54 protein-coding genes and 1 tRNA gene (2 of these 55 only partly in view) are annotated in these 55,397 nt (G+C 66.9%); 37 read left to right on the top strand and 18 right to left on the bottom strand.

Annotated elements, in window-relative coordinates; all coding sequences use genetic code 11:
- On the top strand, nt 1-656 hold the 3' portion of the coding sequence (locus ACP69Z_RS04905; RefSeq protein WP_426266412.1) for a division plane positioning ATPase MipZ. The gene continues 127 nt to the left of window position 1, outside the view; the window shows 656 of its 783 coding nt (coding positions 128-783); its start codon lies beyond the left edge, outside the window; the stop codon is at nt 654-656.
- A gap of 52 nt (nt 657-708) precedes the next feature.
- Nucleotides 709-2,088 (top strand): phosphoglucomutase/phosphomannomutase PgmG, encoded by a 1,380-nt coding sequence (gene pgmG / locus ACP69Z_RS04900; protein WP_426266411.1) that lies wholly within the window; start codon nt 709-711, stop codon nt 2,086-2,088.
- Between the two features lie 18 nt (nt 2,089-2,106).
- Here the strand turns inward: pgmG and ACP69Z_RS04895 are convergent, their stop codons facing one another.
- Together ACP69Z_RS04895 and ACP69Z_RS04890 are read right to left on the bottom strand one after the other, a co-directional pair.
- The gene (locus ACP69Z_RS04895; RefSeq protein ID WP_426266410.1) at nt 2,107-2,586 is read right to left on the bottom strand and encodes a DUF411 domain-containing protein; all 480 of its coding nucleotides are present in this window, start codon (nt 2,584-2,586) and stop codon (nt 2,107-2,109) included.
- Between the two features lie 42 nt (nt 2,587-2,628).
- Nucleotides 2,629-3,675 carry a ligase-associated DNA damage response exonuclease gene (locus tag ACP69Z_RS04890; protein ID WP_426266409.1) on the bottom strand — a complete coding sequence of 349 codons (1,047 nt, stop codon included), beginning with the start codon at nt 3,673-3,675 and terminating at the stop codon, nt 2,629-2,631.
- Between the two features lie 20 nt (nt 3,676-3,695).
- Here ACP69Z_RS04890 and ACP69Z_RS04885 point away from each other — a divergent pair, with 20 nt between their 5' ends.
- Genes ACP69Z_RS04885 through ACP69Z_RS04875 form a run of 3 tightly spaced genes read left to right on the top strand, consistent with a single transcriptional unit; the run spans nt 3,696 to nt 6,607 of the window.
- On the top strand, nt 3,696-3,893 hold the full coding sequence (locus ACP69Z_RS04885) for a hypothetical protein (protein WP_426266408.1): 198 nt from the start codon (nt 3,696-3,698) through the stop codon (nt 3,891-3,893).
- The gene (locus ACP69Z_RS04880; protein ID WP_426268049.1) at nt 3,890-6,316 is read left to right on the top strand and encodes a ligase-associated DNA damage response DEXH box helicase; all 2,427 of its coding nucleotides are present in this window, start codon (nt 3,890-3,892) and stop codon (nt 6,314-6,316) included. Before ACP69Z_RS04885 ends, ACP69Z_RS04880 begins: the two co-directional genes overlap by 4 nt.
- Before the next feature lie 27 nt (nt 6,317-6,343).
- Complete coding sequence (locus ACP69Z_RS04875; RefSeq protein WP_426266407.1) at nt 6,344-6,607, top strand: hypothetical protein; 264 nt, start codon at nt 6,344-6,346, stop codon at nt 6,605-6,607.
- Here ACP69Z_RS04875 and ACP69Z_RS04870 read toward each other — a convergent pair.
- Entirely contained in the window at nt 6,604-8,103 is a 1,500-nt protein-coding gene (locus ACP69Z_RS04870; RefSeq protein ID WP_426266406.1) for a M20/M25/M40 family metallo-hydrolase, read from the bottom strand. The two genes, ACP69Z_RS04875 and ACP69Z_RS04870, sit on opposite strands and share 4 nt — an antisense overlap.
- 71 nt (nt 8,104-8,174) lie before the next feature.
- Between ACP69Z_RS04870 and ACP69Z_RS04865 the strand changes: the two genes are divergently transcribed.
- Nucleotides 8,175-8,630, top strand: a complete 456-nt coding sequence (locus tag ACP69Z_RS04865; protein ID WP_426266405.1) for a hypothetical protein — start codon at nt 8,175-8,177, stop codon at nt 8,628-8,630.
- Between the two features lie 42 nt (nt 8,631-8,672).
- Nucleotides 8,673-9,335: a ligase-associated DNA damage response endonuclease PdeM gene (gene pdeM, locus ACP69Z_RS04860; RefSeq protein WP_426266404.1), complete on the top strand. Its 663-nt coding sequence runs from the start codon at nt 8,673-8,675 to the stop codon at nt 9,333-9,335.
- On the opposite strand, the gene pabB is transcribed toward pdeM, so the two are convergent.
- Nucleotides 9,332-11,053 carry an aminodeoxychorismate synthase component I gene (gene pabB / locus ACP69Z_RS04855; protein ID WP_426266403.1) on the bottom strand — a complete coding sequence of 574 codons (1,722 nt, stop codon included), beginning with the start codon at nt 11,051-11,053 and terminating at the stop codon, nt 9,332-9,334. The two genes, pdeM and pabB, sit on opposite strands and share 4 nt — an antisense overlap.
- Before the next feature lie 45 nt (nt 11,054-11,098).
- Between pabB and ACP69Z_RS04850 the strand changes: the two genes are divergently transcribed.
- The 9 genes from ACP69Z_RS04850 to ACP69Z_RS04810 all read left to right on the top strand — a co-directional run bounded on the left by ACP69Z_RS04850 (nt 11,099) and on the right by ACP69Z_RS04810 (nt 18,685).
- Complete coding sequence (locus tag ACP69Z_RS04850) at nt 11,099-12,376, top strand: dipeptidase (protein WP_426266402.1); 1,278 nt, start codon at nt 11,099-11,101, stop codon at nt 12,374-12,376.
- Nucleotides 12,377-12,389: 13 nt separating this feature from the next.
- Nucleotides 12,390-14,342, top strand: a complete 1,953-nt coding sequence (locus ACP69Z_RS04845; protein ID WP_426266401.1) for a prolyl oligopeptidase family serine peptidase — start codon at nt 12,390-12,392, stop codon at nt 14,340-14,342.
- Nucleotides 14,339-14,839, top strand: a complete 501-nt coding sequence (locus ACP69Z_RS04840) for a hypothetical protein (RefSeq protein ID WP_426266400.1) — start codon at nt 14,339-14,341, stop codon at nt 14,837-14,839. The genes ACP69Z_RS04845 and ACP69Z_RS04840 overlap by 4 nt, the downstream gene beginning before the upstream one ends.
- Before the next feature lie 29 nt (nt 14,840-14,868).
- Nucleotides 14,869-15,501 carry an MBL fold metallo-hydrolase gene (locus tag ACP69Z_RS04835; protein WP_426268048.1) on the top strand — a complete coding sequence of 211 codons (633 nt, stop codon included), beginning with the start codon at nt 14,869-14,871 and terminating at the stop codon, nt 15,499-15,501.
- 149 nt (nt 15,502-15,650) lie between these two features.
- On the top strand, nt 15,651-15,830 hold the full coding sequence (gene rpmF, locus ACP69Z_RS04830; protein WP_294005306.1) for a 50S ribosomal protein L32: 180 nt from the start codon (nt 15,651-15,653) through the stop codon (nt 15,828-15,830).
- Between the two features lie 44 nt (nt 15,831-15,874).
- The gene (plsX, locus tag ACP69Z_RS04825; protein ID WP_426268047.1) at nt 15,875-16,915 is read left to right on the top strand and encodes a phosphate acyltransferase PlsX; all 1,041 of its coding nucleotides are present in this window, start codon (nt 15,875-15,877) and stop codon (nt 16,913-16,915) included.
- Nucleotides 16,916-16,918: 3 nt separating this feature from the next.
- The gene (locus tag ACP69Z_RS04820) at nt 16,919-17,881 is read left to right on the top strand and encodes a beta-ketoacyl-ACP synthase III (protein ID WP_426266399.1); all 963 of its coding nucleotides are present in this window, start codon (nt 16,919-16,921) and stop codon (nt 17,879-17,881) included.
- 118 nt (nt 17,882-17,999) lie between these two features.
- Nucleotides 18,000-18,335: an integration host factor subunit alpha gene (locus ACP69Z_RS04815; protein ID WP_426266398.1), complete on the top strand. Its 336-nt coding sequence runs from the start codon at nt 18,000-18,002 to the stop codon at nt 18,333-18,335.
- A 5-nt stretch (nt 18,336-18,340) separates the two neighbouring features.
- On the top strand, nt 18,341-18,685 hold the full coding sequence (locus ACP69Z_RS04810; protein WP_426266397.1) for a MerR family transcriptional regulator: 345 nt from the start codon (nt 18,341-18,343) through the stop codon (nt 18,683-18,685).
- Here the strand turns inward: ACP69Z_RS04810 and ACP69Z_RS04805 are convergent.
- Both ACP69Z_RS04805 and ACP69Z_RS04800 read right to left on the bottom strand, forming a co-directional pair.
- A complete protein-coding gene (locus ACP69Z_RS04805; RefSeq protein ID WP_426266396.1) occupies nt 18,629-21,352 on the bottom strand; it encodes an ATP-dependent DNA helicase in 2,724 nt (907 codons plus the stop codon). The genes ACP69Z_RS04810 and ACP69Z_RS04805 overlap by 57 nt on opposite strands.
- 71 nt (nt 21,353-21,423) lie before the next feature.
- Nucleotides 21,424-21,663: a hypothetical protein gene (locus ACP69Z_RS04800; RefSeq protein ID WP_426266395.1), complete on the bottom strand. Its 240-nt coding sequence runs from the start codon at nt 21,661-21,663 to the stop codon at nt 21,424-21,426.
- A gap of 83 nt (nt 21,664-21,746) precedes the next feature.
- Here ACP69Z_RS04800 and ACP69Z_RS04795 point away from each other — a divergent pair, with 83 nt between their 5' ends.
- The 3 genes from ACP69Z_RS04795 to ACP69Z_RS04785 all read left to right on the top strand — a co-directional run bounded on the left by ACP69Z_RS04795 (nt 21,747) and on the right by ACP69Z_RS04785 (nt 25,845).
- Nucleotides 21,747-23,333, top strand: a complete 1,587-nt coding sequence (locus tag ACP69Z_RS04795) for a lysine--tRNA ligase (protein WP_426266394.1) — start codon at nt 21,747-21,749, stop codon at nt 23,331-23,333.
- A gap of 74 nt (nt 23,334-23,407) precedes the next feature.
- Nucleotides 23,408-24,349: an ABC transporter ATP-binding protein gene (locus ACP69Z_RS04790; RefSeq protein WP_426266393.1), complete on the top strand. Its 942-nt coding sequence runs from the start codon at nt 23,408-23,410 to the stop codon at nt 24,347-24,349.
- Nucleotides 24,346-25,845: an ABC transporter permease gene (locus ACP69Z_RS04785; RefSeq protein ID WP_426266392.1), complete on the top strand. Its 1,500-nt coding sequence runs from the start codon at nt 24,346-24,348 to the stop codon at nt 25,843-25,845. Before ACP69Z_RS04790 ends, ACP69Z_RS04785 begins: the two co-directional genes overlap by 4 nt.
- Here ACP69Z_RS04785 and ACP69Z_RS04780 read toward each other — a convergent pair.
- A complete protein-coding gene (locus tag ACP69Z_RS04780; protein ID WP_426266391.1) occupies nt 25,842-26,948 on the bottom strand; it encodes a S41 family peptidase in 1,107 nt (368 codons plus the stop codon). The two genes, ACP69Z_RS04785 and ACP69Z_RS04780, sit on opposite strands and share 4 nt — an antisense overlap.
- 105 nt (nt 26,949-27,053) lie before the next feature.
- On the opposite strand from ACP69Z_RS04780, the gene ACP69Z_RS04775 reads away from it, so the two are divergent.
- Nucleotides 27,054-27,515: an Lrp/AsnC family transcriptional regulator gene (locus tag ACP69Z_RS04775; protein ID WP_426266390.1), complete on the top strand. Its 462-nt coding sequence runs from the start codon at nt 27,054-27,056 to the stop codon at nt 27,513-27,515.
- Nucleotides 27,516-27,518: 3 nt separating this feature from the next.
- On the opposite strand, the gene ACP69Z_RS04770 is transcribed toward ACP69Z_RS04775, so the two are convergent.
- The 3 genes from ACP69Z_RS04770 to ACP69Z_RS04760 form a co-directional block, all read right to left on the bottom strand.
- Nucleotides 27,519-29,372: a DUF885 domain-containing protein gene (locus ACP69Z_RS04770; protein WP_426266389.1), complete on the bottom strand. Its 1,854-nt coding sequence runs from the start codon at nt 29,370-29,372 to the stop codon at nt 27,519-27,521.
- 96 nt (nt 29,373-29,468) lie between these two features.
- Nucleotides 29,469-30,362: an RcnB family protein gene (locus tag ACP69Z_RS04765; protein ID WP_426266388.1), complete on the bottom strand. Its 894-nt coding sequence runs from the start codon at nt 30,360-30,362 to the stop codon at nt 29,469-29,471.
- A 60-nt stretch (nt 30,363-30,422) separates the two neighbouring features.
- Nucleotides 30,423-30,935 (bottom strand): (2Fe-2S)-binding protein, encoded by a 513-nt coding sequence (locus ACP69Z_RS04760; protein WP_426266387.1) that lies wholly within the window; start codon nt 30,933-30,935, stop codon nt 30,423-30,425.
- A gap of 44 nt (nt 30,936-30,979) precedes the next feature.
- On the opposite strand from ACP69Z_RS04760, the gene ACP69Z_RS04755 reads away from it, so the two are divergent.
- Both ACP69Z_RS04755 and ACP69Z_RS04750 read left to right on the top strand, forming a co-directional pair.
- A complete protein-coding gene (locus tag ACP69Z_RS04755; RefSeq protein WP_426266386.1) occupies nt 30,980-31,765 on the top strand; it encodes an alpha/beta fold hydrolase in 786 nt (261 codons plus the stop codon).
- A gap of 33 nt (nt 31,766-31,798) precedes the next feature.
- Entirely contained in the window at nt 31,799-32,530 is a 732-nt protein-coding gene (locus tag ACP69Z_RS04750; protein WP_426266385.1) for an energy transducer TonB, read from the top strand.
- Here ACP69Z_RS04750 and ACP69Z_RS04745 read toward each other — a convergent pair.
- Both ACP69Z_RS04745 and ACP69Z_RS04740 read right to left on the bottom strand, forming a co-directional pair.
- Entirely contained in the window at nt 32,527-33,822 is a 1,296-nt protein-coding gene (locus ACP69Z_RS04745) for a L,D-transpeptidase family protein (RefSeq protein ID WP_426266384.1), read from the bottom strand. The genes ACP69Z_RS04750 and ACP69Z_RS04745 overlap by 4 nt on opposite strands.
- A 9-nt stretch (nt 33,823-33,831) precedes the next feature.
- The gene (locus ACP69Z_RS04740; RefSeq protein WP_426266383.1) at nt 33,832-34,404 is read right to left on the bottom strand and encodes a YMGG-like glycine zipper-containing protein; all 573 of its coding nucleotides are present in this window, start codon (nt 34,402-34,404) and stop codon (nt 33,832-33,834) included.
- A gap of 364 nt (nt 34,405-34,768) precedes the next feature.
- Here ACP69Z_RS04740 and ACP69Z_RS04735 point away from each other — a divergent pair, with 364 nt between their 5' ends.
- From ACP69Z_RS04735 to ACP69Z_RS04690, 10 genes are all read left to right on the top strand, one after another.
- Nucleotides 34,769-38,203 (top strand): response regulator, encoded by a 3,435-nt coding sequence (locus ACP69Z_RS04735; RefSeq protein WP_426266382.1) that lies wholly within the window; start codon nt 34,769-34,771, stop codon nt 38,201-38,203.
- Nucleotides 38,200-39,036: a CheR family methyltransferase gene (locus ACP69Z_RS04730; protein WP_426266381.1), complete on the top strand. Its 837-nt coding sequence runs from the start codon at nt 38,200-38,202 to the stop codon at nt 39,034-39,036. Before ACP69Z_RS04735 ends, ACP69Z_RS04730 begins: the two co-directional genes overlap by 4 nt.
- Nucleotides 39,033-39,596: a chemotaxis protein CheB gene (locus tag ACP69Z_RS04725; protein WP_426266380.1), complete on the top strand. Its 564-nt coding sequence runs from the start codon at nt 39,033-39,035 to the stop codon at nt 39,594-39,596. The genes ACP69Z_RS04730 and ACP69Z_RS04725 overlap by 4 nt, the downstream gene beginning before the upstream one ends.
- Nucleotides 39,593-41,239: a response regulator gene (locus ACP69Z_RS04720; protein ID WP_426266379.1), complete on the top strand. Its 1,647-nt coding sequence runs from the start codon at nt 39,593-39,595 to the stop codon at nt 41,237-41,239. Before ACP69Z_RS04725 ends, ACP69Z_RS04720 begins: the two co-directional genes overlap by 4 nt.
- Before the next feature lie 115 nt (nt 41,240-41,354).
- The gene (locus tag ACP69Z_RS04715) at nt 41,355-41,627 is read left to right on the top strand and encodes an acyl carrier protein (RefSeq protein WP_426266378.1); all 273 of its coding nucleotides are present in this window, start codon (nt 41,355-41,357) and stop codon (nt 41,625-41,627) included.
- Nucleotides 41,620-43,143 (top strand): amino acid adenylation domain-containing protein, encoded by a 1,524-nt coding sequence (locus ACP69Z_RS04710; RefSeq protein WP_426266377.1) that lies wholly within the window; start codon nt 41,620-41,622, stop codon nt 43,141-43,143. Before ACP69Z_RS04715 ends, ACP69Z_RS04710 begins: the two co-directional genes overlap by 8 nt.
- A 1-nt stretch (nt 43,144) precedes the next feature.
- Nucleotides 43,145-43,714: a GNAT family N-acetyltransferase gene (locus tag ACP69Z_RS04705; protein WP_426266376.1), complete on the top strand. Its 570-nt coding sequence runs from the start codon at nt 43,145-43,147 to the stop codon at nt 43,712-43,714.
- A 4-nt stretch (nt 43,715-43,718) separates the two neighbouring features.
- Nucleotides 43,719-44,894 (top strand): MBOAT family O-acyltransferase, encoded by a 1,176-nt coding sequence (locus ACP69Z_RS04700; protein ID WP_426266375.1) that lies wholly within the window; start codon nt 43,719-43,721, stop codon nt 44,892-44,894.
- A gap of 8 nt (nt 44,895-44,902) precedes the next feature.
- Nucleotides 44,903-45,055, top strand: coding sequence for a hypothetical protein (locus tag ACP69Z_RS04695; RefSeq protein ID WP_426266374.1), 153 nt, complete (start codon nt 44,903-44,905; stop codon nt 45,053-45,055).
- Between the two features lies 1 nt (nt 45,056).
- Complete coding sequence (locus ACP69Z_RS04690; protein WP_426266373.1) at nt 45,057-46,163, top strand: hypothetical protein; 1,107 nt, start codon at nt 45,057-45,059, stop codon at nt 46,161-46,163.
- 62 nt (nt 46,164-46,225) lie between these two features.
- On the opposite strand, the gene ACP69Z_RS04685 is transcribed toward ACP69Z_RS04690, so the two are convergent.
- A tRNA-Ser gene (locus ACP69Z_RS04685) sits at nt 46,226-46,318 on the bottom strand.
- 235 nt (nt 46,319-46,553) lie between these two features.
- Between ACP69Z_RS04685 and ACP69Z_RS04680 the strand changes: the two genes are divergently transcribed.
- A complete protein-coding gene (locus ACP69Z_RS04680; protein ID WP_426266372.1) occupies nt 46,554-47,315 on the top strand; it encodes a Crp/Fnr family transcriptional regulator in 762 nt (253 codons plus the stop codon).
- Here the strand turns inward: ACP69Z_RS04680 and pyrC are convergent.
- Nucleotides 47,312-48,349: a dihydroorotase gene (gene pyrC, locus ACP69Z_RS04675; protein ID WP_426266371.1), complete on the bottom strand. Its 1,038-nt coding sequence runs from the start codon at nt 48,347-48,349 to the stop codon at nt 47,312-47,314. The genes ACP69Z_RS04680 and pyrC overlap by 4 nt on opposite strands.
- 23 nt (nt 48,350-48,372) lie before the next feature.
- On the opposite strand from pyrC, the gene ACP69Z_RS04670 reads away from it, so the two are divergent.
- Complete coding sequence (locus tag ACP69Z_RS04670; protein ID WP_426266370.1) at nt 48,373-49,077, top strand: YgfZ/GcvT domain-containing protein; 705 nt, start codon at nt 48,373-48,375, stop codon at nt 49,075-49,077.
- Here the strand turns inward: ACP69Z_RS04670 and ACP69Z_RS04665 are convergent.
- From ACP69Z_RS04665 to ACP69Z_RS04655, 3 genes are all read right to left on the bottom strand, one after another.
- Nucleotides 49,074-49,343: a CBU_0592 family membrane protein gene (locus ACP69Z_RS04665; protein ID WP_426266369.1), complete on the bottom strand. Its 270-nt coding sequence runs from the start codon at nt 49,341-49,343 to the stop codon at nt 49,074-49,076. The genes ACP69Z_RS04670 and ACP69Z_RS04665 overlap by 4 nt on opposite strands.
- Nucleotides 49,343-52,021, bottom strand: a complete 2,679-nt coding sequence (gene acnA, locus ACP69Z_RS04660; RefSeq protein ID WP_426266368.1) for an aconitate hydratase AcnA — start codon at nt 52,019-52,021, stop codon at nt 49,343-49,345. Before acnA ends, ACP69Z_RS04665 begins: the two co-directional genes overlap by 1 nt.
- 99 nt (nt 52,022-52,120) lie before the next feature.
- Nucleotides 52,121-52,573: a low affinity iron permease family protein gene (locus ACP69Z_RS04655; RefSeq protein WP_426266367.1), complete on the bottom strand. Its 453-nt coding sequence runs from the start codon at nt 52,571-52,573 to the stop codon at nt 52,121-52,123.
- A gap of 159 nt (nt 52,574-52,732) precedes the next feature.
- On the opposite strand from ACP69Z_RS04655, the gene ACP69Z_RS04650 reads away from it, so the two are divergent.
- Nucleotides 52,733-52,930 carry a hypothetical protein gene (locus tag ACP69Z_RS04650; RefSeq protein ID WP_426266366.1) on the top strand — a complete coding sequence of 66 codons (198 nt, stop codon included), beginning with the start codon at nt 52,733-52,735 and terminating at the stop codon, nt 52,928-52,930.
- On the opposite strand, the gene ACP69Z_RS04645 is transcribed toward ACP69Z_RS04650, so the two are convergent.
- Nucleotides 52,927-53,898, bottom strand: coding sequence for a magnesium transporter CorA family protein (locus ACP69Z_RS04645; protein WP_426266365.1), 972 nt, complete (start codon nt 53,896-53,898; stop codon nt 52,927-52,929). The genes ACP69Z_RS04650 and ACP69Z_RS04645 overlap by 4 nt on opposite strands.
- A 65-nt stretch (nt 53,899-53,963) precedes the next feature.
- Here ACP69Z_RS04645 and dmeF point away from each other — a divergent pair, with 65 nt between their 5' ends.
- Both dmeF and ACP69Z_RS04635 read left to right on the top strand, forming a co-directional pair.
- The gene (dmeF, locus tag ACP69Z_RS04640; RefSeq protein WP_426266364.1) at nt 53,964-54,854 is read left to right on the top strand and encodes a CDF family Co(II)/Ni(II) efflux transporter DmeF; all 891 of its coding nucleotides are present in this window, start codon (nt 53,964-53,966) and stop codon (nt 54,852-54,854) included.
- Nucleotides 54,845-55,397, top strand: partial view of a DUF2585 family protein gene (locus ACP69Z_RS04635; RefSeq protein WP_426266363.1) — the 5' portion only. 8 nt of this gene lie beyond the right edge of the window; 553 of the gene's 561 nt are visible here — the first part of the coding sequence; its start codon is at nt 54,845-54,847; its stop codon lies beyond the right edge, outside the window. Before dmeF ends, ACP69Z_RS04635 begins: the two co-directional genes overlap by 10 nt.

Here is a 55,397-nt window from a genome sequence, read left to right as displayed (position 1 = left end):
AGCGGCAGCGCACCACCACCCGTTACCTAGAGAACCGCGCGGCCTCGATCCGGCGCCTAGGTGTGGAGCTTCCGCAGCCGGTGTTCCAAGTGCTGGAGAACCAGAGCGAGGAAGCGCTCGACGCCGCGATCGGCGAACTGGCCGCTCAGGCCGACATCCTGGTCATCGACACGCCGGGCCGTGACGATCCGGTCGCCCGCGCCGCCATCCTCAAGGCCGACACGCTCGTCACCCCGATGAACGACAGCTTCGTCGACCTCGACCTCATCGGGCAGGTCAATCCCGACACCTTCAAGGTGACCAAGCCCAGCTTTTATGCCGAACTGATCTGGAACAGCCGCACCGCGCGGGCCAAGACCGCCGGCAAGAGCGTCGATTGGGTCGTCCTGCGCAACCGCCTCCAGCACATCGGCAGCCACAACCAGCAGCGCGTCGGCGCGGCAATGGACGAATTGGCCCGCCGCGTCGGCTTCCGGGTGATCCCGGGCCTCAGCGAGCGCGTTATCTACCGCGAGCTGTTCCCCAAGGGACTGACCCTGCTCGACCTCAAGCAGATCGGCGACGCCGGCATCGCCCATATCGCGGCGCGGCAGGAGCTGCGCGAAATGGTGGCGGGGCTTGGGCTTCCTGGCGCCGAGGCGGCCAAGGCCGCCTGATCTCACGCAGCCCCTCGCAACCTTCTTCTTCTCTCCTCGTTCAGGGGCCGTAATGAGCCACAACTTCGATCCCACCATCCTCCGCGAATATGACATCCGCGGCATCGTCGGCCGCACCCTTCACGAGGAGGATGCCTATGCGCTTGGCCGCACCTTCGCCTCGGAAGGGCATGACGCCGGCGCCAAGCGGCTTGCCGTGGGCCGCGATGGGCGCGAACATTCGCCGCGGCTGGAAGAAGCGCTGATCCGCGGCCTCACCGAAGGCGGGATGGACGTGGTTCGCGTCGGCCAGGGCCCGTCGCCGATGCTTTACTGGGCCGTATCCGAACTGGACGTCGACGGCGGCATCCAGATCACCGGCAGCCACAATCCGGCCGACTACAACGGCTTCAAGATGCTGCTTCCCGGCGGCTCGGTGTTCGGGGCCGCGATCAAGGCGCTGGGCGCCCGCGCGTCGGAGGGCCGCTGGACCGAAGGCCAGGGCAAGATCACCGACGAGGACGTGATGGACCGTTACGTCCAGCGCCTGGTCGAGGATTTCAAGGGCGGCGAGTATCGCATCGGCTGGGATGCCGGCAACGGCGCTGCAGGTCCCGCGCTTGAGAGGCTGGTCAAGCTGCTGCCGGGTGAGCATCACACCATCTTCACGGACGTCGACGGCCGCTTTCCCAACCACCACCCCGATCCCACCGTCGAGAAGAACCTTGAGCACCTGAAGGCGCTGGTCCGCGACAAGAAGCTCGACTTCGGTATCGCCTTCGACGGAGACGGTGATCGTATCGGGGCGGTCGATGGCGAAGGGCGGGTGATCTGGGGCGACCAACTGCTGATGATCCTCGCCGGGCCGGTGCTCGAAGAGCAGCCCGGCGCGACCATCATCGCCGACGTTAAAGCCAGCCAGACCCTGTTCGACCGGATCGGCGAGATGGGCGGCCAGCCTTTGATGTGGAAGACAGGCCACAGTCTCATCAAGTCGAAGATGAAGGAAACCGGCGCGCCGCTGGCGGGCGAGATGAGCGGCCACATCTTCTTCAAGCACCGCTGGTACGGCTTCGACGACGCGCTTTACGCCTCGGTCCGGCTGATCGAGGCGGTGGCTGCGAGCGGCAAGAGCCTGACCCAGCTTCGCACCGAAATGCCGACCTCGGTGTCGACCCCCGAGCTTCGCTTTCCGGTCGACGAGAGCCGCAAGTTTGCGGTGATCGAAGAGGTTCGCAATCGGCTGACGGCCGATGGCGCGACGGTCGATGCAACCGACGGCGTCCGGGTCAACACGCCCGAAGGCTGGTGGCTGCTGCGCGCCTCCAACACCCAGGACGTGCTGGTCGCGCGGGCCGAAGCGACCGACCAGCGCGGCCTCGACCTGCTGGTCACCGAGATCGACCAACAGCTTGCGCTGTCGGACATCGAGCGTATCGAAGGCGACCACTAAGCTGGGTCGTCCGGCGGCTCAGCCGAAGCGCTGGGTCTTGCCGGCCGCATCGAAGACGGTGAGATTGAGCGGGTCCTTGGCCCCGTCCGCCGTTTCCATTCCCGGCGAGCCGCGCGGCATGCCCGGCGCGGAAATGCCGATCACGCCCTTGGGCCTGCGTGCCAGAAGGGTGCGGACCGCCTGCGCCGGCACATGACCTTCGACCACCAAGCCGCCGACCACGGTGGTGTGGCAGCTGTAGACGGCTTCCGGCACCTTAAGCCTTTGCTTGACCGCTGCCATGTCATTGCTCTCCCGCACGGTGACGGCGAAGCCCGCACCGCGCATCGCTGCCACCCATTTCATGCAGCAGCCGCAGGTCGGGCTTCGGTAAGTGGTCATCGCGGTCGGCGCCGCTGCCAGCGCGGGCGCAGCGGAGAGCGCGATCCCGGTGGCGGTGAAGCCAAGCATCTGGCGGCGATTGAGGGGAGCAAGGATCTTGGTCATGTGCGTCATCATGACCCAAGGCACCTCGCCTGTCGATGAACGAGCGCCAGCGGCTCAGCCGTCGTCCTCATCATCGTCATAGCCGACCATGTTGAGCTCTCGCGCCTTGATCTGGCGGGTCATGCACCAGTGCATGAGCGCGTCTTCGCGGCCGTGGGTGATCCACACTTCCTTGGGCGCGATCTCGAGGATGGTGTCGGTGAGTTCGCCCCAGTCGGCATGGTCGGAGATGATCAGCGGAAGCTCGACATTCTTCTGCCGAGCCCGCTGGCGGATCCGCATCCACCCGCTTGCCGCGGCGGTGATCGGGTCGGGCAGGCGCCGGCTCCACCGGTCGTTAAGCGCGCCGGGCGGGCACAGCACGAGATGGCCCATCATGTCTTTCTTGTCGGCGTCGGCGACGAGGCGAAGCTCGCCGAGGTCGATCCCCTGCTCGACATAAAGCGAGCACAGCCGCTCCAGCGCGCCATGAAGATAGATCGGCGACAAATGCCCGCGCCGCCGTGCTTCGGCGATCACTCGCTGCGCCTTGCCCAGCGCATAAGCACCGACCAGCACGCAGCGGTCGGGATTGTCGGCAAGGCGGGTCAGCAGCCGGTCGATCTCGCCCCCGGTCTCGGGATGGTGGAACACCGGCAGGCCGAAGGTCGCCTCGGTGATGAAGATGTCGCATTTGACCGGCAGGAACGGCTCGCAGGTCGGATCGGGTCGCCGCTTGTAATCGCCCGATACGACCACTCGCTCGCCTTTCCAGTCGAGGATGATCTGCGCGGACCCAAGCACATGGCCAGCCGGCACGAAGCTCACCTCCACCTCGCCGACGGTGACGCTTTGCCCGTAGGCGACCTCGCACCCATTCTGGTCGCCGTAGCGCACGCCCATGATCGCCAGCGTCTCGGGCGTCGCCCATACCGTGCCATGCCCTCCGCGGGCGTGATCGGCGTGGCCGTGGGTGACCAGAGCGCGCGCTTGCGGCTGCGACGGATCGACCCAGGCGTCGGCAGGTCGCACATAGATGCCCGTCGGATGGGGCTCGATCCAGGAACCTAGGCGCGGCACGTCTCTTATACGACAAGGATAAGCGGACGGTTCCGCAAGCATAATGAGATGAGGACGCCCCGATGGTCGAGAGCAGCAACGTAGATTATTGGAGCCTGGTGACGATCCTCGGGCCGATCCTGCTGGTCGTGGTGATGGCCTGGGCGTTTCTCAAGAACAAGAAAAGCAAGATCGATCCCGAGATCACCGAGCGCGCCACCCGCGAGAATTATGCCGCCGAACAGCGCGAGCATGAGCGCGACGGCAACAGCGGCCTCTGACCGGGGCTGATCTCCCTCCGCAGGTCGCCGCCTGGTTCGCCAGCCGCGGCTGGCAACCGCGCCGGCACCAGCTGGAGATGCTGGACCGTGCCCGCGCCGGGCGTCATGCCCTGCTGGTCGCAGCGACCGGGGCGGGCAAGACGCTTGCGGGGTTCCTCCCGACCATCTGCGAGCTGGCGGAGGTCCCGGTCGAGGGGCTGCACACCCTCTATATCTCGCCGCTGAAAGCGCTGGCGGTGGACGTCCAGCGCAACCTCCTCGATCCGATCGGGGAGATGGGGCTCGATATCAGGGTAGAGACGCGCACCGGCGACACACCGTCGGATCGCAAGGCGCGGCAGCGGGCCAAGCCGCCGCAAGTCCTGCTGACCACGCCCGAAAGCCTCTCGCTGCTGCTGTCCTATCCCGATAGCTTTACGATGTTCGCCGGCCTCAGAACCATCGTCCTTGACGAGATCCACGCCTTCGCCCGCGACAAGCGCGGCGACCTGCTGGCCTTGGCGCTTGCCCGGTTGCAGCGGATCGCGCCGAACCTGCGCCGCGTCGGCCTTAGCGCCACCGTCGCCGACCCCGACGCCTATCGCAGCTGGCTTGCGCCCGATGCCGACATGGACGAGGTCGACGTCGTGCTGGGCGCCGAGGGCGCGGACCCCGTGCTCGACATCCTGCTGCCTCAGAACCGCGTGCCGTGGTCGGGGCATTCGGGCCGCTATGCCGCGAAGCAGGTGATGGCCGAGATCGAGAAGCACAAGACGACGCTCGTCTTTTGCAACACCCGGGGCCTGTGCGAACTCATCTTTCAGGATCTGTGGAAGGTGAACGAGGCCGGCCTGCCGATCGGCGTCCACCACGGCAGCCTCGCGCTCGAAGCCCGCCGCAAGGTCGAGGCGGCGATGGCGGCGGGGAAGCTCAGGGCGCTGGTCTGCACCTCCAGCCTCGATCTCGGCATCGACTGGGGCGACGTCGATCTCGTCATCCAGATGGGCGCGCCCAAGGGGTCGTCGCGCCTCCTCCAGCGGATCGGCCGCGCCAATCATCGCTTGGACGAACCGAGCCACGGCACCATCGTACCCGGCAACCGCTTCGAATATCTCGAAGCCCGCGCCGCGCTCGACGCGGTGGATGCGCGCGAGCTCGACCCCGAAATCTTTCGCCCCGGCACGCTCGACACGCTGGCGCAGCACATCCTCGCCTGCGCCTGCGCCGCGCCGTTCGAGGAAGCCGAGCTGCTGGCCGAGATCCGCTCCGCCGCGCCCTATGCCGGGCTGACCGACGAGATCTTCCGGGTCGTCCTCAATTACATCGCCACCGGCGGCTATGCCTTGCGCGCCTATGACAAGTTCCGCCGCCTGGTGGAAGAACCGGCGAGCTCGGGCCACTGGCGGATCACCAAGCCGACCGTGGCCGTGCAGCATCGCCTCAATGCCGGGATCATCGTCGACAATCCGATGCTCGACGTCCGCTTCAAGAACGGTCGGATGCTCGGCCGGGTGGAAGAAGGCTTCGCCTCGACGCTTACCGTCGGCGACCACGTCTTCTTCGCCGGCCTCAGTCTCGAGGTGCTACAGTTCAAGGACAGCGACATCCTCGTACAGGCCTCGTCCAAGGAGGCACGGCTGGTCACCTATGGCGGCCAGCGGATGAGCATGACAACGCATCTGGCCGACCGCGTGAAGGCGTTCCTCGCCGACCCGTCGCAATGGTCGCGCTTCCCGCCGGACGTCAGTGAATGGCTGGAAGTCCAGCAGCGCCGCTCGCGCCTGCCGCAGCCGGACGAGCTGCTGGTCGAGACCTTCCCTCACGAAGGCCGCCACTACATGCTGATGTACAGCTTCGAAGGCTGGAATGCGCACCAGAGCCTCGGCATGCTGGTGACCAAGCGGATGGAGAAGCTTGGCCTGAAACCGCTGGGCTTCGTCGCCAACGATTACGCGCTCTCGGTTTATGGCCTAGAACCGATCACCGACCCCGCGCCGCTGCTGGCGCCCGACATTCTCGAGGGCGAATTCATCGAGTGGGTCGAGCAATCGATGCTGCTGAAGCGCGCCTTCCGCGAAGTGGCGGTGATCGGAGGGCTGGTCGAGCGGCAGCACCCGGGCAAGCGCAAGACCGGCAAGCAGGTCAGCTTTTCGACCGATCTCATCTATGACGTGCTACGCAAATATGAGCCCGAGCATCTGCTGATGCGCGCCGCTTGGGACGATGCCCGCGCCCGGATGACCGAGCTTGGCCGCCTTGCCCGGCTGGTCGAGCGGGCGGCGGCGCAGATGGTGCATGTGGACCTGCCGCGCGTCACCCCGATGGCGGTGCCGCTGATGGTCATCATCGGCCGTGAAGCACTGCCGAGCGGGGCCAGCGCGGACGAGGCGTTGCTGGTGGAAGCCGAAAGCGCGCTTGCCGAACTGGCGATGCGGGAGGACTGAGGCGCACCGATCTGTTAGGATGCGATCATGCGCTTCCTGCCAGTCCTGCTCCTCGCCCCCGTCCTCTCGGCCTGCGCCGTCGCCAGCACGGCGGTCGACGTCGTCACCCTGCCGGTCAAGGTCGTGTCCAAGGGCGTTGACCTCGCCACCACCAGCCAGTCCGAAGCCGACGAAAAGCGCGGCCGCGAAATCCGCAAGGAAGAGGAACGCCTCGGCCGCGAGCGGCGCGAGATGGAGCAGCGCTGCCGCAAGGGGCGCGCCCGGCCCGAGGACGTCTGTCCGCCGCGCTAGCGCCGGCCGAGCTTCGCCACCTCGTAGAGATAGTCGACGAACATCATCGTTGCCTCGTCGATCCCCGCCACCTTGGGATTGGTCGAGCGGATCAGGAACCACTCGTTGGGCGCATGGGCGCCGTTGCCGCGACCGATTCCGAACTGGCCGGTCGGCAGGTTGAGCGGCGCGCCGTTGAACACGACGCCTGGCCAGCTTCCGGCGTTGCGCGGGCTCAGCGTGTAGGGAATGCCCGCGCGGTCGAAGACTTTCTTCTGGGCCTGGATGAACGGGCTGTTCTCGTCGGTCTGGTTGGGGCCGTAGCCGCCGCTGACCACCACCTTCACGTCGTCGAACCCGCGCTTGGCGAGATGCGCTTTCAGCTTGGTCTCGACCTCTTGCCGGGTCATGTCGGGCACGAGCCGGAATTCGAGCTTCGCCTCGGCCCGGCCCGGCAGCACGGTCTTGCCGCCGACCCCGGTGTAGCCGCTGACGAGGCCCTGGATGTTGACCGTGGGCTGGCTGAGGAATCGCTCGGAGCTGGTCTGGAAATCCTCGTTCCCGATCCACCGCCCGACGCCGAGCGACTTCTTGACTTCGGCCTCATTGGTGACCGCCACCCGCTGCGAAATCAGCTCTTTCTGGCGGTCGGTGAGCGGCTTCACATTGTCCATGAAGCCGTCGATCGCGGGCGTGTGGCCATCGTCGGCGACCAGCGTGTCGAGCGCCTTCACCAGCCGCCAGGCCGGGCTTTCGATCCGCGCATGATTGCTCGAATGGATGTCGAGCTTGGGATATTTGTCGCTGGTCTCGCCGCCGACGATCAGCTGGAATTCGACCGCCCCCTTGGCACCGAGCGTGATCCCCGCCTGCCCGGTCTGGTCCTGGCCGGCGGTCGGGATGAAGACGCCGACCGTTTTCTTGAGCGCGGCGGCGACTTCCGAATCGGCGACGATTTTCGGAAAATTGGGCGAAGCGATCTCCTCCTCACCCTCTGCCACCAGCACCAGATTGACCGGCAGCTTGCGCCCGCTCGCCTTGAAGGCGTGCAGCGCGGCGAGAAAGGCCATTTCCGGCCCCTTCTGGTTGACCGCGCCGCGGCCCATGATCACCTGGCCCTCGCCCGGACGGTCGACCAGCCGGCCCTCCAGCGGCGGGCTCGACCATTCGGCGGGATCGAACTGCTTGACGTCGTACATGAAGTAGATGCCGAGCGTGACCGGCGCGCCGGCGTCGAGCGTTGCGAACACGCCCGGCACGCCCCCAGACTGCACCACCCGCGCCTGCTGGAAGCCGGCATCAAGCGCAAGGCGCCGCATGTAGTCGGCGCCCTGTTCAACGTTCTTTTTTTCCGCAGCGATGGTGGGAAGCGCGATCCACTCCTGCAGCGCCTTGACCGTGGTGTCGTGACGGCTGGCGACCACCTTGGCGAGATCGGAGCGGCCGGGGGTCTGCGCGGCGAGCGGGGCGGCCATGGCCGCAGTGCCAAGGGCAAGGCTCATCAAGGTCAGGCGCATCGCAAGGTCCCCCATATGTCTGTCGCGGCGGAGACTGGCGCGGACGGCTTGCCTCGTCCAGAGCATCCTGCATGCGTTATTTCCTCGACTGCGAATTCGATGGTTTCGGCGGGCCCTTGCTCAGCCTTGCCCTCGTGCCCGACGATGCGAGCGAGGAATTTTACGCGATCCTCGAGCATGAGAGGCCCTACACCGACTGGGTCGAACGTCATGTCGTCCCGTATCTGGGCACCGTGCCACAGCACCTGCGCGCCGACCCCCAGCCCGCCGCCGACGTCGCGCGCGAATTGTCGCGCTGGCTGACCCCATTCGAGGAAGTCGAGATCGTTGCCGACTGGCCCGACGACATCGCCTATTTCTGCAAGGCGCTGCTGACCGGGAACGGGCAGATGGTGACCGTGCCGGCGCTGACCTTTCGGCTGATGAACCTCGCCGGCTTCTCGACAGCGCGGAACAGCGCCGTCCCGCACAATGCGCTGCATGACGCCCGCGCGCTGCGCGATCATGTGGTCAACCGCGGCTACTAAGCCGTTGCGGCGCAGGCGAAAGTCAGGCTAAGCGGCGCCACGATGGTTCCCCTTTCGTTCGCCGGACATGATTTCCTCGCCGATCCGCAGGGTGCCCTGTGGTGGCCGGCCCGGCGTGCGCTGCTGGTCGCCGACCTCCATCTCGAAAAAGCAAGCTGGTACGCCAAGCTCGGGCAGTTCCTGCCGCCCTATGACAGCCAGGCGACGCTTGCCGCGCTGACCGAGGTGGTCGATCGCACCGGGGTCGAGCGGCTCTATTGCCTAGGCGACAGTTTCCACGACAAGTTCGGCTGCGACCGTCTGCCCGAGGCCGCTCGCGCGATGCTGCTGGCGCTGACCGCCCGGCTCGACTGGACCTGGATCCTCGGCAACCACGATCCCGGCTTCGCCGACCATTGCGGCGGCACGCTGATGGAAGAGGTCGAGGTCGACGGCCTGATCCTCCGCCACGAAGCCGACATCCGAGATCCCCGGCCAGAGCTTTCGGGCCATTATCATCCCAAGCTGCGCCTGCAGGTCCGCGGTCGCCGGGTCAGCCGGCGCTGCTTCGTCGCCAGCGGGGCGAAGCTGATCCTGCCGGCGTTCGGGGCGCTGACCGGCGGGCTCGACGCGAGCCACAAGGAGATCCTGCGCAAGGTCGGCTCGCCCGCCACGGCCCTGATCCCGATCAAGGACCGCCTGCTGAGCTTCCCGCTCGCCGCCTAGTCGACCAGCCGGGCCTTCACGAGGCCGCGCAGCATGTTGCCGACCATGAACCCGCCCTCGAGGTCCTCGCGGCGAAGGTCACCTTCGACGGCCTTGCCTTCGGCGATCAGCTTGGTGCGAAGGATTCCGGGGATGAGCCCGCGCGACAGCGGCGGGGTCACCAGCATGCCGTCCTCGCGCTTCACGAACAGCGAGGTGAAGCTTCCCTCGGTCAGCCAGCCGTCGCCGTCCGCAAAGATCACCTCGTCCGCGCCGCTTCTGATCCGCGCCTCGTCGTAGAAGCCGCGGTCGGTGGTCTTGTAGCGCAGCCGGTAGTCGTCGCTCGGAACCGGCAGCGGCACGATCTTGATGTTGGCAGCCTCGGTGCGGGCGCGCGGCAGCGGGCGCACCTCGACAGCCATGGTCCCACTCGGCGACAGCAGCAGCCGGGCCAGCGCAGGGGTTCGCCGAGCAAAGGTCGCAGCCTGAAGCTCGTTGCGGGCAGCGTGGCGGTTGAAGCGGAATTCGAGCGCTTGAGCCGAGGCCATCAACCGGTCGAGATGGCGGTCGAGTTCGATCACGCCTTCACTGGGATCGAACCGCATGGTTTCGATCAGGTCGATTGCCGGTCGGTCACGCGTCAAAAAGGCCCCCTTTGACTTGCACTCGTCCCACTCATCGGCCGCAACAGAGTCGACCACAAGCCCGGAACCGAGGCCGAGCGTCGCCGCCGCACGATTTGAGCCTATCTCGAGCGTGCGGATCAGCACGTTGAACGCGGCGTCGCCGCTCGGCTCGATCCACCCCGCCGACCCGCAATACGCGCCGCGCGGGTGCGGTTCGAGCGTCCGCAGCGCCTTCATTGCCGCGACCTTGGGCGCGCCGGTGACCGAGCCGCAGGGAAAGATCGTGCGCAACACATCGACCGCGTCGAGCCCGGGCCGGAGCTTGGCGGTCACCCGGCTCACCATCTGGGTGACGGTCGGATAGCGCTCGATGGCGAAGAGTTCGGGCACCGCGACGCTGCCCGGCTCGGCCACCCGCGAAAGATCGTTGCGGAGGAGGTCGACGATCATCAGATTCTCGGCGCGGCTCTTGGCATCTTGGGTCAGCACAGCGTCAGGCGCGTCGGGCGCGGCGGTCCCTTTCATCGGCCTGGCTTCGATGACGCCGCTGCGCAGGGTGAAGAATTGCTCGGGACTGCAACTCAGCAGCCAGCCGCCGGGATGGCGGATCAGCGCGCCCCAGCCGGCCTGCGACGCCTGCCGAAGCCGAGCATAGAGCGCCGCCGGATTGCCTTGAAAGGCGACGGTGCAGGGGAAGGTCAGATTGACCTGGTAATGCTCCCCGGCGCGAAGCTGCTCGTGAACCTCGGCGACCGCCGCCAGATACTCGTCTCGCGACAGGCGCGGCTGCGGCGCCCCATTCCACGCCCCGTCGGGGGCCGGCAGCATTGCCGCCGCGTCGATGTCTTCGAAGCCTTTGAAAAAGCCAAACCATAGCAACGGCCCCTCGCCCTGCCGCGCCGCCTCGGCCAGCGCCGGATCGAGTGCGTAGCCCGCTTCGTAAGCGAGAAACCCTGCGGCGTGCGCGCCGCCGCGCACCGCCGCCTGCAGCACGTCGAGCGCGGGCAGCACGTCTTCCATTCGCTCGGCGCGGATCTCGCCCACCGGCCGCCGATAAAGCCGCGCCCGCTCGCCCCGGCGGGCATCGTCGAACAGGAGAAAGGGCGCGTCCACGAACTAGCGTTTGCAAGCGCCGCGCCGCTTCGTAAAGTCGCGCCCATGCACAAGCTCTTCCTGCTCGCCGCCGCGAGCCTGCTCCCGGTGTCCGCAATGGCTCAGACGTCCGCGACTTCCACCCAGATCGATCCCAAGGTCAGCCAGCGGATCGACCGGATCCTCAAGCGCACTCCGCTGATCGACGGGCATAACGACCTGCCGTGGGCGCTGCGCGGCGACTTCGGTAGCAAGACCGAGGGCTTGGCGAGCGGGACCGACAGCTGGAAGCCGCCGCTGATGACCGACATGGCGCGGCTTCGTGCCGGCCGGGTCGGCGGGCAGTTCTGGTCGGTCTATATCGACGGCACCACGCTCGGCGACGAAGCGATCCGCGTGACGCTGGAGCAGATCGACACCGCCCACCGGATCATCGATGCCTATCCCGAAACCCTGCGCTTCGCCCGCTCGGCCGACGAGATGGAAGCCGCGCACAAGGCGGGGCGGATTGGCTCGATGCTGGGGATCGAGGGCGGGCGGCAGATCGGCGGCTCGATGGCGGCGTTGCGCCGCTTCTACGACCTTGGCGCGCGCTACATGACGCTGACCCACAACCAGACCACCGAATGGGCCGACGCCGGGACCGACCAGCCCAAATATGATGGCTTGTCGCCGTTCGGGGTCGAGGTGGTGAAGGAGATGAACCGGCTCGGCATGCTGGTGGACCTGAGCCACGTCGCCCCCGCGACGATGCGCGATGCGATCGCCGCGTCCAAGGCGCCGGTGATCTTCTCCCACTCCAGCGCGGCGGGCATCAATCCGCATCCGCGCAATGTCCCCGACGACGTGCTCCGCATGATGCCGGCCAATGGCGGCGTGGTGATGGTGACTTGGGTGCCGAGCTTCCTCAGCCCCGCGCAGTGGAAATGGGACGGTGAACAGGCCGCCGAGGAAGCCCGCCTCAAGACCTTCAACCGCGCCAACGCCGCCGCGGTCACCAAGGGCATGGAAGCCTGGGTCGCCGCCAATCCGCGCCCGGTCGTCGGCATCAAGGATGTCGCCGATCACATCGACTATGTCGCCCGCGTCGCCGGTCACGATCACGTCGGCATCGGCGGCGATCTCGACGGCATTCCGCGCACGCCGGTCGGGCTGGAAGGCGTCGAAGCCTATCCGCGCCTATTCGCCGAACTCATCCGCCGCGGGTGGAGCGACGCCAACCTCGCGAAGCTCGCGGGCGGCAACGTGCTGCGCGCGCTGCGTGGGGCGGAAGCGACCGCCAAGTCGATGAAGGACGTGCCCCCGTCGATGGCGATGCTGACCCCCGCCAAGCCTGCCAACTAGGAGCCTGACACCCATGCTGACCCGCGTCTCGCTGGCCCTTGCCGCCCTGCTCGCCACGACGGCCAACGCCCAGAACAGCACGCCCAAGCCGGCCGCGCTGACAGTGCAGGCCGTCCCGCCCGTCCCGGCCGAACTCGCTGCCAAGACCCGGCCCTACATGGAGCTGCGCAGCGCGTCGTTCGCCGGGTGGAACGCCCGCGACCGCTCGATGCTGATCCGCACCCGTTTCGGCAACGTGCCGCAGCTGCACCGCGTCGCGGCGCCGATGATGGACCGCCAGCAGATCACCTTCGAGCCCGAGCCGGTCGGCGGCAGCTGGGCCCCGTCGGGGGACGTGCTGGTCACGCAGATGGATCGCGGCGGCGCCGAATTTTTTCAGCTCTATCGCCTCGACGGCGGGCAGATGACGCTGCTTACCGACGGCAAGAGCCGCAACAGCCTTGGCGCGTGGAGCAAGGACGGCAAGCTCCTCGCCTACAGCTCGACCCGCCGCAACGGCACCGACAGCGACCTTTACGTCATGGATCCGCGCGATCCCAAGACCGACCGGCTGGTGGCCGAGGTCAAGGGCGGCGGCTGGGGCATCGCCGCCTTTGCGCCCGGCACTGCCAAGGCGCTGGTGCTGAACTACCAGCAGGTCACCAACAGCGACCCCTATCTTCTCGACCTCGCGACCCGGCAGCTGACCCCGCTCGGCGATCTCAAGAAGGACATCGCTTACGGCGGCGCCGAATTCGCGCCGGACGGGTCGCTGTGGGTGCTGTCGGACGAGAATAGCGACGTTCAGCGGCTCGGGCGGATGGACACGGTGACCGGCAAGTTCACGCCGGTAGCCAACGCCGGCCGGTGGGACATCGACAGCTTCGATATCTCGGACGACGGCCGCTCCATCGCATACTTCACCAATGAGGCCGGGATCAGCCGCCTCTACCTACTCGACACCGCCAGCGGCGCCTCGCGGCAGGTGACGTCGCTCCCGGTCGGCGTCGCCGGCGGGATCGAATGGTCGCCGTGGGGCGAGCTCGGTTTCACCTTCAATTCGGCGCAGGGCACCGCCGACGCGTGGTCGCTCAACCCGCAGACCGGCAAGCTCACCCGCTGGACGCAGAGCGAGACCGGCGGCCTGGACTTCTCGCGCAATCCGTCGGCGCAGCTGATCGAGGTCAAGAGCTTCGACGGCGAGCGCGTGTCGGGCTTTCTGTATCGCCCCGACCCCGCCAAGTTCCCGGGCAAACGGCCGGTGGTGGTCGACATCCATGGCGGCCCGGAAGGCCAGGAGCGCCCCGGCTTCATGGGCCGCGACAATTACCTCATCAACGAACTCGGCATCGCCATTTTCCTCCCCAACGTCCGCGGCTCGACCGGCTTCGGCAAGCGCTTCGTCAGCCTCGACAACGGGCCGTTCAAGCGTGAGGATTCGGTCAAGGACATCGGCGCCTTCCTGACCGCGCTCAAGGCCGATCCGGCGATCGACGCCGGGCGCATGGCGGTGACCGGCGGAAGCTACGGCGGCTACATGTGCTACGCCAGCGCGATCCGCTACGCCGCCGACTTCAAGGGCGCGCTGTGCAACGTCGCCATTTCCAACTTCGTGACGTTCCTGGAAAGTACGCAAAGCTATCGCCGCGATCTGCGCCGCGTCGAATATGGCGACGAGCGCATCCCCGCCCAGCGCGCCAAGCTGGAGGAGATCAGCCCGCTGCGCCGCATTGGCGAGATCAAGGCGCCGATGTTCGTGGTGCAGGGCGCCAACGATCCGCGGGTGCCCAAGTCCGAAGCCGATCAGGTGGTCGCTGCCCTCAACGCCCGGCCGGGCGCCGCTCCGACCTGGTACATGGTCGGCGAAAACGAAGGCCACGGCTTCGGCAAGAAGGAGAACCAGGACTATCTGTTCTGGTCGACCCTGCAATTCTGGCAGCAGACCCTGCTGCGCGACCTGCCCACCACCACGGCCGCCGCACGATGAGCCGCGCCCTCCGCCTGCTTGGCTCCCACTGGTACGTCCCGGCCTTCGCCGCGATGCTTGCGGGCTGCTGGCTGTTCGCCCGCAACGCGACCTTTATGGCGTCGGGCGGCGAGGCCGCGCTGCTGATCGACCTCTGCCTGACCGCGCCCCTGCTCTACCTCCTGTGCTACGCCCGTCGACAGCCGCTGCGGGTGTCGCTGATCCGCGCCCTGGCGATCGCCTGCGGCGGGATCTGGCTGGCCAGCTGGCTGATCCCGGCTGGGCAGCAGCACCTCCTCGGGCAGCTTGCGCCCTGGCGCTGGGCCGGTCTCGGCGTGGTCGCCTTGTTCGAGGTCGCCATCCTTGTGGCTGCGATCCGGATCGCCTTCTCGGCTACCGGAACCACCAGCGAACTGACCGCGGCTACCGATGCGCCTGAATGGGTTTCCCGGCTCATGCTGTGGGAGGCGAGGCTCTGGCGCGGCCTCTGGCACTGGCTGAGCGGGCATCGCCCGTGAGCGATGAAAACAATCCGCCGCTGAAGGCGATGGTGATTCCGGTCACCCCGCTGCAGCAGAATTGCACCCTCCTGTGGTGCACCGCGACCAACCGGGCGGCGTTGTGCGATCCGGGCGGCGACCTGCCCAAGATCCGCTCGGCCATCGCGCAGGCGGGGGTCATTGTTGAGAAGATCATCCTCACTCACGGCCACATCGACCATTGCGGCCAGGCCGGGCAGCTGGCAGCCGAGCTCGGCGTGCCGATTGAAGGCCCGCACCTCGATGACCTGTTCTGGATCGCCCGGCTGGCCGACGACGGCGCGGCCTACGGAATCGACGCCTCGCCGTTCGAACCCAATCGCTGGCTGACCGATGGCGAGCAGGTCACGGTCGGCGACCTCGTGCTCGATGTCTACGAAACACCCGGCCATACGCCGGGTCACGTCATCTTCCACCACCCGCCCTCCAAGCTGGCGCTGGTCGGCGACGTGCTGTTCGCAGGCTCGATCGGGCGAACCGACTTTCCGCTGTCCGATCACCAGGCCCTGCTCGATTCGGTCAAGAACAAGCTTTGGCCGCTTGGGAACGAGACCGTGTTCATCCCCGGCCATGGCCCCGCCAGCAGCTTCGAGCGCGAGCGGGCCAGCAACCCCTTCGTTGGAGACAAGGTGCTGGCCTGACCCGCTTGCCCTTGCTTCGGCGGCGCTTTGCGCTATAGGCCGCCCGTTCGCGACGATCCTTGTCGCCGCCCCGGGGCTCTGGCCCTGGTGAGCCGGTGGAGGAGCGTCGCCTTCTTTTTTGACCGCAACAGCTTAGAACAGGTGCCGCAATGGCCGTCCCCAAGAGAAAGACCTCGCCCTCGAAGCGCAACATGCGCCGCAGCCATCACGCGCTGACCCCGGCGAGCTTCCAGGAATGCCCGAACTGCGGCGAGCTCAAGCTCCCGCATAACCTCTGCTCGGCCTGCGGCCATTATAACGGCCGCGAGATCGTCTCGACCGAAGCCTGACTGGCGTCGCTGACGTGACCGCCAGGTCGGCCAGCGCCCGCAGTTTGGACGCTCCACGGATTGCCGTGGACGTGATGGGTGGCGATGGCGGCCCGGAAGCGGTCCTCGGCGGTGTCGAGCGCGCGCTGAAGGCAGATCGTTCGCTGCGCTTCCTGCTGGTCGGTGACGAGGCGGTCATCGCCCCGCATTTCGAGCGCCGGCCGCTGCCCGCCGGCAGCGCCACGATCCTCCACGCCCCCGACAGCATCGCCGGCGACGAGAAGCCGAGCCAGGCGCTGCGCCGTGCCCGCACGACCTCGATGGGCCTTGCCATCAATGCCGTGAAAGACGGCAGCGCCGATGCCGCCTTGTCGGCCGGCAACACCGGCGCGCTGATGGCGATGAGCAAGCTCGCACTGCGCACCATGCCGGGCATCGACCGCCCGGCGCTGACCGCGCTGCTGCCGACCCTCGGCAATCACGACTGCGTGATGCTCGACCTTGGCGCCAACACGGAAAGCGACGCCCAGAACCTTGTCCAGTTCGCTGTCATGGGCGCGGCTTATGCCCGCACCGTGCTAGGCCTCAAGAAGCCGCGGGTGAAGATCCTCAACATCGGCACCGAAGAACTGAAGGGCACCGATGAGATCAAGGAGGCCGCTGCATTGCTGCGCGAGGCGACCTACCTCCATCTCCAGTTCGACGGCTTCACCGAGGGCGACCAGCTGTCGCGCGGCAAGGTCGACGTGGTGGTGACCGACGGCTTCTCGGGCAACATCGCGCTCAAGACCGCCGAGGGCACCGCACGCTTTGTCACCGATCTTCTGCGCCGCGCCTTTACCTCTTCGCTGCGGTCCAAAGCCGGCTTCGCGCTGTCCAAGCCGGCGCTGCACATGCTCAAGGTCCACTTGGACCCCAACAATCACAACGGCGCGGTCTTCCTTGGCTTGAACGGCCTGGTGGTGAAAAGCCACGGCGGCGCCAACGCCAAGGGCGTCGCCAACGCCATCGCCGTCGCCGCCCGGATGGTGCGCGGCGATATCGTCAACCAGGTGGTGAGCGATCTCGACGAGTTCCGCGCCCATGCTTTTGCCGCAAGTGAGTAGCGAGTGACCCTGCGTAGCGTCTTTTTGGGAGTGGGCTCCGCGCTTCCGGCCCGGCGAGTCGACAATGCCGAACTGGCCGCGCAGGTCGACACCTCCGACGAGTGGATTGTCGAGCGCACAGGCATTCGCAGCCGCTACATCGCCGCCGAGGGCGAGACTACCGCCACCCTCGCCGCCGACGCTGCGCGCAAGGCGCTCGAGCATGCCGGACTCGAGGCGAGCGACATCGGCCTCATCATTCTCGCCACCGCCACGCCCGACCAGACTTTTCCTAGCAGTGCGACCAAGGTCCAGCATCTGCTCGGCATCAAGGATGCGATCGCGTTCGACGTGCACGCGGTGTGCACCGGCTTCCTTTATGCGCTGACCACCGCCGACGCGATGCTGCGCGGCGGTAATGCCAAGACCGCGCTGGTGATCGGCGCCGAGACGTTCAGCCGCATCCTCGACTGGGAAGACCGCACCACCTGCGTGCTGTTCGGCGACGGTGCGGGCGCGGTGGTGCTGCGCGCCGAGGACACCGAGGAGCGCGGCATTCTGGCGACCAAGCTCCACGCGGACGGCCAGTGGGGCGACATGCTGTATGTCGATGGCGGCCCCTCCACCACCGGCACCGTCGGCAAGCTGCGCATGAAGGGCCGCGAGGTGTTCCGTCACGCAGTGGTTAATCTCGCCGAGGTTCTGGGCGAGGTGCTGGAAGCCGGTGGCAAGGTGCCGGCCGATGTCGACTGGGTGGTGCCGCACCAGGCCAATGCCCGGATCATCGACGCCACCGCTCGCAAGCTTGGCCTGTCACCCGACAAGGTGGTGATGACCGTCGACCGCCACGCCAACACGTCGGCGGCGTCTGTTCCGCTGGCGCTCGACGTTGCGGTGAAGGACGGCCGGATCAAGCCGGGCGACCTTATCGTCCTGGAAGCGATGGGCGGCGGTTTCACCTGGGGCGCGGCGCTACTTTCCGTTTAACTATCGGACAATCATCGGCAACTTGCCGAGATTGTCTGTTTGCCGACCTAGCCGTCTTGCGTTATGCACTGGCGTGGGGGCGCAGTAACGGGGGCGCCGACAGGGCGGAGTAGGATATATGGCCGACGCAGGCGTCCCGCGTGGCGGGCAGATGAGCGAGATGCATGCGGGGACGCTGACGCGTGCCGACCTTGGCGATGTGGTTCACCGCAAGCTTGGGCTCAGCCGTGCCGAGTCGGCCTCGATGGTCGAACGACTGCTTCATCACATGTGCGCCGCGCTGTCCGAAGGTCAGAACGTCAAGATCTCCGGGTTCGGCAGCTTCATCCTGCGTGACAAGGGGCAGCGGGTCGGTCGCAATCCCAAGACCGGGGTGGAGGTGCCGATTGCGCCGCGCCGGGTCATGACTTTCCGCGCCAGCCAGACCATGCGCGACAAGATCGCGCGCGACTGACGGACGTGCCGGCCTCGACCGGAGCCAAGGATCCTTCGGCATTCCGCACCATAGGGGAGGTTTCGGCCGAGCTTGGCGTTGCGCAGCATATCCTGCGCTATTGGGAAAGCCGCTTTCCCCAGCTCAAGCCGCTGCAGCGGGCCGGCAATCGCCGCTACTACCGGCCCGAGGATGTCGCGCTGGTGCGCCAGATCCACTCGCTGCTGTCGCACCAGGGCTATACCGTGCGCGGGGTCCAGCAACTGCTGAAAAGCAAGGAGCCGCTGCCCGAGCCTGAACCGCGGGCTGAGGGCCTAGTCGATGCGCTGAAGCGACTCCGGGCTGAGCTCACCGCCGCGCTCGCCGACTGACCCGGTAGCCGCTGCGACCCTCGCCACTGCTTCTTCCAGCGTCACTCGGCTGACCGCGACTCCTGGTGGAAAGGCCGTCAGCAGCCGCGACGGGCAAGCGGCCGACAGCATCACGAAGGTGCCGCGGTCACCCTGCCGCCTGACCAGCCGCCCGAACGCCTGCGCCAGCCGTGCTTTCACCACCCGGTCGTCATAAGCCGAGCCGCCGCCCGCCAGCCGCCGCGCCGCGTGCAGCACCGTCGGCCGCGGCCACGGCACCCGCTCCATCACGACCAGCCGCAGCGACTCGCCCGGCACATCGACCCCGTCGCGCAGCGCATCGGTGCCGAGCAGGCTGGCGCGCGGGTCGGCGCGGAACATGTCAACGAGGGTGCCGGTGTCGATTGGGTCGACATGCTGGGCCAAGAGCGGCAACTGCTCGCGCGCCAAGCGGTCGGCGATCCGCGCCTGCACTGCCTTCAACCGTGCGATGGCGGTGAACAGGCCCAGCGTGCCCCCACCCGCCGCCGTGATCAACCGGGCGTAGGCATTGGCGAGCGCTGCGAGATCACCCTGCTTGACGTCGGTCACCACCAGCACTTCGGCCGCCGAGGCGTAATCGAACGGGCTGGCGGCGTGGAAGTGCGCCGGGGCGGCAGGCAGGTGCGCGGCGCCGGTGCGGGCATTGGCGACGTCCCAATGCTCCTCACCGCCGCGCAGGGTGGCAGAGGTGACGAGGACACCGTGCGCCGGCTCGATCACCGCCTTGGCAAGCGGCCGGGTCGGGTCGAGCCAGCGGCGCTGGAGGCCGATGTCGAGTTCGCGTCCTTCGATCCGGTCGACGTTCATCCAGTCGACGAAGTCGGGGTCTGCTGCGCCGCCGACCCGCGCCAGCAGCTGTGCCCAGGCGGCGACCGCACCGCCGCGCCAGTTCAATCCCGCAATCGCCCCCTCGACCCGCGCCCGTGCCGCGGCGTCGAGCCAGTCGGGCGCATCCTCCAGAACCGCTTCCAGCCGCAGGCGGAGCGCGGTCATCGGTCGCTGCAGCGCTTCCAGTGCGACCAGCGCCGCTGTGGCCGCCTCCACCAGCGGCGCGTCAGGCTCGGCTAGTTCGGTCTCGAGCCCGTAGCCAGCGTCTTCCGCCCGGGCGCGGGCCAGCACGCTGCTGCGCACGGCCGCGAATAAGGCCTCGAGCGGGCCGAGCGGAAGCCCCTCTACTACGCGCCCAAGCCAACCGTCGCCTGGCAGCAGCCCCGCCGCCTGCACCGCTGCGTCGAGCGCCAGCGCCCCTTCTTCGTCATAGGAGCAGACGTCCATCAGCCGCGCGGCGAGACCCCGCCGCCGCCCACGGCTGCTGCGTTCGGGCCCGATGATCCAGCGCCTGAGCTCAATCGTCTCGGCGCCGGTCAGCGCCACCGCAAAGGTCGAATCGGCCGCGTCGAACAGGTGATGTCCTTCGTCGAACACGATCCGCTCCAGCCCGCTGCCCAGCCGCCCGCGCGCCGCCGACACCATCACCAGTGCGTGATTGGCGATGACGAGGTCGGCCCCGCGGCTCGCCCGCTCGGCTTTCTCGATGAAGCATTTCCGATAATGCGGGCAGCCGGCATAGACGCATTCGCCGCGGCGATCGGTCAGTGCGGTCGCGCCGGCGCGGCGGAACAGGCTAGGCAGCCAGCCCGGCAGGTCGCCGCCCACCATGTCGCCGTCCTTGCTATAGGCGGCCCAGCGCCCGACCAGCTGCGCCAGCACCGCGGCGCGGCCCGAGAAGCTGCCCTGCATGGCGTCTTCGAGGTTGAGCAGGCAGAGATAATTCTCGCGGCCCTTGCGCACGACGATGCGTTTCTTGCGCTGCTCCTCGTCGGGGACGATCCGCCGTCCTTCGGCGTCGAGCTGGCGCTGCAGCGCCTTGGTGTAGGTCGACACCCACACCGTCCCGCCGGCTTTCTCCGCCCACAGCGACGCGGGCGCGAGATAGCCAAGGGTCTTGCCGATCCCGGTTCCGGCTTCGGCCAGCAGCACGTTGGGCGCGTCGCGGCGATCGCGCGGCGCGAAGGCATGCGCGGAAGCGGCCGCAAATGCGCGCTGGCCCTCGCGTGTCTCCGACCCTGCGCCGGTCAGTTGCGCCAGGCGCGCTTCGGCTTCCCCGTCGCCCAGCCGGATGATCCGCGCCGGTGGCCGCTCCGCCGCTTCCTCCCACGGCTCCAGCCGAGTGAACAGCATCCGCTCGCCCCGTTCGGGCCGCCGGAGCCGTTGCCCGACCAGCCCCGCCCAGCCCCAGCCCAGCCGGTGCAGGGTCGCATTGATCGTCCACCCCCCCTCGCGCGCTGCCCAATCCTCTTCCCCCAGCGTCGCGAGCAGCCGCCCGGCGATAGCCGGCAGCAGGGCGGCCGCTGCGGCTTCATCCGCCGGCGCCTCCAATCCCACGAAGGAGGCCAGCCCCGGGACGGTCGGGACCACGAAGCGCGCGGGGTGAATGAAGGCGAATAGCTCGAGGAGATCGAGGCCGCTGACTTCGGCATAGCCGAGCCGCTGGCCGGCAAGCGGCGCATTCAGCAGGATGTGCGGCGTGTCCGACACTGCCCGGATCGCTTCACCGCGCCCGGCCTCGCGCGCGCCGTCCGGCCCGACCAGCCAGATACCGGCGTGCGAGGCATGAAGCGCAGGAAGAGAAAGGACGGAGGTCACCGCCCTTCATGTGGCGGCAGCGGAACGAAAGGGCAACGTCGAAGCGCCCCTCCGATCAGATTATCGTGCGTTTAGCGCCGCTTGTAGGCGCGCCGGGCCGGCACCGCCGCCAGCTTGCGCTCGCCAAGGAGCAAGCGGGCCAGCAGGAACCGCGATTGGAACGCCAGCACGATCATCGCCACCAGCGTGGTCCAGCCGATCAGGCGGTAGGCCAGCCCGAACTGCCCGGCGACCAGGGTCGCCAGAACGGGGACGCCGAAGATCACGGCAACGACGCCAAGGGCGCTCACGATGGCTTTGATGGTCTGCACAAAGGTACATCGCGCCGGCAGGCCTTCCGGTTCCATCGCCGCGCCCCTTGCCTTCGCACCTGCAACAACGCATTCGCTCTGTCATGACCGACGATGCGCTCACCCAAGCGGCTCTCGCCAACAAGACCTGGGTCTTCGAGGAGGCCCGCAAGCTGCTTGCCCGCTATCCGAACGGCAAGCCCAATGGCGAGCCGATCGTGTTCGAAACGGGCTACGGTCCCTCCGGTCTGCCGCACATCGGCACCTTTACCGAAGTGCTCCGCACGACATGGGTCCGCCGCGCGTTCGAGACGCTCACGGGCGGCCGCGTGGGGACCCGACTGGTCGCGTTCAGCGACGACATGGACGGCCTGCGCAAGGTGCCGGACAATGTGCCGAACGGTGCGTTGTTGCAGGAAGCGCTGGGCAAGCCGTTGACGCAGGTGACCGATCCGTTTGGCTGCCACCCGAGCTTCGCGCATCACAACAATGCGCTGCTGCGCCAATTCCTCGACCGCTTCGGCTTCGATTACGAGTTCGTCAGTGCGACCGATGCCTACACTTCGGGCCGGTTCGACGACGCGCTGCGGCAGGTGCTGCGGCACTTCGACGATATCATGGGCGTCATGCTGCCGACCCTCCGCGAAGAGCGGCGGCTGACCTATTCGCCGGTGCTGCCCGTTTCGCCTACCACCGGCCGCGTGCTGCAGGTACCGGTCCAGGTGGTCGATGCGGAAGCAGGCACCATCGCCTTCACCGACGAGGACGGCCAAGAGATCACCCAATCAGCGCTTGGCGGCATGTCGAAGCTCCAGTGGAAGGTCGATTGGGCGATGCGGTGGGTCGCGCTCGGGGTCGACTACGAAATGGCCGGCAAGGACCTGATCGACAGCACCATCCAATCAGGAAAGATCGCCCGCATCCTCGGCGCTCGCCCGCCCGAAGGCTTCAACTATGAGATGTTCCTCGACGAGAAGGGCGAGAAGATCTCCAAGTCCAAGGGCAACGGCCTGACACTCGACGACTGGCTCAAGTATGGCGGCGAGCGGAGCCTCGAATTCTATCTGTTCCGAGAGCCCAAGAAGGCCAAGAACCTCCACCTCGGCCTGATCCCGCGCGCGATCGATGAGTATTGGCAGTTCCGCGGCCGCTGGCCCGAGCAGCCGGTCGAGCAGCGCCTCGGCAATCCGGTCCACCATATGCACGGCGGCGCGGTGCCGGAGCCGACCGCCTTGCCGCTCGGCTTCGGGCTACTGCTCAACCTCGCCAGCTTGCCGGGCGTCGCCGACAAGGACACCGCGTGGCGCTTCGTCCAGCGCTATGCGCCGGGGACGTCGCCGGAAAGCGATCCCGAGCTCGACGAACTGATCGGCCTTGCCGTCACCTACGCCCGCGATTTCGTGGTGCCGGGCCTCCGGCGTCGTGCTCCGACCGAAGCCGAGGCCGCCGCCTTGCGCGACCTCGACACACTCTTGGCCGATCTCCAGGCAGACACGCCAGCCGATGAGATCCAGAACGCGGTGTTCGAGATCGGCAAGCGCCATTACGGCAAGGAGCGGCTGCGCGAGTGGTTCCAAGCGGCTTACGAAACGCTGCTCGGCTCGAGCCAGGGCCCCCGCCTCGGCAGCTTCATCGCGCTCTACGGCATCGACAACAGTCGCCGCCTGATCGCCGAGGCGCTGGCGGCCTAAGCCGCCGCCGTTCGTCGAACGGCTGGCGAATGGTTGCTTGACCGGGTGAAGGCGGTCGGCTCCATTCCCCTTGTTTGGGGGATGATACATTGCAGACTGCCGACGCGTTGATGCTCGACCGGGTCACCAAGAAATATGGCGAGTTCACCGCGGTCGACGACCTTAGCTTCGCCGTCCGAACGGGCGAGGTGTTCGGCTTTCTCGGCGGCAACGGCGCAGGCAAGACGACCTCGCTGCGCATGGTGCTCGACATCATTCGCCCAACCAGCGGCAGCATTTCGGTCCTCGGCCGCGCGCCGGGCCGCGAAAATGCGCCGTTCCTCGGCTTTCTCCCCGAAGAACGCGGGCTCTACCGGACGATGTCGGCGATCGACACCATCGTCTATTTCGGCCGTCTCAAGGGCATGACCCCGGGCGACGCGCGGACCGAGGGTCTTGCGCTGCTCGACCGCTTCGGCCTCTCGGCGAACACCAAGTCAACCGTCGGGCAGCTGTCCAAGGGCATGGCCCAGAAGGTCCAGCTCGCGACCGCGGTCGTCAACAGCCCGCAGCTCCTGATCCTCGACGAACCCTTTTCCGGCCTCGATCCGGTCAACCAGGGGCTGCTCGAAGACGAGATCCGACGCGCGTCCGACAAGGGCGCGACCGTGGTCTTCTCGACCCACGTCATGCAGCACGCCGAGCGCCTGTGCGACCGGCTGCTGCTGCTCGCCCGCGGCGCCAAGAAGTTCGAAGGCAATCTCGACGAAGCACGCGCGCTGCTCCCGGCACGGCTGGTGGTCACCGCCCGTCAGCCGCTGGACGGCGTGCCCGGTGTTGCCGACTGCCGACCGCAGGGTGAAGCGAATGGCGAATGGCGCGACTGGGCGGTGACGCTGCAGCCCGGCGCATCGCCCGGCGACCTCCTCGAACATTGCTCAACCAATGGCGTCGCGCTGCGCCGCTTCGAGGTGCACCGCGCCAGCCTGCACGACGTCTTCCTCCACATGGTGGGAACCGAGGAGAGCCCCAAGTGAACAACGTCCTCCTCGTCGCCATCCGCGAATTCCGCCAGATCACCCGTATGCGCAGCTTCTGGCTGACGCTGCTGATCCTGCCCGTCGCCATCTCCATCGCTCCGCTCACTCAGCGCTTCATGGGCGAAAACGACGCGGACAAGGTGATGATCATCGATCAGGATGGCGGCACCGCCGGGCGGGAAATCGCCGGCCGCCTCCGCCTCGAAGAAGACCGCCGTGCGCTCGACGCCCTCGCCCGCTACGTGCAGCGGCACAAGATTGCGGCGCCCGCCGCTGCGCCGTGGGCGCGCAACGATCGCTATTTCACCGATGCGGAAGTCGCCCGGTTCAGTGCCGACGGCGGCGCGAACGCCGCGTTGGAGCGGCTGAAAGCTTCCATTCCGGCAGACGCACCCGACTTTGAAGCGCCCGAACCCCGCTACGAACTGGTCACCCCCCCGGCCACCCTGGCTGGCCTGACCGGCAAGGCGCTGGAGCAGCGACTTGAGACGCTGCTTCGCCCGGCGGAGGGTAGCAAGGCCGATCCGATCGACGCGGCCGTGATCATCCCGGCAGGATTCCTGCGCACCGGCACGGCCCAGCTTTCCTCCTCCGGCCGCCCCGATCCGCAACTGGTCGGCACCGTGCAGGAAGTGCTCACCCGTTCGCTCCGGCAAGGGCTGCTGACGCAAAGCGGCGTTTCCACGGCAACCGCAACGGCCGCCGCAACCGTCACCCCCAACCTCATGATCGCCCAGCCTGCGCCCGGCAGCGGCGCCCGCGAAGCGCTGCTGGTTCGCTCGATCCTGCCGCTCGCCAGTTGCTACCTGTTGATGATGGCTCTCATGCTATCGGGAAGCTGGATGCTCCAGGGCACGATCGAGGAGCGCTCGAACAAGCTGCTCGAAACGGTGCTCGCGACGATCAGCCCCGAGCAGCTGATGTATGGCAAGCTCCTCGGCACCGTCGCCGTAGGCCTGACGATGATTGCGGTGTGGATCGGCTGCGGCGCCTTTGCTGCCTTCGCGACCCAGGGCGCGATCGCCGACATGATCCGCCCAGCCCTCGCCCCGCTGACCTCGTGGACGACGATCCTGGCGATGATCTACTTCTTCATCGCCGGCTACATCGCCATCTCGGTCTTCTTCCTGGCGGTGGGCGCAATCAGCGATTCGATGAACGACGCGCAGGGTTACCTGATGCCGATCATCCTGATGATCCTGCTGCCAATCACCATCCTGATCCAGGGCGTGATTGCCGGGGGGCAAGGCATTGGCGTGACGATCATGACCTGGGTCCCGATCTGGACGCCGTTCGCGGTCCTGGCGCGGCTCGGAACCGGCATTCCGGCGTGGGAAGTGATCGGCTCCGGGCTGCTCCTCGCCGCGTTTGTCGCCCTGCAGATGCTGCTGCTCGGCCGCCTGTTTCGCGCCAGCCTGCTGGCGCAGGGCCAGAAGCCGAGCCTCAAGGAACTGGCGGCCCGGCTTCGCCGAAAGGATGCCGAAGCCCTTTAGCGGGCGGTGGTCCGGACCGGGCCGAGCTTGAGGAGCGCGGTGGCCGCATCGACCTTTGCCCCGGCAAGCTCCAGCGCCTTGGCCAGCGCCTGGTCGGCAGGCACCGCGATATCGGGCGCGACGCCGGTGCCCTCCCAGCTGTTCCCGGTGCTTGGATCAAAGGTGCGCCCGACCGGTATGAAGGCGGCATAACCGGTGCCCATCGGCACCACGCCGCCAAAGTGGGCGCCCCCGCCCGTCGCTTCCCCGATCAGGGTCGCGCGGCCGGTCCTCTTCAGCGACAGCGACAGGTGCTCGGCCGCCGAAAAGGTGTTCTTGGAGGTCAGCAGATAGACCTTCGCCTTGGCCAGTGGTCCCGGTGTGGCCGTGGGCGTCACGAAATGCTCGCGGCGGATCACGGTGGCGGGACCCGCAATCTTGCGCAGGGTCGGGTCCTCGCCGAACGGGGTTCCATTTTTCTCCTCGACCGCCTGCCGGATGTCCATGGTGACGAGGGTGGTCGGCTTCGCGTAGAGCTCGCGGAACAGGAGGTTCATCTCGTCGAGCCCGCCGCCGCCATTCCTGCGCGCGTCGATGATCAAGGTGCTCGCCCCGCGATGATCGGCGATGAATTCCTCGACCTCGGCGATGGTGGCCTTGTTGCCCGGGAAGCCTGCGAAGTCGATGTAGGCGACGCCGTCGGTGAGCCAGCCTGAGCGCGACACCGCGCTGCGCTCCTCGCCGCCGCTGCGCCCGCCCCCCGGCCCTCCCCGCCGCGCCCGCATCTCCGCGGTGACCGGCCGCAGCCGCAGGTGGCCATCCTTGTGCACGGCCTGCAAGTCGGCGGTCACCCGCTCTGCGAAGTCCTTGGCCGAAGGGAAGCTGGCATACGCCCCCTTGGCAAGATTCGCCCGAAGCATCGCGGCGTAGTTCTTGCCGGCATCGGGAAAGACGAAGTTCTCTTCCAGCGCCTTGGCGAGTTCGGTCACCGCCGCTTCCGCTTCCTTGGCGTCGAAGGCTGCTTCCGCGGCGGCCGGGGCCGGCCCCGGCGCCTGTGCGATCGCTGAAGAACCCACGGGGAACATCAGGACCGAAAAGAAGAGTTGTGACAGGAAGATACGCATCGCCATGCTCCCGCTGTATTGCTCATGTACAACAGTAAGCGATTAGCCGTGCCACGTCTTGCCGATTTCGGTCGCCTCAGCGCCAGAATTTGGCATGCTGATCCCATGCAGGACCGCTTCGACATCGCCCTCCTCCATCTCGTCCAGCGCGACGCCGACCGGACCGCGGAAGAATTGGCAGGCGAAGTGCCGCTGTCGCCCTCGGCGATTGCACGCCGGTTGCGTCGGCTGCGGGCCGAGGGTGTTATTGCGCGCACGGTCGCCTTGCTGGGCGAAGCGCTAACGCGGGAGCGCCTGCGGGCACTGGTGCTGGTGCAACTCAACGAACATGCCGATCGCGCCGGCAAGGACTTGCTGCTCGCGCGCCTCGACGCGGCCGAGACGGTCCAGTGGGTGCTCGAGATCAGCGGCGAGCACGATCTTGCCCTGCTGCTCGACTGCCGCAGCATGGACGCGTTCGTGGCGGAAGCGGAGGCGCTGCTTGCCGGCTCCCCTGCCGTCCGCCGCTACGAAACCAGCTTCGTCAAACGCAGCTGGAAGTTCGCGCCGTTCGTGCGCCTCGGCTGAGCCTCAGCTCGCCTTGTTTGCCGCGATCCAGCGGTCGATCTTCTGCTCCAATACCGCCAGCGGCAGCGCGCCGGTGCCGAGCACCTGGTCGTGGAAGGCGCGGATGTCGAACTTCGCCCCAAGCTCGGTCTGCGCCTTGGTCCGCAGCCGCTGGATGGTCAGCGCGCCAAGCTTGTAGGCCAGTGCCTGACTCGGAATGGCGATATAGCGTTCGACCTCGGCCGTCGCGTCGGTGCGACCCATGTCGCTGTTCGACAGCATGTAAGTGATCGCCTGGTCGCGGGCCCAACCCTTGGAGTGGATGCCGGTATCGACCACCAGCCTCATCGCGCGCAGCATCTCGTCCGACAGCGTGCCGAAGCGCTGGTACGGGTCCTTGTAGAAGCCCATGTCGTAGCCGAGCGTCTCGGCATACAGCGCCCAGCCTTCGACGTAGGCGGTGTTGCCGCCGAAGCGCATGAACGCCGGAAGCGCTTCGTTCTCCTGCGCCAGGCTGATCTGGAAGTGATGCCCGGGCGAGCCTTCGTGGAGGTACAGCGTGGTCATGCCGGGCGAGGTGCGGCTCGGCAGGTCGTAGGCGTTGAAATAGAAGACGCCGGGGCGCGTCCCGTCCGGCGTGCCGTTCTGGTAGGAGCCGCCGGCCTCGAACTTCTCGCGGAACGGCTCGTAGGGGCGGATCTCCAACCGCGCCTTGGGCATGGTGGAGAAGTAACGCGGAAGCTCGGCATCGACCTTCTTGCCGATGTCGTAATAGCCCTGCGTCAGCGCATCGCGGCTCTTGAGCTTGAGCTTGGGATCGGTGCGCAGGTGATTGAAGAAGGCGGGCAGATCGCCCTTGAACCCGACCTCCTGCCGGACCTTGTCCATTTCGCCGCGGATCCGCGCCACTTCGCTGAGACCGAGCTGGTGAACCTCCTCCGGCGCCATGTCGAGCGTGGTCGTCGAGCGGACCAGGTGACGGTACAGCTCAGGCCCACCCTTCATGTACATCAGGCCGACGCCGTCCCGCGCGGCTGGCAAATATTCGGTGCGCAGGAAATCGCGCACGCGGGTCAGCGCGGGGCGGATCTCGTCCTTGACCGACGCCTGATAGGCCGCAGTCAGGCGAGCGCGGTCTTCGGCGCCGATCGAATCCGGCATCTTGCGGATCGGGCCGAGGTAATTGTCTTCGGCCGGAGTCTGCTTGAGCTGGCTATTCAGCTGCTCGATCATGTTGCGGGTGGTGAGCTTGGTGTCGACCACCCCGCTTGCCATCCCCTCGCGCCAGCGGCCGATGGCGCGGTCGAGATAGACCACGAACTCCTTGTGGCGCTTCAGGTTGTTCTCATAATCCTGCACCGTCTTGAACGGCGCCGCGCCCGATCCGCTGGCGAAGGTCGGGTAAAAGGTGTGGATGCCGAAGAAATGGTTCATCGGCCGCACGCGGGTCAGGCTCAGCAGATTGTCCTGGTAGCCCGCGAGCGTGTCTTCGGTGGAGACCTTGAACACGTCATAGGCGATGGCGTCGGTCGGGTTGAGCTTTGCCTGGTCGATCGCCGAGAGCGCCGCCAGTTCCTGCTCGGCGGCCTGCTTCTCGCCAGCGAAATACGCATCGCTGATATTGTCGCCGAGGCGGTCGGCATAGCGCATGTCGCCGCGGAACAGCGCGCTCAGCGGATTGCGGCGGAGGCTGTCTTCGTCGCTCTTGGCGAAAAGGGCGAAGAGCCGGTCATGCTCCGACTGCGCGGTAGCGGCCGGTGCCGCCGCTTCCGGCGCGGCGACGGCGGGCGGCGGCGGCGCGACCGCCACTTCCTCACGCGTGGCGCAGGCACCAAGGGTCAGCAGGCTGGCACCAAGCAGCAGGAGGCGGTGGGTCATGAAGCGTGCTCTTTCGCGAGAGGATGAGGTCAGGGCCCGAGAAAAGTCCCGGTTCCCGACCTGCCTAGCATGCTTCGACCAACCGCCGCGAGCAATCTACCAGAAGAAGCGCCGGATCCGGTCGAGCACGCGGCCGTTCCTGACGTCCACCAACAACACGTCATTGTAGTAGCGGACCCAGCGATAGTAGCCGCCGACCGGAGGCAGGCGATAAGTCCACGGGTCCTGCAGCCAGTAACGACTGGTGTAATAGCGCGCAGGCAGGCGCCAGCCGATGTCATAATCGCGATACTGCCAGCCGAACGGGTCGTAATAGACCGACAGGTGGAAGCGATTGCGGTCGCGGTCGCGGTGGCGTCGCCAGTCGTAGCGGCGATCGTTGCGCCATTCCTGCCGCCACTCAGCGCTTTCGATCCGGTCGCGGCGCAGCCCTTCCGCCGCGATCCGGTCGCGCAGGTCACGACCCGCGACGGCGCCCGGCGGCACGTCACGCGGCGCACGACCGACGGTGTCGGGACTCGGCACGGCAGAGCCGAAGACAGGTGAGCCGGTCGAGGGCGGAATCTCGCGCTGGCGGGTCCGCCGTTCCGTGCGGTCGTTCTGCCATCCGCTGGCGCGATCCCCGCGCCATTGCCGCACCTCGCCTCGCGCTTCCGGCGCCTGACGGTTCCAGCGCTCGCCGCGCTGCTCGGCCACGGCTGCCGCAGCAATCTCGCGGGCAGGTTCCGGAGCGTCGGCGCGCGGCTCGGGGCGTTCGGCCCGGCGTGGCGGCAGCGGTGCTTCGGCGTCGCGGTTGGCCCGCTCCACCCGCTCGACCGGCCGCGGGCGCGCTTCGTCAGCATTGCGGCTGTAACTGCGCTCCTCCCGCTCGACCCGTGCCGGGCGCTCGGCCCGGCTCACGGCTCGCTCCGAAGGTTCGTCCGGAATGGGGTCCGCGAAGGCCGGAGTGGCGGCGGACAGGAGCAACAAGGAAAGCAGGGAGAGACGCATGATCGTGACCTCTTGGGAGCCAGTTCACACGATCTTCTGCTTTGCTGGCTGAGCGCGAGATTAACGCGGCGGCGTAACGATCTCGGGTATCTGCGAACGCGCTGGTGGTTGCTGCGGAGGCTGGGCGTTTGCCGCCATCGCGCCCGCCGCCCGCTCGACCGCGCGTCGCAGGCGCGGCTGCAATCCGCAGGCGCAGCGGGTCGGAAGCGCATCGACCTGCTCGGCCGCGGGGCGCGCGCTCTGCTGCAGCAACGCTGCCGCACCGCATGTGAAGCCCGGCAGGCAAAAGCCGCAGCCGATCGCATCCTCGGCGACCAGCGCCAACGTCAAGGGATGACCGGCGAGGCCTTCGATCGTGGTAACATCGGCGCCTTCGAGGCTTCCGATGGCGACCTTGCAACTCAGCACCGCGCCTCCATCGACGATCACCGTGCAGGCGCCGCACTCCCCCGTACCGCCGCAACCCTGCTTGGTCCCGGTGAGGTTGGCCGCATCACGCAGCGCCCACAGCAAGGGCGTCGCGGGATCGAGCGCAAACTCCAAAGCCTGACCATTGACCCGCATCCGCGCCATGCGGCCATCTAGCCGCGGGCCGCCGATGCTGCCAAGTCGGCGACGTGGAAAGAGAAAGCATCGAAACAAGCTGGGGCCGGGTCGGCTGCACGGTTCGGGGGACGGGCGGGGTGCCGCTACTGTTCCTGCACGGCGTCGGCTCGGACCGGACCGCGTGGGACGGGCAGGTCGAATGCTTTGGCGCCGAGCGGATAGCCATCGCCATCGACATGCCGGGCTATGGCGACAGCGAGGCGGGCAACGGTGATCCACGTAGCGACTTTGCATCCGCCGCGCTTGCCGTGCTGGTCGCGCTGAAGGTTCCGCAAGCCCATGTCTGCGGGCTCAGCCTTGGCGGCGTGATCGCCCTCGCCATGCACGCCCGGGCACCGGAACGGATCGCCAGCCTCGTGCTGGCCGACACCTTTGCCTGCCACCCCGAGGGGCAGGCCATCTTCGACCGTTCGCTGGCGGGCGCCGCCGAGCTCGGCATGGCCGGCCTCGCCGACAGCCGCGCCGATGCCTTGCTCGCGCAGCCGGCCGATCCTGCAGTGCGCCAGGCCGTGGTGAAGACGATGAGCCGGATCGACCCCGCCGCTTATGCCCGCGCGGCGGACGCCGTGTGGCTGGCCGACCAGCGGCGCGAAGCAGCAGCCGTCTCCTGCCCCGCGTTGATCCTTTACGGCAGCCAGGACCGGATCACCCCGCCTGCCCTGTCGGAGGAACTGAAACAGCTCATCCCCCATGCCGGGCTGATCGAGATCACCGGCGCCGGGCACCTCCCCAATCTCGAGCAGCCGGCCATCTTCGATCGCGTGCTGGCGGGCTTTCTCGCCGGGCTCGACGATTAGGGAGCGGTAGAAGCCCGGCAGCGTTTTTCAGCCATGCCGTGGCAACCGCAGGGACAGGGACGCGACCGGACCAAGGCGCTCGCGCTGGTGGTCGTCCTGCATTTCGCCCTGGGCGCGGCGCTGATCAGCGGCTTGGCGGGCGAACCCCTGCGGCGGAGCGTGGAAGCGCTGACTACCTTCGACGTTCCTCTTCCCAAGCCGCCGCCGCTACCCGAACCCCCTCCCAAGGAGCAGGCGGCCGCCGCCGAGCGTGAGGCCGGAGCCACCGACCTTCAGGCCCGTTCCGCGCCCGTGGTGCAGCCCAAGCCTGAAGTGCGGCTTCCCGTACAGCCTACCTTGCCGTCCTCTGACGAAACCGCGCCCGTTACCGGCGCCGCGCCAAGCGCCGGGGCCGGGCGTGAAGCCGGGCCGGGACGGGGTGCGGGCGGAAGCGGCGATGGCACGGGGGGCGGCGGGCGGGGTGGCCCGGGCGCTGGCGGCGGCCTTGGCAGCGGAGCACGGTTGATCTCGGGCAATCTGTCGCGCGGCGATTACCGGCGGATCCGCGGCTTCGGCGCGCCGCGCGGGTCAGCCGTGCTGGCGATCGACGTCAGCGCCGACGGGCGAATGACCCGCTGCCTGCCCTTTACCTCGTCAGGCAATCCGGCGCTGGACGGGGAGCTTTGCCGCCTACTCGGCCGCACCCGGTGGGAGCCGGCGCGCGACCGGTCGGGCAATGCCGTGCCGGTTGCGCTGCGCTACGTCGCCAGCTGGGACCGCAACTAGCGAGTCGCCATTCGCCGCCCGGTCGGCACCGCCGGCGCGTCCTTCTTGTAGATATCCTCGTAGATGGCGAGTTCGGTTCCGCTCGGCACCGCCGTCAGATAAGTCAGATAGACCGGCACCGGCTTGGCCAGCGGCACCTTCTGTTCGGGGGTGGCGCCCTTGGCGCGAAGCGGCTTGCCGTAGAGCCAGGCCGCCAAGCGGTGCGCCGCCTCAAGTCGCACGCATCCGCCCGAGAACAACCGCGCCGCCTCGCCGAACAATTCGTCCTGCGGCGTGTCGTGGAGATAGATGCCCTGCGCATTGGGGAACATGAACTTCATGTCGCCCATGCTGTTGGCAGGCCCCGGAAGCTGGCGCAGCCGCACTTCCTGGCGGCCGGCAGCCACTGCCTGCCAGTTGACGCTGGCCGGGCTCACGATCTTGGGCTTGTCCGACCAATCGGACAGCACCTGATAGCCTTTGGCCTTGAGGTAGGGCGTGCCGCCCTTGATGACGTTGGGCACGATCCGCTCGGCCGCGAGATCGCTGGGCACGTTCCAATAAGGACGAAGCGAGGTGTAGCGGATGTTGGCCGCCATCATCGGGGTCGGATAGACCGGCTTACCAACCACCACCCGCATCATGTCGACCGTCTGGTTGTTGTCGATCATGAACAGACGCTGCGCGGCGACATTGACCATCACATAGCGGCCGCTTGCGGGCAGGCTGCGGACGCGGGCCATGTTGGTTTGCACCAGCCGGCGCGTCGCGGGGTCGACCGGATTGTCGGTCAGCTGCCGGCGGAGCTGCGCATAATAAGGATGCATCCAGCCCATGTTGCGCATGTAGGCAGCGACATTAGGCGAAGCGGAAGCAGCGGCGATCAGCGCGGCGGCGCTCGGCGCCTGCGGGCGAAGTTCGCCATCGACATAGATGATGCCGACATTGGGCGCGCGGCGGAGATCCTGCGCGTAGCGGACGAACAGCTCGCTCAGCGCGCGGTCGGCGCGGGCAATCGCCTGCGGGTTGCCGCTCTCGGCGGCGCGGACCAGCCGCGGCAGATCGCGGGCGCGATAGCGCTTGGGATCGAGACCATCGGCCTGCGCCGTCGCGGTCAGCCGCAACAGCTCGGCCGCAGCACCCTGACTGCCCGGACGAAAGAAGAGGGAGGTGGCTGCCGGATTGGCGAATCCTGCCTGGGCGGCCGCGGGCGAAGCGGCCAGTGCGGGCGCCATGAGCAACCCTGCACAAACAAGTGCCGGGCGCACGAGGCGCCCGGCATACAAGCCATTCATGAAACGCGAAGGGCTCATTCGGTCTCCTTAGCCGCGCTCGCCGCTCCGGGCGGGGGCGGGCTGCTGATAGGTGCCGCTCGTGTTGGTCTGAGCGGGAGCACCCGGATAGTACTGCCCGTTCTGGACATAGCCGTCGACCCGGCCGTCACGGTCGTTGTCGGCCCAGATCGCGCCGGCAAGACCGCCGACCACGGCACCGGCAACGGCGCCTTCGAGCAGGCTGACGCCCGGGATCAGCGCGCCGGCAGCAACGCCGGCAACCGCGCCGACGCCCGCCCCCGTGGCAACGCGGCCAAGCGTCGAATCATAGCCGCTCGGCGTGCCCTGGTAGTATTGGCCGTTCTGGACATAGCCGTCGGCGTAACCGTCATTGTTATTGTCGGCCCACACCGCGCCGGTCAGGCCGCCGATGGCAGCACCTACGGCCGCGCCGGTGATCGGGCTCACGCCCGGGACGACGGCGCCGACAGCGGCACCACCCACGGCACCCACGGCTGCGCCGGTCGCGGCGTCGGCGAGGGTGTCGTTGTTGTTCATGGTCGAGCAGGCGCCCAGCGACAGCGAGCTGGCGGCCGCCAATGCGATCAGGGTCTTCTTCATATGCTTTCTCCCGATATGCTTCCGGTAACCTCGATCGGTCCTTGCCGCTTGCGACGGAAGGAAGGCCCTCCATCACAACAGGCCAGCACCGATCAACGTCAGCGCCGCCCTAACGAAAGGCTCGGCCATGAGGTTCCGGACACGCAACAAGCACCGGAAAACCAAAGGTTTAGCCTTCCTGCCTTCGCCGCGCTGGACCCTCCATGAACAGATCGAGCCGGGCACGAAACGCTTTGGTGAGCGCAAACTTGCTCGTTAACGGCACGCCGTTGGCGATGTCCCGCATGGCGATTGCGGGTTGCGAAGAAACGGTTCGTCATGGAAACGCGCTGCTGGTCACCAACACGGGAAGCTGGCGCGCGCGATGAACAAGAACAACGAGGGCGCCTCGGGTGCCGGGCAGAACCTTGGCACGCTGACAGGCGTCATTGCTGCGCTGCTGTTCTTTCTGGCGTCGGGGGCCATTTCCTACCTCACCATCAACTCGGTCCGGACCGAGACTGAACAGGTCACCTCCACGCATGAGGTGATCACCGGCCTTGGTGACCTGCTGTCCGCGATGCAGGATGCGGAAACCGGTCAGCGCGGCTTCCTGCTGACCGGCAACCCATCCTATCTCGAGCCGTATCGCGATGCGCAGGCACGCAGCGAAGCGTCGCTCCAGAACCTGGAGCGGCTGACCCGCGACGATCGTGAGCAGCAAGCCAGCATCCAGGCGCTACGGCCGCTGGTCGCGACCAAGTTCGCCGGTCTCGCCCGCTCAATTGCTACCCGGCAGGAGCAAGGCCTTGCCGCCACCCTGCAATCTGCGAACCCGGACCGTGACAAGGCGGAGATGGATGCCGTCCGCGCCCGCATCGCCCAATTGCGCACCGAGGAGCGCCGCACCCGCCAGGCGCGTGTCGAGCAGCGTAACCAGGCATTCAAAACCGCCACGCTGAGCGCGGTGCTTGCTGCCCTGTTCGGCATGGTGCTGACCATCGCCATCGGCCTTCTCACCCACCGCGCGATGCTGGCACGCCGCCGCCAGCTGTGGCTGAGCGCGGGCGAAGCGGGCCTTGGCCAGGCGATGCTCGGCGACAAGGATGTTCGCGAACTATCCGGCGACATCGTCGATTTCCTCACCGCTTACACGGGTGCGCAGGCAAGTGTCCTGTTCAAGGGCGAGCATGGCGTCTTCCAGCGGATGGCGTCGCTCGGCGTGCCGGCGGACGCTGCCGTGCCGGAACGCTTCGCCGTGCGTGAAGGGCTGCTCGGACGGGTTGCCGCCGATGGCGAGCCGATGATCCTCGAGGAGGTGCCCGAGGGATATCTGACGATCGGCTCGGGCCTTGGCCGCGACTTGCCCCGCCACCTGGTGATCGCTCCCTTGAAGGCCGACGGGACGGTCAACGCCGTGGTCGAACTGGGCTTCCTGAAGGCGGTCGATCAACGCGTGCTGGAGCTGCTCGGCCACATCGCCCAGCCCGCCGGCACGGCGCTGCGCTCCGCCAAATACCGCACCGAGCTCCAGACCCTGCTGGAGGAAACCCAGCGACAATCCGAAGAGCTGCAGGTGCAGAGCGAGGAGCTCAAGGTTTCCAACGAGGAACTGGAGGAGCAGAGCCGCGCGCTCAAGGAATCTGCGGTCCGGCTCGAGCAGCAGCAGGTCGAGCTTGAACAGACCAATTCGCAGCTGGAGGAGCAAGCGCAGCTGCTGGAGCGGCAAAAGGACGACCTCACCCGATCCAGCGCGGCGGTCGAACTCAAGGCTCGCGAACTCGAACAGGCGAGCCAGTACAAGTCCGACTTCCTCGCCAACATGAGCCACGAGCTGCGCACGCCGCTCAATTCGCTGCTGATCCTGTCCAAGCTGCTCGGCGACAATCCGACCGGCAACCTCACCGACGAACAGGCGCAATATGCCCGCACCATCCAGGCGTCGGGCAATGACCTCCTCAACCTCATCAACGACATATTGGATCTCTCGAAGATCGAGGCGGGCCATGTCGAGGTGCGCGCCGACGAGCTGCCGATCGCGCGGCTGGTCAAGGATTTGCAGCGGACCTTCGACCCGATCGCGGCGGAGCGCGGCCTGTCGTTCGAGCTTGCGATCGATGAGGACGCGCCGGCCAGCATCGTCTCCGACCGGCAGCGTCTGGAGCAGATCCTGAAGAACCTCCTGGCCAATGCCTTCAAGTTCACCGAGGCCGGGTCGGTCACGCTGGGCATCGCCAAGGTTGGCGCAGAGCGGCTGGCGCTGACCGTTAGCGACACCGGCATCGGCATCGCGCCCGAACAGCAGCAGGCGATCTTCGACGCCTTTCAGCAGGCCGACGGATCGATTAGCCGCAAGTTCGGCGGGACCGGTCTCGGCCTCTCCATCTCGCGCGAGCTGGCGCGGCTGCTCGGCGGGACGATCACGCTGAAAAGCGAACCCGGCGAGGGAAGCCAGTTCACCGTCGATATTCCGATCGACTACGACCCCGCGCTGGTTGCGCCGCGGGCCGAGCCGATCGCCGCAAAGAGCCCAGCCAAGCCGTTCGCCAGTGCGCCGCAGCCCGCGATGCCCAAGCGCAAGCCCACGGTCCGCTCGGCCCCGCTGGACGACGATCGCGCTTCATTGGGCGGCGGGCACCGCGTATTGCTGATCGTCGAGGACGACCGCACCTTCGCCGGCATCGTCCGCGACATTGCGCGGGAAGCCTCGTTCCAGACACTGGTCGCCGGGACCGCCGAAGAAGCGCTGGAGCTTGCCCGCGAACACAAGCCGAGCGGCATCGTCCTCGATCTTGGCCTCCCGGACCAGTCGGGCCTTGCGGTGCTCGACCGGTTGAAGCGCGAGGACGCGACCCGGCACATCCCGATCCACGTCATTTCCGCCAGCGACCAGACCCAGACCGCTTTCTCGCTCGGGGCGATGGGCTATCTGGTGAAGCCGGTGAAGCGCGAGGAGCTGGCGCATGCGCTGGAAGCGCTCGAAGCCCAGCTGACCCGCACCATGCGCCGCGTGCTGATCGTCGAGGATGACGAGCGGCAGCGCGAGGCGGTCGCCAAGCTGCTTGCCGGGCCGGAGATCGAGACCGTCGGCGTCGGCACCGCCGCTGAGTGCCTGCGGCTGCTGCGCGAAGAAACCTTCGACTGCATGGTGCTCGACCTCTCGCTGCCGGACGCATCGGGTTTCGCCTTGCTGGAAATGCTGAGCAAGGACGGCGAGCACAGCTTCCCGCCGGTTATCGTCTATACCGGCCACGACCTCAGCCAGGACGACGAGCAGCGGCTGCGGCGCTATTCCAGTTCGATCATCATCAAGGGCGCCAAGTCGCCCGAACGCCTGCTCGATGAAGTGACGCTGTTCCTCCACCAGGTGGTGTCCGAGCTTCCGCCCGAACAGCAGAAGATGATCGCGCAGGCGCGTCACCGCGACGCGCTTCTGGAAGGCCGGACGATCCTGGTGGTCGAGGACGACGTCCGCAACGTCTACTCGCTCACCAACATCCTCGAACCGCGCGGCGCCAAGGTCTCGATCGCCCGCAACGGGCAGGAAGCGCTCGACGCGCTGGCCCGGGCGAACGCGGGCGGCGACCCGGTCGATCTCGTGCTGATGGACGTGATGATGCCGGTGATGGACGGCCTTGAAGCGACCCGCCGGATCCGCGGTGACCTCAAGTGGAACAACCTCCCGATCATCATGCTGACCGCCAAGGCGATGCCCGACGACCAGGAGAAGTGCCTGGCGGCGGGAGCCAGCGATTACATGGCCAAACCGCTCGACGTCGACAAATTGCTGTCGCTGGTCCGGGTGTGGATGCCGCGGTGAACGACGCACCTTCCGAACCGGTCGAGGATATCGAGATCCAGCTGCTGCTGGAGGCGTTGTTCCTGCGCTACCATTACGACTTCCGCCATTATGCGCGGGCGTCGATCAAGCGCCGCTTGCGCCAGGCGCGGGATCAGCTGGGTTTCAGCACCTTTTCGGCAATGCAGGAGCAATTGCTGCACAGCGAGGCGATGGTCGGCCGCTTGCTCGACTTCCTCACGGTGCAGGTCAGCGAAATGTTTCGCGATCCCTCCTACTTCAAGGCGCTGCGCGACAAGGTGGTGCCGCACCTGCGCACTTATCCCTCGCTCAAGATTTGGATTGCCGGGTGCAGCCACGGCGAGGAGGTTTATTCCTTCGCCATCCTGCTGCTTGAAGAAGGGCTGCTCGACCGGACGATCATCTACGCCACCGACATCAACCCGGCGGCGCTGGATGTCGCGAAGAGCGGGGTTTATCCGCTCGATCGGATCGCGGCCTTCACCCGCAACCATCAGCAGGCCGGGGGCAAGACCTCGCTCGCGGATTATTACACCACCGCCTACGGCCGGGCGGTGTTCGACAAGAAATTGCGCGCGCAGGTCGTCTTCTCCGACCACAGCCTGGTCTCGGATGAAGTGTTCACCGAGTGCCAGCTCGTCTCCTGCCGCAACGTGATGATCTATTTCGATCGTCCGTTGCAGGACCGCGCCGTGGGCCTGTTCCGCGACAGCCTGACGCGGCGCGGCTTTCTCGGGCTCGGCTCCAAGGAAACGCTGCGCTTCTCGCGCCATGTCGACGCCTTCACTGATTTCGTGCGCGAAGAGAAAATCTACCAGCGGAGCGAGGCATGATCCCCGCCGCCATCGTCATTGGCACTTCGGCCGGTGCGGTGCAGGCGCTGTCCGAAATCCTGCCGCGCCTGCCCGCCGATTACCCGCTGCCGATCCTGATCGTGGTCCACGTTCCGGCCGCGCCGTCCGGCCTCACCACCTTGTTCTCGGCCAAGTGCGCGATTGGCGTGGTTGAGCCCGACGACAAGGAAGCGATCCTGCCCGGCACCGTTTACTTCGCCCCGCCAGGCTACCACCTGCTGGTCGAACCCGGCGGCAGCATCGCGTTGTCGGCGGACGAGCCGGTGCTCTTCTCCCGCCCCTCCATCGACGTGCTGTTCGAGAGTGCGGCGGACACCTACGGACCCGATCTTCTCGGGATCGTGCTGACCGGTGCCAACGAGGATGGCTCGCGCGGGGCGGCCCAGATTGAGGCAAGAGGGGGAAGTGTGCTGGTCGAAGACCCTGCAACCGCCTATGCCGCCGCCATGCCGGCTGCCGCCCTTGCCCGTTGTTCCGCCGCCAGCGCGCTGTCCCTTGACGCCATCGCCGATCATCTGCTCCGCGTAGCCGCTCGATGACCGCCCCGGCCTCGCTGCTGATCGTCGATGATCTCGACGAAAACCTGCTCGCTCTGGAAGCGCTGCTGCGGGCCGACCACCTGACCTTCCTGCGCGCGCGTTCGGGTGAAGAAGCGCTCGAACTGCTGCTCAAGCACGACGTCGCGCTGGCCCTGCTCGACGTCCAGATGCCCGGCATGGACGGCTTCGAGCTCGCGGAATTCATGCGCGGCAACGAACGCTCGCGCCGCGTTCCGATCATCTTCGTCACCGCCGGCAGCGGCGACACTCACCGTCGCTTCCGCGGCTATGAAGCGGGCGCGGTGGACTTCATTCAGAAGCCGATCGAACCCGACGTCCTGCGCAGCAAGGTCGGCGTGTTCGTCGACCTCCACCAGCAGCGCCTGGCGCTCGCCAGCGCCGCCGACCAGCTCGAAATCCAGGTCCGTGAGCGCACGGGAGAACTCGAACTCGCCTTGAGCCGCCTCAAGGAAGAGGTCGCCGACCGCGAGCGTGCCGAAGCCTCGCTCCGCCAAAGCCAGAAGATGGAAGCGGTCGGCCAGCTGACCGGCGGCATCGCGCATGATTTCAACAACATGCTGACCGGCATCATCGGCTCGCTCGACATGATGCGGCGGCGGCTCGCCGACGAGCGCTACGACGGGCTTCAGCGCTATGTCGACACGGCGCTTGGATCGGCCGAGCGGGCGGCGGCGCTGACCCACCGGCTGCTCGCCTTTGCCCGCCGCCAGCCGCTCGACCCCCGGCCGCTCGACGTGGCCGCCGTGCTGCAATCCGCCGCGCAGCTGGTCAGCCACGCCCTGCCCGAGAAGATCACCCTTCGCCTCGACATCGCAGAGGGCCTCCCCCACGCGCTTGCCGACAGCAACCAGCTCGAGAATGCCGTCCTCAATCTCGCGGTGAACGCGCGCGATGCGATGCCCGACGGCGGCGAGCTGGTGATCTCGGCCGCACGTGCCGACCCGGCCGACGCTGCGCTTCCGCAGGGCCCCGGCGATTACCTGCTGATCAAGGTCACCGACACGGGCGAAGGGATGGCGCCCGAGGTGCTCGACAAGGTGTTCGAGCCTTTCTTCACCACCAAGCCGCTCGGTCAGGGCACCGGGCTCGGCCTGTCGATGGTCTACGGCTTTGCGCAGCAGAGCGGCGGCACGGTGCGCATCCATAGCAAGCAGGGCGAGGGCACCTCCATCTCCCTCTACCTCCCTGCCAGCCAGGCAGCGGCGACGGCAGAGCATCACGCCCCCGCGCCCGCCGTCGCCGGCGCCGGTGAACGGGTGCTGGTCGTCGAGGACGAGGATGCGGTCCGGATGCTGGTTCGCGAGGTGCTTGAGGAACTCGACTACGAGGCGGTGGAGATCGCCGATCCCGCCGCTGCGCTTCCCTGCCTCGCCTCGGAAGAGCGGATCGATCTCATGATTTCGGACATCGGCATGCCTGGAATCAATGGCCGCGAACTAGCCGACGAAGCCCGCCGCCTGCGCCCCGGCCTGCCGATCCTGTTCATCACCGGCTACGCCGAACACGCCACCACGCTGACCGACTTCCTCGATCCCGGCATGGCGCTCATCACCAAGCCCTTTTCGCTCGAAAGACTGGCAGCCAGTATCGGCACCCTGATCGGCGCCCGTCGGCAGGGCTGATCCCAGTCGGAGCACCGTCACCACTCCGGCGTGAACGCTATTGTAATAGCTGGCGGGCTAACGCAGACAACGAACGCCTTTTGCACAGCGAACAATCAGGAAATTAGGAGCGTCGATGTCGGATGAAGCTACCACGCGGGCGGAGGTGCTCGAGCGTGTGCAATCGATTGCTTCCGACATTCTGAACCTGCCCGGTCTCCAGATGAGCGAGCAGACCACCGCGCAGGACGTGCCGGGCTGGGATAGCCTTACCCATGTCCAGATCATCGTCGGGGTGGAGCAGGCCTTTGGCATTCGCATGACGTCGACCGAAGTGGCGCAGCTCGACAATGCCGGGTCGCTGGTCGACGTCATCCTGGCGCATCGCTCGAGGGCGGCCGGTGCCTGACGATCTGGGGTCGCTGATTGCCGATGTCGCGCGGGGGCAAGCAAGCCGCCCGGCGCTGTGGGCGAAAGGCGAACTCCTCACCTATGGCGAGCTTCACGGCAGGGCCACGCGCATCGCCGCAGCGTTGATCGCGGCGGGAGTTGGTCCCGGTGACCGCGTCGCGATCCTCGCCGAACGCAGCACCTTTCCTTATGCGGCGATCTTCGGCGTGCTTCTCGCGGGCGGCGCCTATGTTCCTCTCAACATCCGCTTCCCGGCCGACCGCAACCGTCAGATCGTCGAGCGCTCGGGAGCCGCAGTGTTGATCGCCAGCGACGCGCAGGCAGCATTGGCCGGTCAGGTTCTTGGCGACGGGGCCGACGTGCCGCTGCTGACCGAAGCCGACCTCCTGGCTCATCCGCTACTGGAACCCGCTTCGAGCATTGCGGCCGGCAAGCTTGCCTACGTCTTCTTCACCTCGGGTACGACCGGCGTTCCCAAAGGCGTTCCGATCACCCATGACAATGTCCTAGCCTATCTGCGCGGCATCCGCACCGTGTGCGAGATCACGCCCGACGACCGCGTCATGCAGGTCGTCGACCTGACCTTTGACCTTTCCGTCCACGACATCTTCCTCGCCTGGACGGCCGGCGCTTGCCTTTACAGCATTCCCGAGAACGGGACGTTGCTCTGCACACGCTTCGTTGAGGAGCATGGCGGGACGCACTGGTTGTCCGTGCCTTCGGCGGCAGCGCTGGTCCGGCAAACTGGGCTCCTCACGCCCGGCAGCATGCCGACCCTCAAATACAGCTTCTTCTGCGGCGAAGCGCTGCCAGGCGCCGTCGCCGAAAGCTGGGCCGCCGCCGCACCCTCTTCCGCGATCCTCAACATCTACGGCCCGACTGAAGCCACCGTCGCCTTCAGTGCCTTTCGCTACACCTCCGGCCAAGCGGAACCGCCGCCCGTGGTCTCGCTTGGCGAGCCCTTTCCCGAACAGCGCATGGGCCTGTTCAGCGACGCGGGCGAACCCGTCGAGAAGGGCGGAACCGGCGAAATCTGTCTTTCCGGCAGCCAGGTCTCCGAAGGCTATTGGAACGCGCCTGAAATCACGGCCGAGCGCTTCTTCTCCCACGACGGCCAGCGCTGGTACCGCACCGGCGACCTCGGGAGCTATGTCGAGGGTGAAGGTTACGTCTATCTCGGCCGCGCCGATCGCCAGGTGAAGATCCGCGGCTATCGGGTGGAGCTGCAGGAAATCGAGAATGCGGTGCGCAAGGCGACCGGGTGCGATCTTGCCGCCGTTATCCCCTGGCCGCTCGGCGAAGGCGGTGCGGCGCTTGGCTGCAAGGCTTATGTGGTTGGTGGGCCGGTCCCGGACACGGTTCAAAGCCGGCTGAGCGAACTCCTGCCCGATTACATGATGCCTTCTACCGTCGAAGCCATTTCCGAGATGCCGCTCAACGCCAACGGCAAGATCGATCACCGCGCGCTTGCGCAAGCGTTGCTTGCCAAAAAACCTGCCGGCCCGTCCGCCTGACGTGTCGCTGCCGATGCTCACCCTGACCACCTGCGCCGACCTCTCGGAAGCCGAGCGACAGCAAGCTGCGGTGTTGGCGGCTGAGGCCATGCCAATTCTCTATGATCCAGTCGGACCGCAGGCCGTTCCCATGCTGGCCGCCGAATTCCTGCTGCCCGACGGCGAGCTTGGCCAAGCGGTCGCAATCGTCGGAGAGCAGGTCGACGGCCTGGTCGCCGCTTACCCGGCTACCGATTACGCCGACCGCCAGCGGAACAGCCTCCACCATGCCCTTGGCAACCTAGACCGGGCTGGCTCCGGCCACCTGATCGCGGCGCTCCGTGACCTCAGTGGCGAGGTCCCCAGCGAAGGCCTCGATGGCGACTATATCGCGCGCTTCACCGTTCGAAGCGCACTGCGCGGCTCAGGGACGGCAGACCGGCTGATGGAGACCTTTGTCGTCGCAAGACCCCTCGTCACCCTTCACGTGCGTGCCGACAATGGCCGCGCCATCTCTTTCTACCGCCGCCACGGCTTCGAGGAGCGCAGCCGCTCTCGCAGCTATCTCCTGATGCAGCGCGGACAAGGCTGAGACCATGCAAGCGGCTGGCGGCGGCACTTCTGACGCGCTTCTCATCAACACGCCCGCCTTCTGGCTTATCGCGTTCACCGCGATTGCGGCGCTCCGCCTCCTCACTCAACCCGCAGCGCGATCGATCGTCTGGGCGGGGATCAACCTTGCGTTTCTCTGGGTGGTGCTCGGCACGCAGATTGCCTGGCTGCTCGCGGGTGGGCTGCTGCTGTTCCTGCTGTTTCAGGCCTATGCGCGAACAAGCGCCCGGCACCTTCTTACCCTCGCCATCATCGCTGCCGGATCGTTGCTTTTCCTCGGCTACAAATCGGCCTTCTTCGCATCGATCGGTGGTGTGCCGTGGGTCCAGCAACTGCTGGCAGGGATCGGCTTCTCGTTCGTGTTCCTGCGCGTGATCGATCTCGCCCGGGCGCTTGGCGACGGGCGGCATGCGCCCCCCTCGGCGCCGTCTTTGATCAACTATCTCGTGCCGTTCCACATGCTCGCCGCCGGGCCCATCCAGGCTTATGACGAATTCGCCAAGCAGCCCGCCGTGCCCGCGCCGCTGACCGGACGCGAGACGCTCGACGCGGCCGAACGCGTCGCCCGCGGTCTCTTCAAGAAATTCGTCCTCGCTTACGCACTGCAGAAGGTTTTCCTGACCGATCTGCAGGCCGATGGCTGCTGGCTGGTGCTGGAGGTCAACATCCTTCTGCTCTGGCTGTATCTCGACTTCAGCGCATACTCGGACATCGCCGTCGGGCTTGGCCGTCTGATGGGGGTAGCGACGCCGGAGAACTTCAACCGGCCATGGTTGTCGCGCAACCTGATCGACTTCTGGGACCGGTGGCACATCTCGTTGTCGCAGTGGATCCGCCGCAACATGTTCATCCCGGCGCAGCTCAATCTCATGCGCCGCTTTCCACGCAAGGATCCGGTCCTCATCGCAGCGCTCGCCATCGGCCTGTCCTTTTTCATGGCGGGCATCTGGCACGGCCTGTCGCGCGGATGGCTGCTGTGGGGTGCGATGCACGCGGTGGGGCTGGTTGCTGTGCGGCTTTATACCGGCTGGATGCAGAAGCGGCGAACGCCCGCCCAGATCGCGGACGATCGTGACAATCGCCTGATCCTTGCGGGCGCGAGGCTGCTGACGCTCGAATATGTTGCCCTCGCCTTCGCCGTTCCGTTTGTTCTGAAGTAGGAACTTTGATGCTGAAATCCGCACCAGAACAGGGTCCTGAGCGCAGCGGCGACGTCTCCCGGACGGAGTTCCTCCTCCGTACCGCCTGGATCGTCATCCAGGTAATCGCGGCCTACCTCCTCGCCGAGCAGGTCAGTCCCTTCTTCTACCAGCAGTTCTGACGTGGCGCTGGCTCGTCTTTCCAACCTGCGGCCGCTGATCCGGCTCGGCATCTGGCTCGTTATCTGGGCAGTCGTCGTCAACCTCGCGCTCAGGGGTCTGTCGGCAACGCCGGTACTCGGCTGGCTGCCCGACCGGCAGACCGGAACGGGCTTCGACACCGACAATCGAGAGCGTATCGCCGGCGCGGAAGCCGAATATCGCAACGGCCTTGCCCGGGCCGACAAGCGGCTCGGCGCGATTGTCGGCATCTCCAACATCCGGGAAGCGGTCGACCTCGACCTGATGAACCGGCAGCTCGGCCGAGGGTGGCGCTTCATCGGTCTGGCGGGTGCCGGCGCGGGCGCGGCGAGCATCGTCGATAATGCGCGCCTGCTCGAACAAAGCCAGCTCAAGCCCGACCTCGTCATCGTCGGCACTGCCCCGCTGCAATTGCTCGATGGGCTGCTCCCCGGCGCCTACACGCCCCCGGCACCTTCTCGCGCCGACCAAGCCAAGCAAGCGGCGAAGGACCTGCTGTGGATGAAGGCGCGCCGCCGCGACGTCAGCGTCTCCACCGAGCGCGCGCTGCTCGACGTTCGTGCGCGCCTGTTCCAGGCCTTCGATGTCCACCTTCCGACACAAGACACGCAAACGCCCTGGCGGTCGATGCTGCGGGTGATGGGCACGGAACGCTCGCCTGACGAGGTCTTCACCAATGGTGTGACCTGGGCGGCCTCGTTCGGTGCATTCGATCAAGCCGCCTACGAGCGCTCAGCCAAGGCGCCGGCGATGCTGGCCGCAACACTGAAGCAACTGGCGGCAAAAGGTGCCCGCCCCGTCGTGGTGCTGACTCCGGAGCATTCGCTGCTTCGCTCACGAGAGCCGGCGCAGATCGCCCTCACCATCGAACAACGTTTGCGGAGCGAAAGCGGCATGCCGGACCTGCTTGTCCTCGATTACCGGTCGGCCGTTCCCGACACCGGCTTCGTCGACCTCGTGCATCTCAACAGCAACGGCAGCAAGCAGTTCACGCCGCTGCTCGTGCGGGACATACAACGCCTCCGCTGGCGCGGGCTGCCGCTGGCCACCCCTAGGGTTGAGCCACCAGCGAATAGCATCGCGAACTGACTGCCCCTTCGCGCTGCTCCCGGCAGCCCGGCCATATCGGAACAGTAGGCTGTTCGGACAGCTGGCGGAGACGGAGGGATTCGAACCCTCGGTAAGGGAATTCCCCCTACGGCGGTTTAGCAAACCGCTGGTTTCAGCCACTCACCCACGTCTCCGGATGCCTCGGCTGCGGTGCGCTTAGCGGACAGCGATGGCGGGTTCAACCTCGCTTGTGGCCACAGACGATTTAGCCGCCGAATCACAACAACCGGCCTCTCATGGACTGTCGGGCAGTCGACACAAATCCGAACGTAAGTCCTTATAAAATATGGTATTGCTTCGTGTCGGAACACTAGCGTAATGCTTCTCCGGGGCGGGTCCACGGATCCGAGTGGGAGTATACAGGGCTTTATGGATCTGCCGCGCGACCTGCTCGCCGAAACGACGCTCGACGCCGCGTTCGCCGGCAATCGCCTGCTGGCGAGCCTGTCCGCGGACGACCGAGCCATGCTCGAGCCCGAAATGGAGATCGCCGAGTTCGCTGGCGGCGACACGGTGCTGGCATTCGGCGAAGTGACCCGGCGCAGCCTGTTCCCGTTCAACGGCATGATGGTGTCGCTTCGGCGTGAGCTTATGGGCGGCCGCTCGGTCGAGGTCGCCGCAATCGGCCGCGAAGGCGCGGTTGGCGGGATCATCAGCTGCGGGGAAGCGCCCGCCTTCACACAAGCGGTGGTGCAGCTGCCGGGCTCCGCCGCGCTGATCCCGATGCCGGTGCTCGAAAAGGCCAAGGCGGCAAGCCCGCACATCCGCAACCTGTTTTGCCGCTATTCCGATGCGCTGCTGGCGCAGGTCATGCAGTCGGTCGCCTGCAACGCCTTTCACCCGATCGAAGCGCGGGCTGCGCGCTGGCTACTCCATGCCCGCGACCGGGCGGCGAGCGACCGGCTGGAACTGACGCAGGAAAGCCTCGCCGGGCTGCTCGGCGTGCAGCGGACCACTGTCAACGCAGTCGCCCGGGTGCTCCAGGAACAGCGTCTCATCGCCTATCGCCGCGGCGCCATCCAGGTGATCGACCGCGCCGGCCTGCTGCGGGTCAGCTGCGACTGCTATGCCGCCGTGGAAGATCACTTCCACGCCGTGCTTGGCCCCACGGGCCGCGGCGCAAAGGGCTAGGCCGGCACGAGCCGCCAGCCGAGCGTCTGACCGGCATGGAACGGGACCAGCGACGATCCCGCGGCGGCGATCTGCTCCGGAACGACGACTTCGGCCCGCTCCAGCGTCACGCTGCCCTGGTTGAGCGGCAGCCCATAGAAGCGCGGCCCGTGCACCGACGCGAAGCCCTCCAGCCGGTCGAGCGCGCCTTCTTGGTCGAACACCGTCGCATAGCTCTCGAGCGCATGGGGCGCGTTCCAGATGCCGGCGCAACCGCAACCGCTTTCCTTGGCTTCCTTGAGGTGCGGCGCGCTGTCGGTGCCAAGGAAGAACTTGGGGCTGCCCGAAACCGCGGCCGCCCGGACCGCGAGCCGATGCTTCTCGCGTTTCACCACCGGCAGGCAGTAGGCGTGGGGGCGAAGACCACCTTCGAACAGCGCATTGCGGTTGAGGTGGAGGTGCTGCGGGGTGATGGTTGCGGCGAGGTTCGGCCCGGCGTTCCGCACGAAGTCGGCGCTGTCGGCAGTGGTGATGTGCTCGAGCACGATCTTCAGGCCCGGAAAGTCACGCATCACCGGGGTCAGCACCCGTTCCAGGAACACGGCCTCCCGGTCGAAAACGTCGATCGCAGGGTCGGTCACCTCGCCGTGCACGCACAGCACCATGCCGATCTTTTCCATCCGCTCCAGCACGCGATGGATGTGGCGGACTTCGGTGACTCCGCTGTGGCTGTTGGTGGTGGCACCCGCCGGATACAACTTGGCGGCAACCCACACGCCCTCACCGTGGCCCCTCTCCAGTTCATCAGGGTCGATGCTGTCCGTCAGGTAGCAGGTCATCAGCGGCTCGAAGCCGGGCCCGGCGGCGGCGCGGATGCGGTCGCGATAGGCGCTTGCCGCCTCGACCGTGGTCACCGGCGGCACCAGATTGGGCATGATGATCGCCCGCGCGAACTGCCGCGCGCTGTAGGGCGTGACCGCGTCCAGCATCGCGCCATCGCGGAGGTGGAGGTGCCAGTCGTCGGGGCAGCGGATGGTGAGGCTTTGCGTTTGCACGGGGGCCTTCCTAGCTAAGGCCCATGCCAGCGACCACCCTTGCCGACCGCGCCCTGATCCGCCTCTCCGGGGAGGACGTTCGCGGCTTCCTTCAGGGGCTCGTCACCAATGACGTGTCGGGGGCGCTGCCGGTCTGGGCCGGGCTCTTGAGCGCGCAGGGCAAGTGCCTGTTCGACTTTCTGGTCTGGGCCGATGGCGACGACCTGCTGATCGATTGCGAGGCCGATGCGGCGGAAGAACTTGCCAAGCGGCTGCGGATGTATCGGCTGCGGCGGCCGATCGAAATTGCGCGGGCGCCGGGTCCGGCGGTGCATTGGTTGGCCGACGGCGATGAAGGCGTGCCCGACCCCCGCCTCCCCGATCTCGGCCGTCGCTGGATTGCCCCCGCCGACGAGCCCGCAACCGGCTGGCTCGCGCACCGCCTGGGCCTCGGCGTTTGCGAAGGGCGCGCCGAGCTTGGCGATCTCCTCTGGCTCGAATGCAATGCGGCCGAGCTGAACGGAGTGAGCTTCACCAAGGGCTGCTACGTCGGCCAGGAAAACACCGCCCGCATGAACTGGCGGCAGAAGGTCAATCGTCGGCTGGTAGTGGTGCCCGCGACCGAGCCCGGCCCTCGGACCAAAGCCTTTTACCCCGACCTCGGCCTTGCGGTGGAGCATAGGCGTGTGGACGACCTCGCCGACGTACCTCTGCCGCGCTGGCTGAGCGAAACGCTCGCCCAAGCTTAAGCGGCGATCGCCCTGGCCTTCCTGCGCCCGGAGGCGATACGGATCAGGGCGACGATCCCGATCCCGGCCCAGATCACGTTCAGCACTGCCGACGGCCACGCCTTGAAGTAGCCCGAGTTGATGATGAAGCCGATCGCGCCGAGCACGTTCATCGCCTGGTACAACGGCGACTTGGCGTCGACCTTGCCCGCCGTCAGCAGCGCATAGCCGCCAAGGATCAGCAGGGCGGCGGCCCACCCTGCGATATCCACGAACAGACGTTCCATCAGGCGGCGAGCTTGCGCAGCACGTAGGGCAGGATGCCGCCGGCGTGGAAATATTCGAGCTCGTTGAAGGTATCGATCCGGCACCGCGCAACGATGGTGCGGGTATGGCCATCGGCCTCGGTCACCTCGACCTCGACATCCTGGCGCGGCTGGATGCCGGCGACGTTGCGGATGGTGAAGGTCTCCGATCCGTCAAGGCCAAGCGAAGCCGCCGTCTCGCCTTCGGCGAACTGCAGCGGGAGCACGCCCATGCCGACGAGGTTCGAGCGGTGAATACGCTCGAAGCTCTCGGCGATGACGGCGCGGACGCCGAGCAGCACGGTGCCCTTGGCCGCCCAGTCGCGCGACGAGCCGGTGCCATATTCCTTGCCCGCCAGGATCACGAGCGGCACGCCGGCGTCCTTGTAGGCCATGGCGGCGTCGTAGATCGCTTCCTGCTCGCCGGTCAGGAGGTTGCGGGTGTAGCCGCCCTCGACGCCGGTCAGCATCCTGTTGCGGATGCGGATGTTGGCGAAGGTGCCGCGCATCATCACGTCATGGTTGCCGCGCCGCGCGCCGTAGCTGTTGAACTCCGACTTCGGCACCTGGCGTTCCATCAACCACTTGCCGGCCGGGCTCTCCGCCTTGATCGAGCCCGCCGGGCTGATGTGGTCGGTGGTGATGCTGTCGCCGAACACCGCCAGCGTGCGGGCGTTCGAAATGTCCTCGATGCCCTTGGCGGTCATGCTCATGCCCTCGAAGTAGGGCGGGTTCGCGATGTAGGTCGACGCCGACGGCCAGGCGTAGGTGTCACCGCCGGTAACCGAAATGCCCTGCCAGCGCTCGTCGCCGCGGTAGACGTCGGCATAGCGCTTGCGGAACAGGTCGGAATGGACGTGCTTGTCGATGAGATCGCGGATCTCGTCGTTGGTCGGCCAGATGTCCTTCAGGTAGACGGGATTGCCATTCTGCGCGGTACCGAGCGGCTCGGCGGTGATGTCGCTGCGGACGGTTCCGGCGAGCGCATAGGCGACCACCAGCGGCGGGCTGGCGAGATAGTTGGCGCGGCAGTCGGGGCTGACCCGGCCTTCGAAGTTGCGGTTGCCCGAGAGGACCGAGACCGCGACGAGGTCGTTGCCGTTGATCGCCTGGCTGATCGGCTCGGGCAACGGCCCTGAATTGCCGATGCAGGTTGTGCAGCCGTAGCCGACGGTGTTGAACCCGATCGAATCGAGATCTTCCTGCAGGCCGGCAGCGGCGAGATAGTCGCTCACCACCTGGCTTCCCGGCGCCAGGCTGGTCTTGACCCACGGCTTGCGGGTGAGGCCGAGCGCGCGCGCCTTGCGGGCGACGAGGCCGGCAGCGATCAGCACGCTGGGGTTCGAGGTGTTGGTGCAGCTGGTGATGGCGGCGATCACCACGTCGCCGTTGCCAAGATCGTGGCTCTCGCCTTCCACCGCCACGCGCGGGTCGTTGGCCTTCTTGTAGGTCTCGGCCAGCTCGGCGTTGAACTGATCGTCGACTTCGCTCAGCACGACGCGATCCTGCGGGCGCTTCGGCCCAGCCAGGCTCGGCACCACGCTGCCAAGGTCGAGCTCGAGCGTATCGGTGAACAGCGGCTCAGGCGAATTGGCGTCGCGCCACATGCCCTGCGCCTTGGCATAGGCTTCGACCAGCGCGATACGCTCGTCGTCGCGGCCCGACAGGCGGAGATAGTCGAGGGTGCGATTGTCGATCGGGAAGAAGCCGCAGGTCGCGCCATATTCGGGCGCCATGTTGGCGATGGTCGCGCGGTCCGCCAGCGTCATCGCGTCGAGGCCCGGGCCGAAGAATTCGACAAAGCGACCGACTACGCCCTTGGCGCGGAGCATCTGGGTAACGGTCAGCACCAGGTCGGTGGCGGTGATGCCTTCCTTGAGGCTGCCGGTGACGCGAAAGCCGACGACTTCCGGGATCAGCATCGAGACCGGCTGGCCGAGCATCGCGGCTTCCGCTTCGATCCCGCCGACGCCCCAGCCGAGCACGCCGAGGCCGTTGACCATGGTCGTGTGGCTGTCGGTGCCGACGAGCGTGTCGGGATAGGCCACCTCGTCGCCCGACTGGTCGGCCGAGGTCCACACCGTCTGGCAGATATATTCGAGGTTCACCTGGTGGCAGATGCCGGTGCCCGGCGGCACGACCTTGAAGTTGTCAAACGCCTGGCTGCCCCACTTCAGGAATTCGTAGCGCTCGCGGTTGCGGGCATATTCGTAATCGACGTTGGCGTCCGCCGCCTTCGGCGTACCGAACTCGTCGACCATCACCGAGTGGTCGATGACGAGGTGCACCGGAACCAGCGGATTGATCTTCTGGGGATCGCCGCCGAGCTCTTTCATCGCGTCGCGCATGGCGGCAAGGTCGACCACCGCGGGCACGCCGGTGAAATCCTGCATCAGCACGCGCGCGGGGCGATACTGGATCTCGCGGCTGATCCGCCGCTCCTTCTGCCAATCGGCCATCGCCTGAAGATCGTCGCGGGTAACGGTGACGCCGTCCTCGAACCGCAGCAGATTCTCCAGCAGCACCTTCATCGAGAAGGGCAGCCGGCTGACGTCGCCCAGTGCCGATCCAGCCTTGTTGAGGTCATAATAGGCGTAGGTCTTGCCGCCGACATTCAGGGTCGAACGGGTGCCGAGGCTGTCCTGGCCGGTCGGGATCATGGCAAACTCGCTTGTCTTGAAGAATGGGATTGCCGCGGCCCTTAGCAAGGGAATGGAGAGGCGGCAAAGGGCGTCGTCGCGCCCACGTGAACAAGAGCCTTAGCGCCCGTCCCCGACCTGCTCGATAGCGCGCTTTGCCTTTTCGCCATCAGCGATGTCGTTGGTGCGCACGGCTGCCGCCTCGACCAGCTCCTTGGCCTCTTCGCGAAGCTCGCGGATTTCCTTTTCGTCCAGCTCCTCCTCGATCCCGGCCAACTCGTCGCGGGCGCGCTTGGTGGCGTGGATCAGTTCGTCGAGCTTGGCATGCATGGCGACGTCGCGCCGGCGGGCTTCTACCTCGCGGTCATATTGCCCGTTCAGAACCATCTGGGTCAGCGTGATCGCCAGGATCGACAGAGCGGCGGTGAGGCCATCGGCATGAAACCCCAGCCAGAACCAGGCAACGCAGAAGATGATCACCGCAATCTGCATCGCGGCATGCGCGAACAGCCGCGAGAAGCTGTCCGACACTCGGTCGCCGATCTGCACCAGGCGGTTCTTGGGCTCTGCCATTACGGGCGCCAAACGAACTTGCCGCCGCTTGTTTCCGGTGAGCTCCGCACACCGCCAAGTCCCCGTGCGAAAAGAATCCCTTGGGGCGGGAACATTCATGTGCCCGGCCGGTTGGTGCGAGGTTGCCGGCAATATGCCCGGTGCCAAGCGGGTAAAGTCATGTCATTCACCAGCCCGGCCTTCGACCGCCGTCTCGCCGCCTTCGAGCGTGCCGAAGCTGGTCGTAACGGTCGCCCGCTCGGCGATCTCAGCATGGCGCGGATCGCGTTCGCCCGCCGGCTTGCCGCAGCAGCCAAGCCGGTCAGCGCCGACCCTGCCACCATGTCGGCCGGCTCAACCTTTCTCCTCCGCGCTTAAATCCAGCCCCGGCGCTTCAGAATCCATAGCGGCAGCACCGCGCTGACCAGCATGAGGGCGAGGCTCATCGGATAGCCCCACACCTCGTCCAGTTCCGGCATGTGCACGAAGTTCATGCCGAAGATGCCCGCGATCAGCGTCGGCGGCAGGAAGATCACCGCCACCCAGCTGAACAACTTCATGGCCGCATTCTGCTCGATGCTGATGAGGCCAAGGCTGGCGTCGAGCAGGAAGGTCAGCTGGCTCGACTGAAAGGCACTGTGGTCGATCAGCGCCGCGACGTCGGTGCTGAGACTGGCGATAAGATCGCGCGTGCGCGCACATTCCGGACCGTGCAAGCGGTCCGAAGCGGCAAGAAAACTCAGCGCTCGTGCAGTGCTGACGGCGGTGATGCGAATCTTGGCAATCAGCGTCTGCACCTGTCCGATCCGCCGCAAGACTTGTTCCAGCTGCTTGGTCGGAATGCGCTCCACATCGTCGCCGCGGAAGGTCCGGTGGGACAATCGCTCGATCTCGACGGCCGCGTCCTCCAGCTCGTCGGCCAGCCGGTCGACGATGGCATCGAACAACCGGGTCAGAGCGGTGGTCGCGTCCTTGACCAGCGGCACCTCGCTCCTCGCCTCCCGGCTGAAAGCAAGCCACGGCTTGGGCGTGACATAGCGCACCGTGACCAGCTTCGAGCCCTTGAGCACGAAGCTGATAGGCTCGCTCTGCGGATGGCCTTCCTGCACCCCGAACAGCACGCTGACCGTCATCACCAGCGCGCCGTCGCGCTCGTACAGCCGGCTCGATGGCTCGATCTCGACCATGTCCTCGCGGGTCGGCACCGCAAAGCCCAGCGACCGTTCGACCAGTTGCTCCTCTTGGGCGGTCGGTTCCTCAAGGTCGATCCAAGTCGCGGTAGCGGGGATGCGACCTTCGGCGGTGATGACCGAACCGTCGCAATCGGGACCATAAGCACGCAGCATGGCGCTTTCTGGGCCTGACAACTCCGCCTTGGCAAGGGTCGGACGCTGCCCTAGCCAGAGGCGTGATGGCCACTCACGCCCACGACTTCCTCGGCGATGCTCACGATCGCAATGCCCGCCGCACCCGCTGGGTGGTGATGCTGAGCGCCGTGATGATGGTTGCCGAAATTGTCTCGGGCACCATCACCGGGTCGATGGCGCTGGTCGCCGACGGCTGGCACATGGCAACGCACACGCTGGCGCTTGGGGTCAGTGCGCTCGCCTACAGCTTTGCCAAGCGCAACAATGGCGATCAGCGTTATAGCTGGGGAACGGGCAAGGTCGGCAGCCTCGCCGGGTTTGCGTCCGCGCTCGGGCTCGCCGCGGTGGCGCTCGGCATCCTCTACGAAAGCGGCGTTCGCTTGTTCGAGCCGCGCACCGTCGCTTACGGCGAAGCGCTGGTGGTTGCGGTGATCGGGCTTCTGGTGAATCTCGCCAGTGCCGCCCTGCTTGGACACGGGCATGACCATGGCCACGATCACGACGACCACCATCACGATCATGCCCACGGCCACGATCACAACCTTCGCTCGGCCTATCTCCACGTCCTTGCCGATGCGCTGACCAGCGTGCTCGCGATCGCGGCGCTGGCAGCGGGCTGGTGGTTCGGGGTGAACTGGCTCGACGCTGCTGTCGGCGTGGTCGGCGCGGTGGTTATCCTGAACTGGAGCCGCGGCCTCATCGCCGAGACTGCCGCCGTTCTTCTCGACAAGGTCCCGGACCAGAAGCTCTGCGATGACCTAAAGCGCCGCATCGAAGGTCCCGGCGACGTTATCGTGCACGACTGGCACCTGTGGGCGGTCGGCCCCGGCCGCTACGCCGCCATCGTCGCCGCCACCGGAGCCCCCGCAAGCGAGATCCGCCGCCGCCTCGGCGACGACAAGAGGATCGCCCATCTGACCGTGGAATGCGCGTGAGCAAGTCGTTCCGGCCGTTTCTGGCCGTTGTCCTCGTCATCGTCGGCACCGCCGCCATCCTGTGGTTGATGGGGCGGCCGCTCACCTACAAGGGCGGCCTGATCGAGCTGTGGGGCCCCGTCGGTGCTAAGCAGAGCCAGATGCTGCTCGACTGGTACAGCGCCAGCCACGTCGTCCACGGCTTCCTCTTCTACGGCTTGCTGCACCTCGTCGCGAAGCGGTGGAAGCCGGGCGAGAAGCTGCTTGCCGCCACCCTGGTCGAAGCGGCGTGGGAAATCGTCGAGAATTCGCCGGTCATCATCAATCGCTATCGGGAGGCGACGATTGCGCTCGGCTACCGCGGCGATTCGGTGCTGAATTCGGTCAGCGACATCGCGCTGATGGCCGCCGGCTTTCTCGTGGCGGCGCGGGTGCCGGTGTGGGCGAGCGTGATGATCGTGCTGGTGCTGGAGCTGATTCCGCTGGCGATCATCCGCGACAATCTGACGCTGAACATCTGGATGCTGCTCAGCCCGGACGCGTCGATCCGCGCGTGGCAAGCGG

Source organism: Sphingomonas sp. LHG3443-2, from assembly GCF_049896405.1.
GTDB lineage: Bacteria > Pseudomonadota > Alphaproteobacteria > Sphingomonadales > Sphingomonadaceae > Sphingomicrobium.
The sequence above is the reverse complement of the archived record's forward strand: the minus strand, read 5'-3'. Positions and strand labels throughout refer to the sequence as shown.

Excerpts from the sequence above, each read along its gene's own strand:
- pgmG (WP_426266411.1), top strand. The coding sequence starts at position 709 with ATGAGCCACAACTTCGATCCCACCATCCTCCGCGAATATGACATCCGC.
- ACP69Z_RS04895 (WP_426266410.1), bottom strand. The coding sequence starts at position 2,586 with ATGATGACGCACATGACCAAGATCCTTGCTCCCCTCAATCGCCGCCAG.
- ACP69Z_RS04890 (WP_426266409.1), bottom strand. The coding sequence starts at position 3,675 with ATGCTTGCGGAACCGTCCGCTTATCCTTGTCGTATAAGAGACGTGCCG.
- ACP69Z_RS04885 (WP_426266408.1), top strand. The coding sequence starts at position 3,696 with ATGGTCGAGAGCAGCAACGTAGATTATTGGAGCCTGGTGACGATCCTC.
- ACP69Z_RS04875 (WP_426266407.1), top strand. The coding sequence starts at position 6,344 with ATGCGCTTCCTGCCAGTCCTGCTCCTCGCCCCCGTCCTCTCGGCCTGC.
- ACP69Z_RS04870 (WP_426266406.1), bottom strand. The coding sequence starts at position 8,103 with ATGCGCCTGACCTTGATGAGCCTTGCCCTTGGCACTGCGGCCATGGCC.
- ACP69Z_RS04865 (WP_426266405.1), top strand. The coding sequence starts at position 8,175 with ATGCGTTATTTCCTCGACTGCGAATTCGATGGTTTCGGCGGGCCCTTG.
- pdeM (WP_426266404.1), top strand. The coding sequence starts at position 8,673 with ATGGTTCCCCTTTCGTTCGCCGGACATGATTTCCTCGCCGATCCGCAG.
- ACP69Z_RS04850 (WP_426266402.1), top strand. The coding sequence starts at position 11,099 with ATGCACAAGCTCTTCCTGCTCGCCGCCGCGAGCCTGCTCCCGGTGTCC.
- ACP69Z_RS04845 (WP_426266401.1), top strand. The coding sequence starts at position 12,390 with ATGCTGACCCGCGTCTCGCTGGCCCTTGCCGCCCTGCTCGCCACGACG.
- ACP69Z_RS04840 (WP_426266400.1), top strand. The coding sequence starts at position 14,339 with ATGAGCCGCGCCCTCCGCCTGCTTGGCTCCCACTGGTACGTCCCGGCC.
- ACP69Z_RS04835 (WP_426268048.1), top strand. The coding sequence starts at position 14,869 with ATGGTGATTCCGGTCACCCCGCTGCAGCAGAATTGCACCCTCCTGTGG.
- rpmF (WP_294005306.1), top strand. The coding sequence starts at position 15,651 with ATGGCCGTCCCCAAGAGAAAGACCTCGCCCTCGAAGCGCAACATGCGC.
- ACP69Z_RS04815 (WP_426266398.1), top strand. The coding sequence starts at position 18,000 with ATGGCCGACGCAGGCGTCCCGCGTGGCGGGCAGATGAGCGAGATGCAT.
- ACP69Z_RS04795 (WP_426266394.1), top strand. The coding sequence starts at position 21,747 with ATGACCGACGATGCGCTCACCCAAGCGGCTCTCGCCAACAAGACCTGG.
- ACP69Z_RS04780 (WP_426266391.1), bottom strand. The coding sequence starts at position 26,948 with ATGCGTATCTTCCTGTCACAACTCTTCTTTTCGGTCCTGATGTTCCCC.
- ACP69Z_RS04775 (WP_426266390.1), top strand. The coding sequence starts at position 27,054 with ATGCAGGACCGCTTCGACATCGCCCTCCTCCATCTCGTCCAGCGCGAC.
- ACP69Z_RS04770 (WP_426266389.1), bottom strand. The coding sequence starts at position 29,372 with ATGACCCACCGCCTCCTGCTGCTTGGTGCCAGCCTGCTGACCCTTGGT.
- ACP69Z_RS04765 (WP_426266388.1), bottom strand. The coding sequence starts at position 30,362 with ATGCGTCTCTCCCTGCTTTCCTTGTTGCTCCTGTCCGCCGCCACTCCG.
- ACP69Z_RS04760 (WP_426266387.1), bottom strand. The coding sequence starts at position 30,935 with ATGGCGCGGATGCGGGTCAATGGTCAGGCTTTGGAGTTTGCGCTCGAT.
- ACP69Z_RS04750 (WP_426266385.1), top strand. The coding sequence starts at position 31,799 with ATGCCGTGGCAACCGCAGGGACAGGGACGCGACCGGACCAAGGCGCTC.
- ACP69Z_RS04745 (WP_426266384.1), bottom strand. The coding sequence starts at position 33,822 with ATGAGCCCTTCGCGTTTCATGAATGGCTTGTATGCCGGGCGCCTCGTG.
- ACP69Z_RS04740 (WP_426266383.1), bottom strand. The coding sequence starts at position 34,404 with ATGAAGAAGACCCTGATCGCATTGGCGGCCGCCAGCTCGCTGTCGCTG.
- ACP69Z_RS04735 (WP_426266382.1), top strand. The coding sequence starts at position 34,769 with ATGAACAAGAACAACGAGGGCGCCTCGGGTGCCGGGCAGAACCTTGGC.
- ACP69Z_RS04725 (WP_426266380.1), top strand. The coding sequence starts at position 39,033 with ATGATCCCCGCCGCCATCGTCATTGGCACTTCGGCCGGTGCGGTGCAG.
- ACP69Z_RS04720 (WP_426266379.1), top strand. The coding sequence starts at position 39,593 with ATGACCGCCCCGGCCTCGCTGCTGATCGTCGATGATCTCGACGAAAAC.
- ACP69Z_RS04715 (WP_426266378.1), top strand. The coding sequence starts at position 41,355 with ATGTCGGATGAAGCTACCACGCGGGCGGAGGTGCTCGAGCGTGTGCAA.
- ACP69Z_RS04700 (WP_426266375.1), top strand. The coding sequence starts at position 43,719 with ATGCAAGCGGCTGGCGGCGGCACTTCTGACGCGCTTCTCATCAACACG.
- ACP69Z_RS04695 (WP_426266374.1), top strand. The coding sequence starts at position 44,903 with ATGCTGAAATCCGCACCAGAACAGGGTCCTGAGCGCAGCGGCGACGTC.
- ACP69Z_RS04680 (WP_426266372.1), top strand. The coding sequence starts at position 46,554 with ATGGATCTGCCGCGCGACCTGCTCGCCGAAACGACGCTCGACGCCGCG.
- ACP69Z_RS04670 (WP_426266370.1), top strand. The coding sequence starts at position 48,373 with ATGCCAGCGACCACCCTTGCCGACCGCGCCCTGATCCGCCTCTCCGGG.
- ACP69Z_RS04665 (WP_426266369.1), bottom strand. The coding sequence starts at position 49,343 with ATGGAACGTCTGTTCGTGGATATCGCAGGGTGGGCCGCCGCCCTGCTG.
- acnA (WP_426266368.1), bottom strand. The coding sequence starts at position 52,021 with ATGATCCCGACCGGCCAGGACAGCCTCGGCACCCGTTCGACCCTGAAT.
- ACP69Z_RS04655 (WP_426266367.1), bottom strand. The coding sequence starts at position 52,573 with ATGGCAGAGCCCAAGAACCGCCTGGTGCAGATCGGCGACCGAGTGTCG.
- ACP69Z_RS04650 (WP_426266366.1), top strand. The coding sequence starts at position 52,733 with ATGTCATTCACCAGCCCGGCCTTCGACCGCCGTCTCGCCGCCTTCGAG.
- ACP69Z_RS04645 (WP_426266365.1), bottom strand. The coding sequence starts at position 53,898 with ATGCTGCGTGCTTATGGTCCCGATTGCGACGGTTCGGTCATCACCGCC.
- dmeF (WP_426266364.1), top strand. The coding sequence starts at position 53,964 with ATGGCCACTCACGCCCACGACTTCCTCGGCGATGCTCACGATCGCAAT.